Origin of the sequence: Tardiphaga sp. OK246, from assembly GCF_900188215.1 — a bacterium.
Classification (GTDB): Bacteria; Pseudomonadota; Alphaproteobacteria; order Rhizobiales; family Xanthobacteraceae; genus Tardiphaga; species Tardiphaga robiniae.
The window spans coordinates 115,344-168,571 of sequence record NZ_FZOX01000006.1 but is presented as its reverse complement, the minus strand read 5'-3'; the positions used below and the strand labels follow the sequence as shown (position 1 = coordinate 168,571).

Genomic DNA, 53,228 nt, shown 5'->3' with positions numbered 1-53,228 from the left:
GTTCACCTTCTGGGATTCCATCTGCTTCATGACGGTGCCCGCGTCGTCTGTACCCGTTGCCTTCACGGCCTTCAGATAGTGAACGACGGAAGAATAGACGCCCGCATGGAAGCCGCTCGGCATAATCTTCGCTTTTTCGAAGAACCGCTTTGCCCACGCGCGCGTCTCATCGTTGCGATCCCAATAAAACGGTGCGACTTCGTACGCGCCCTGAGCAGTCTTTACGCCGATGCCCTTCATGTCCTGGACCGTGGACTGCAGCGGAACGATCTTGGCGCTTGAGTTGAGCCCGAACTCCTCGGCCTGCTTCATGGCAGTTTCGGTATCGCCGCTCGCGGATGCAATGGCGATGACGTCCGCCTTCGTGCTTTGAGCGCGGAGCAGCACGGAAGAGAAATCCGAATTGCGCGACGGGAACACCGAGTTGCCAAGGACTTCGCCGCCGTTCTTCTTCACCTGCTCGATCGTATCGCGGGTGAGCGCGTGACCGTAGGCCTGATCAACTGTGAGGAAGTACCACTTCTTGCCACCTGCGGCGGAAATCGCCTTGGCGGCGCCCTGCGCGAGACCATAGGTATCGACGGTCCATTGTACCGACAGCGGTGAGCAGGCCTTTCCGGAGAAGTCAGACGACGTGGATCCCGAAAGCAGCATGATCTTGCTCTTCTGCTTCGACAGGTTCTGCACGGCAAAGCCGATCGGCGAACCTTGCATATCCGCAACGGCATCGACGCCATCCACGTCAAACCAGCGACCTGCGATCGCCATTCCAGCATCCGGCTTGCCCTGATGGTCGGCCGACACGACTTCGACCTTGAGACCGTCAGCAGCATCCTCAGCCGCCATCTGTGCGGCGACCACGGATCCCATCCCGTTGGAGCTCGCGGCCGGTCCGCTGAGGTCGGTGAGGACACCGATTTTTACAGTTCCGTTGCTAATGCCGCCCGCCTTCTCAGCCGACTGCGCCCACGCCGAGGTCGTCAGAGCCGTGGAAACTAGAAGGGTGGATGCGAGTGCAAAATTGCGAATGAACATGGTCTCCTCCAATTATTTTTTTATGTTTGTCCGCATTGACGGATGACGGCCTAAACTGCCATCTCTATTGTCAAAATGTTCATCTGGTGAACAGGAGGCGGCGATGCACCCCAATGTCCGAGCCCTCTCGAGGGGGCTGGCGATCCTGTCCGAACTGAATGTCGGAGGACCAAGTTCGGCCCAGACCCTCGCGCGCAAGACAGGGATCAACAGAACGACGGCCTATCGCCTGCTGCACACCATGATCGACGACGGCTTTGTGACCTTTGCCGAACCCAGCGGAGAGTTCAGTTCGACGCCACAAGTCCGCCAACTGAGCGATGGTTTGTCGGCGCGCGACACCATGAGCCAGGCGGCGCTTCCCGCGATGTTTGCGTTGATGAAGGAGGTTTCGTGGCCGAGCGACTTCGCGGTATTCGATTCCGGCTCCATGATTATCCGCGAGACCACGCACCCGTACAGTCCGTTCTCTGTTCATCGCGCGATGATCGGCCGACGTCGGCCCTTCCTGAGAAGCTCGCTGGGGCGTGCGATCCTGGCTGCCGCCCGTCCAAAGGTGCGTAGAACCATGCTGGAAATCACCGCCGCTTCCGGAAACGCCGATGCCGCACTCGCCGAGGATCAAGCAGCCATCGACGGGCTCCTCGATCAGTTCAATCGTGACGGCTTTGCTTGGTCCGTCGGCGAAACAGAAAAGAACATCAGCGCGATCGCATTGCCGATCGTCGGATCGAGCGGCGTCATCGGCAGCATGAACATCATTTTCTTCAGCACCACGATGACGCCTCAGAAGGCCGCGGGACGCTATCTGCGAAATCTGCAAAAGGCAGTCGCCTCCGTGGAGACCGAACTGAAACGTCCGATCAAGCGTTGAAATCTTGCTGCAATCTATAGTTCCAGACACGAAGCTCTGCACACCAACTGACGACTGTCCGCGCTCCAGATGCATCCAATCCGTGTTGCACCGCGGGCGTTCCGGCGTTGACGTAGTAGACCCGGCTTCGGGCAGCAAATCCTTGGGAAAGAACATCACGGTGCCCGCCGAGGCTTCGTGGCTCACCAAGCCCCGCTGCAAAAAGTGGCCCGACGACCTAGGCAGGTGGTCGTCCACGTGGTCCGTTCTTCCAGACGAGTCGCATTCATACGGAATGTCCGGACTTGGTCTACAAGCGCCCGAAGAAACGCGGAAAAAAGCTAGATGTCCGCCCGAATTCGTCGCGCAGCACCTTGATGGCCCACAGCGCTTCGCGTCTCGCCAGGCCCAAAGCTTCCCGCATACCGTCGGCCTCTGCAATCCGCACCAGCGACGACACCGGTACGCCTGCCCGACGCCACAGGTCGTTCAGGCCCGGAACCGGTTTTAAGAAGCGTCTCAACAAAATTTTTTTGGTGCAAGCACCAAGCTCCCCTTCGGCATTGGTTCGCCATGTAGTCCTTTTGTGTTCCAGGGAGTCCTTTTGTGTTCTAGGGAGTCCTTTGCGTGTTGCCTAACCGTTCTTCCTTTTCATGTTTTCGATCTGATACTTACGAACAGCTTTGCCCGTTGACGTTCTGCTCGCACTTTCGATAGTACACCTGTTCACGTCGATCCATCACGGCCCGACTGATTGGACCGCCGAAAAACGAGCTTGGACTTCTGCCGTATGACAACGCTAATCTCGCCCGATACAAATCGCATCTCCGCAATGGGCTTTCCGTCGATCGCGCATGTTCCCGTCATCTTTGCAACGTCGGGACAATACCTACGAGTCGAGAACCGCTATCTGCGCGAACGAGCGACGGGTGATTGGTATCCAGACAATGGCAGTCCGTATCCAAGCAAACTCACTCTTATCAAAACTGCTTATTCCCTTCTCAATTTCATCGAATGGAGCGACGTTCGCGGATTCACCTTTGAGACCACTACATACGATAATGTGCTGCAGTATCAGCGCGAACAATTGAACGGGACGTGGTCTACGTACGAACGGCCGCTGGCTGCGGCGACAGCAAATCAGCGTGCGGACGAGGTGACGCACTTTCTCACTTGGGCCGCGTTCCGCGGCTTGAGAGAACCATTTGATGTAAAGCGCTTTTACGCTCGTCGACGCTTCAGCGGGGACACCGGACCCCCGCGAATGGTCCGTGCCGGGCGCGCAAAGCAGAGGAACACGGCGCAAACATCATCCAACTTTGTCCTCCCAACCATTCCGGAAGTTCGCACTTGGTTGTCGTTGTTGAGGGAAACAAAGGGAACTGCAAAGTACCTCGCATGCCGCTGCATCATTGAGGTCGGTCTACGAAGGCACGAAGTTGAGGCTCTAACCGTGTCTCAATGGCCCACCAGATCGAACATCCGCGACGCTATTGAGAGGCACCAGACGAACGTATCGCTGGAACTCCATGTGACCAAAGGCGGCTATTCGCGAACAGTCGAGGTACCAATGCAACTGGCGATCTCAATCCGTCAGTGGATCGACGAGAAGCGCCCCACGTACGAATATCGCCTTCTTAAAAAACGCCGATGGAAGACGGCGATCCAGCTCTTCCTTAGCGACCATCAAACGGCACATGGCAACCCAATTAGCGCCATGACGATCTACCGTGCCTTCACCGAAGTGAAGCCGGGGCCGAGAGTATGGACACCGCACAAGGGGCGCCACGTTTTCGCATGCTTCTTCATACTCAACGCGCTTGAACTTGAGGCGCGTCCGCACGGTGGAATCAGCGTTATGGGCGCGGATTGGGCAATGCACCGCGGGCAGTTTTGGCTCACAATGCTGAGGGACCAACTCGGCCACAAGACCATGACGACCGTCATGACTTATCTCCGCTGGCTGATCACATCCTGCGGCATCGCTGACCTAATGACTGCCTACCACAGCCTCCTCAATGACGACGCAGCGTGAGATCTATGGATTCCCCCTACTATATTGTCATCGTCGGGCCACACCGCCAAGCTCCTTACAAGATCGATCTCGGCGAATTCGCGGTGGCCGACTACTACGCAAAGCATGGCATCAAGGACAAACGCAAGTCCATCGGCACGCCATTCGCGCCTCGGCCCGAACTTGCACGCGAACTCGCGGCTGTTCTGAAATTGGATCCACCCATGCGGACCAACTCGGAAAGTTTGCTGTCAGCGATGAGATTGTTCTTCCGCTTTCTTGACGACAAGGCCTCCAATTTACGGTGCTCAAACGACGTGACAAGTGCTGACGGAATCGCATTCCGTGAATGGCTTCGATTGCGAGGATCACATCACGTCTCGTACAATCGAACTAAAACGCTTCTGAACAGGATGAGAGCGCTATCGGGTTCGACGGAACTCTTCTGGCCCTCGCGACGCCGTACCATCGTTGTCGATGAGGAACCATTGGGCAAGCGCGAGGTCGTGAAATTAAGTCACGCCCTGCGACACCACGCCCGATCGGTGAAACGGATGTTAAAAGAAGGACAACAGCTTGCAGAGCAAGGGACCGATCCGCGGTTCACTTCAGGCGCGGATACGCTCTCTAAGAAAGAAACGCGGGCTTGGCTTGTCCGCGACCTACTTCGTGCCGGTCTTCCAAATCGAGACACATTGATCGCAGCGGGCGCGCGCCAAATCTTTGGCCAACCCGGCGCCGAGTACATCGGTCCTGGCGTGGACGCTTCGATGTCATCCGGATTGATGGGGCATTTACGGTGGTTCGCTCCGGGTCGCTCCGATACCACGATTTTCATGGCTCTTTTTCTACTCGCCACCGGTTGGAACGTCGCAACCGCTACGGCGATCGACGTCTCGTCAAGCGAAAGATGGCTCCAACCGCACCCGTTATCTGATGATTTTGTCGTCATCCGCAGCTTCAAGCATCGTGCCGGCCAATACCAATTCACCATTTCACAAACCCGTGCCGAATGGCACCCATTTCGACTCCTCCAGTATGTGATCGATATAACCGCGCCGCTCCGTCGAGAAGTGTTGGTCCAACTCGCCGCAGCAAGAACGAACCATGCCGCCACTCCGAGCATCGAACTTGCCGCGGAAGTTGATCGACTGGAAAAGCTGTCCCGAACACCATGGTTGTTTCTCTCGACAAAACCCGGTGGAATTTCCGGCCATTTCGAAGGCTGTAAAGCCAGGTATATGACCGAGATGGTTCGACACGTCGTCGAAACAAGTCGTCTAGCACAGGAGTATCCACGCCTTCGGGAGTTCACAGCCTCCGACGCGCGCGACTCATGGATCGGTCACGCATTCGTCCAAAGCGGGTATCAGTTCATTATAGCACTTCTGGCGGCACAGCATATCTCACCCACATCGCTCCAGCATTACATTGGATTTGGGCGCTATCGCGCCCATAGCGAAAAAAAGGCCAGAGAATTCTATCACGTGCTGTTCTCTGAGATTGAGGCGCGAAGGCCAATTGATCCAACGCGCCTTCGATTGCTTGTGCGTAACGGCGCGATCACGCCTGAGCAAGAAGCACGGTTGTCCGACTATCGAATGCGGACACGTCTCGGGATGGGTTGTCTCGATCCTCAATCGCCGGACCGTCACGTTGCCCCCGGACACCCTGAAGGGGCCATTTGCCGCGTACAACGCTGCATTGGATGTAGCAAAGGCATCGTTTTCCAAGACAGCATGCCACCACTTGCGAAAGCTTTGGCAGAGCTTCGGCACCTCCGCCGGCTCATTCCGATCACCGCTTGGGAAGGTTCATTCGCGGATGAGCACGAGGCTTTGGAGCAAACACTCGAGGGATTCGACTCAGCTGCGGTAGAGGTGGAGGTGGATTTCTGGACCGACAAACTCCGATCAGGCGAGATTCAAGCACATGGAACGTACCCAGACTATTAAACATAAGGTCTACCCTAACGATTACATTAGTCGCGACCAATGGCGCGATGCTTCAATTGCGGATTTGACCAAAGACGATGGACTCGCCTCACGTCCATGGGCTGAGCTACGACGTTTCGAGATACTTCCCAATTGCCGTCTTGATGCATCGACGTGGCGAATACCTACGTCATGGATGCCCGCGGGCAACAAGAGAGCCATTTCCTCGGTAACGATAGTGCCCTCGCGCGCTGGCATCGACGCAAACTGTAAGCTGGCAGCCGTACGTGACGAAAGTATACGGCGAGCAATGCTCGCCCTCCTACTTCCCCGCCGTTATCGCGGCGGAATCTACGCGCCAGCTTATTCGACTTGGTCGGACCAATGCCGCCAACTTCTAACAATGGCCGCCTGGCAAATGGAGCACTCACCATCTGACGACGGGAGTATCTTTAACGCATTCACCTTTGACAACTTGAACAATAGGATGTTTGTTCAGAAGGGCTATAGGTCAATTACCAGGAAAGCATTTGTAAAAACTTTAGACATTCTGATTGATGCCGGGTTGCGCGGCGTGATTTCAGATTGGCCCCGCTTTTATCGGTGCGCCGACAAGAGCGCCGGATCGCCATCGATCGAGAGATCTCGACTGGGAGAACAAGCCCACTCGATGGAACAGCCTGCGCTCAATAAATCGAATCGGAATTTCTCAGACACCTTTGTCACGGAGTTCGTTGAGCGCGCGCGCTGGCTTCAAGACAATCTCGCTGATCAGATCATCGATTGTTGGAAGAAGGATCAAGCGATACGACGCAAATTCGCCAAAGCAGGAAAGGCTGGGAAAGATCACGATGTCGTCGTCGCACGTAGGAAATGCATTCAAAAGTATGACTGGCGCGACTGCTCTGGACGCCCGCTAACTCAACTGACCTTCCTCCAGTACTCGACCGATCACCAGGATCCTTCAACGGCGATGTCATGGCCTCCAGATTCGGCTCGTGGCCTTCGTGAGATGATAAGCACATTGCAGGGATTCAATTTGGGCATTGTCGCCCTTTGCACGGGCGCACGGAGTAGCGAACTTCTAGCGGCGGAGGACATGCCACTTGGCCTTCAAGATGGCCGATATGCTTCAACCACCTTCAAGATGGTCGATGAAACTGGTGGCAAGCTGCGAGATTGGCCGCTGCACGCGATTGCTGTCCGCGCTTTGCACATTCAGCACCAAATCGCGGCGCTGTTTCGGCCCAAGCGAAGCAAAGCACTCTGGGTACCAGTATTCGAAGATCGCGTCCAAGATGTCCATCACGGCACGAAGCAATTCGCTCGTGCTGTCAACCTGCTGGGCCTCGGTAAGCACTTAGATGATCGTAACGCCCATTTACATCGATGGCGTCACACAGTTGCCCGCTTGATCGCGCTCGCGGTGGTTAGTGCACCGCAGGTACTATTGGATTTGTTCGGTCATCGTGATTTTGGGATGACACTGCAATACATACTGTCCGCGCCGAGGATAGCAGAAGAAGCGATAAGGATCGCAAGAGAAGAGACGTATGTGATGGCAGAGAACGCCATCACTGAGACTTTGATGGGAGAAACAAGCGGAGGAGCGTCGGAAAAGCTCCGCGTAAACCTTCCAAAAGCCATGCGGCACGGAAAAGATCTTTTCGACACCTCGTCGCTCAGAGAAACTGCAGAAGTCCTCACGTTCCGTGGAGCACATTTTAATCTGGTGAGACCCGGTGTGATTTGCACAAAAGGTAGGGGAGAATTTGGTCCCTGCACGGCAGGTAGAGGCGCTCCTGATCCAGGCGCATGTCGGACCTCATGTGACAAGCGTCTCGAGCTGGCAATATCGAAGAAGCAATGCGAGGAAACGCTCCTGTTTTTACGGTTGGAACGGCTTTCCGCTGTTTCTGAAGGTCTTGAGATGCTGGTTGAAAACATCAACGGCCAGATGGTTTCTGAACTTCGGCGCTGGGATGATGTCCGGAAGCGATTGACGGCAACTTATAACGACATTCGCACATTATGGGACGAAGAACAGAGATGCCCCGCAAAGTTCTGACCGTTCAGGAGAACCGCGACCGTATCGTTCGCGTGGGGACTGAAGTTGGGGCGGCGAGATTCAACGTCAGCCGAAAACTGTTTCTTCAGGCAATGCGAGATATTGAGGCCGACATTGAAAGAAATGGCGGAATATACCCTTATGCGAACGGTAGGGTCTCCGTCGCTGAGGTAGTGCGCCGAGCAGGCAAATCTAATGCTTACCTTCGGAGGAATGGTTCAGAGCAGCTACTCAATTTGCGGCAAGAAGTGGCGGTCTGGGTCATTCGGGTAAACAGCGCCATCGTTAACGGCGCATCAGTGGTCCGAAAGATGATCACGGTGAGAGTCCGCGAGGCTAAAGACGAGCTCGCCAACGTTAGACAAGCCTATGCGGAAGCCGAGCTTGTATTGAGCGAGACGCTCGCCGAGCTGCAAACTTGTCATCAGGAAATCAAAGAATTGAGAGCTGCGAACGCTTCCTTAATTGAAGCGCAGTCGAACGGAACTATCATTTCTCTGAATGTTAATCGGGACTGATCCCGCTCCGCCTGCTCCGAACGTCGATCACCGGATGGTCTTTCCCGCGCGCCACTCTGCCAAGAAGCGCTGCTCAACATAACAATTTCAGGTTGCTTTCAGGTGCGTTGCCGGGGCGGCAGTTGCGGCCGAGCGATCTTTCGCTTCAAACCAATCATGATGGGACAGTTTGTACCTCCGCGGTCCGCACTATCGGACAAGCGCGTTTTAACCAGCGCTCCCCTTTTTAGATGGTCCACACTAGGTGCGAACGCTTTAGAATAATGAAAACAGGATGTCGTGAAAGGCTGTCATGAGACTCTTCCTTCACCCTCCCCTGGAGGGGGAGGGTCGACGATCAGCGCGCGAAGCGCGATGAGAGACGGGGTGGGGTAAAGCCACAAGTACCGTCGATGAACAGTCACCCCACCCCGTCACGCTACGCACGTGACGACCCTCCCCTCCAGGGGAGGGTAAGCAGATCGCACGCTATCCATCACAGACTGCGCTGTCCGCGCGCCACTGCCCGCGCGATCTGGCCGGTCACGTAGTTCTCCGAACGACGGAAGCCGTCGAGATCCGGCGTCGCAATCTGCACATGGATGGTGTTGCCACCGCCCTGCGTGGCGACGCCGAGGCTGCCATCCGCGGCGCGTTGCAATGGCATGATCGCTTCCGGCCCGGACTCGCCGGCCAGACCGGTGCCGCCGCCGGGCATCGGGAAATAGCTGGGCGTGCCGATCACGCCGCCCGACGCGAACGCCTTCACCGGACTGCTGACACCAGCCTTGTCCGCGCCGCCGAACAGGCTCGAGACCAGCGAGGAAATACTCGATGACATCGCGCCCGCGCCGGCCTGCAGCGCCGATTTCGCCGCCAGGTCCGACATTTTCAGCGCCAGCGATTTCAGCACGTCGTCGAACTTCTGGCCCGACGCGACCGAACTCGAAAAGGCCTGGGTCATCACTTTCGAGAACGTCGTCGCGGCGGATGTCAGGCCGGCGGTCTTCACCGTCATACCGTCGAGCGTGCCGGACGCCGCGGAGAGGTCACTGGTGTCACTCATGGAGAAGCTCCCCGGAATCCGGAAACTGTTTCATCAGGTCATTGAGCGCGCCGCGATCCATCGGCGTGGATACAGGGCCGCGCACCGCCGCGATGGCATGCGCCAGTTCACGCGGCGTCATCCGCCAGAACGCATCGGGCGACAGCCGCAGCACGCCGAAGCCGAACTGCATCGCCTCGGCCCATGGAAATGGCGCGGGCGCTGTCATCGCGCGGCCTGCGGCGCATCGGTGAAGGTCGCTGATATCAGTTCGGCGGCGATGCCGACAAAGCCTGCGGCCCCGCCCGGCACGGTCATGGCCGCGACCTCGTTATCGCTGATGGCCTCACCTGCCCCGCGCAATCCGGCGCCGATGATGCGGATGAGATCGCGCGCCGACATCCGCCCGGAGCCGAAACGTTCGGCGAGTGCCGCGAGATCGTCGACGCCGAATGCGCTTTCGAGCTCCGCCAGCGCGCCGAGCGTCAGCACCAGCGTGCGACTGCGGCCACCGAGTTCGGCGGCGATCTCGCCGCGCAGTCTGTTGGGCATGGTGATCTCCGTTCTTACCCTCCCCTGAAGGGGAAGGGTCGGTGAGCAGCGCGCGAAGCGCAATGCGAGACGGGGTGGGGTGAAGCCCCAAGCACCGTCGATGAACATTCACCCCACCCCGCCACGTGCTACGCACGTGACGACCCCAGAGCGGGCGAAGTCGCCCGCTTGACCTCTCCAGGGGAGGTAAGGGTCACACCGCGGCAAAGGTCAGCGCGCCCGCAGACTCGAGCGCGAGATCGAAGCTCACTTCGCCATTGTGCTCGCCGGCGAATTCGAGACTGGCGATCTGGAACAGGCCGGTGATGGTGCCGAAATCCGGTACCAGCACCTGACAGTTATTGATCGTGCCGTCGAAGAACGCCTGCCGCACCAGCGCGTCGGAGGCGCCGTCCTTGAACAGCCCGCGGCCGGAGATCGAGGCACGGCGCACGCCGGCGCCGGCCAACAGCTCGCGCCAGCGATCAACGGATTCCGCATGGGTGATATCGACGATCTCCGCATTGAAGGCGATGCGGCGGCTGCGCAGCCCCGCCACCGTGACGAACGTCGTGCCGTTATGGATCTTGATCAGCAGATCCTTGCCCTTCTGTGCGCCCATCGCCTGCTCCCTTTATACAATAGCGTTTTCAAGCGAAGTGGATGCCGGTTCGCGTCAAGAAAACGCGTCAAGCAAAGATCACTGCGGTTCGGTGATGGCGCGAAACCGCACCACGGCGTGATAGGTCCGGCCATCGGCCTCGCGCCGGATATCGGCGATGGCAAAGCGCAGATTGACCAGCCGATGGCCATCAGGCGTCAGCGGCGCATCATCCAGCGCCTGCAGCAGCGCGCCGGTGATGACATGCGCCTCCTTGTGGCCGCCCTGCCGCGACCAGGCATGCAGCGTGAGCTGATGCTCCTGCACCGCGCCGTCATCGGCGGAGACATCGACGATGCGCGCATCGCCGAGCGTGACATAGGGAAACGCGACATTCGCAGGCGGCTCGTCATAGACGCGGTGGCCGCCGAGCGCGAAACCCAGCGCCGTGTCGGCCTTGAGCGCATCAAAGATCGCCGCGCGCAAGGCGACGTGAGCTGTGGGCATGGGATGATCCTTCTGGCTTACCCTCCCCTGGAGGGGGAGGGTCGATGCGAAGCGTCAGCTAGCATCGGGGTGGGGTGAAGCCACAAGCATCGTCGATGAACATTCACCCCACCCCGCCACGTGCTATGCACGTGACGACCCTCCCCCTTCAGGGGAGGGTAAGGGTCAGTCGATGCGCCATTCGGCGTCGATCTCGACGAACCGGCGCTCGTCGATCTCGCGCAGTGCGGTGATGCGATAGATTTTCGCGCCGTCGATGAAGCGATGCCGCAGGGTCAGCGCGAAACCGCTGCGCAGGATGATGCGCAGATGCACCAGCGCGCCGTCGGCATCGGCCTCGACTTCGTGCGTCATGCGCGCCGGCAGCACCGCGGCCCAGACGGTGGCGACCGCGCTGTAGCTGCGCGTAACGCCGCCCTGCCCGTCATCGGCCTCATCGGGCGCCTCGATCACCAGGCGTGTTTTCAACCGTCCGGGATCGATCATAGCGACCGCCCCCGATACGGCGCGATCAGCGCGTGCAAACCTGCAGGCTGCATTGCCGCGCCGGTGCCGATCGCCGCGAGACCGCGATTGTCATACCAGTGCGCCAGCAGCATCTTCAGCGCATGAATGAGATCCGCCGGCACGTCGCTCGCAAGCGCGCCGAAGCCGCAGATCACATCGAGCTCGATGCCGGCGACAGCGCGCCCCGGTGCGGGCAATGCCCAGCACGGCGCGGCGATGACATTGGCAGCGCTATCGACGACGAAACTCTCGACATCCAGCGTATGCGCTGCGCCCGTCGCATCGAACACCCGCGCGGCGAGCAGCGTCTTGAGCGGACCGATGCGCGGTGCGATGCGCCCATTCGCCGGCCATGCATCCAGCACGATGCGCCAGGTCTGCGTCAGCAGCGCGCGGCGTGTCAGCGCTTCCACATGCGCGCGGGCGGCGGCGATCAGCGCGGTGATAACAGTGTCATCGTCGGCGTGCTCGACACGCAGAAATTGTCTGGCCTCGGCAAGCGACAGCGGTTCGCTGGCCGGCGGCACCAGCAGAAGGGCGGACATGGGGATCTCCGGGTGGCTCGTGTGACCAATCAGGGAATTGACATCGTGGGTCCGCGGGGCTGACATCCCCGCCATGATTCAGACAGGTTCCCGCATGCCGCGGCGCTCACGCGCCGTCATTCGTTCTCTCGCCATTGCCAGCATTGCGCTTGCATCGCTCATCTCAATTCCCGCTTCCGCCCTCGTCGGCGGCGCGAGCGTGCGCGATGACGAGATCGGCCGCGCAGTGATCACCATTGTCGGCTCGCGCGGCAATTTCTGTTCCGGCGCGCTGATCGCGCCGACTTTGGTGCTGTCGGCGGCGCATTGCGTGACGCCCGGCGCCAGTTACAAGATCGTGCTCTATGATGCCCAGCGGCAGCCGCAATTGCTCGCGGTGAAGCGCGTCGCCGATCATCCCCAGTTCAATGCGGAAGGCATCAAGGCGCATCGCGCCAGCGCCGATGTGGCGCTGCTGCAGCTCGCAGATCCGCTGCCCGGCAAGACCGCGCTGCCGCTTGGCGTGCCCACCGAGCCCTTCGCCGCCGGACAGAATTATCTCGTGGCCGGCATCGGCGTCGCCGCGCGCGGCGATGGCAAGAGCGGCGGCACCGTGCGCGCGGCGCAGCTCACCTCCACCAGCCATCCCGGCAAGTTGCAGATAAGACTGGTCGATCCCATCACCGACAACACGCGCGACGGTCTCGGCGCCTGCACCGGCGATTCAGGCGGGCCCGTGCTGCAACAGCAGAATGGCCGTAATGTCGTGATCGGCGTGGTGTCGTGGTCCACCGGCGCGAAAAGCAGTGCCGGCTGCGGCGGCCTCACCGGCGTGACGCCGCTGACGCTGTATCGCGACTGGATCCTGCAGATGGCGCGCGCCTGGGGCACGCCGCTCTGATCGCAGGCGCCATTCAGGCAACGCTGTGCAAGCAAGCGCCGCGCAAGGCAGGTGTCGTTAAGATCCGTGAAAGGTTCTCCGCTATGATCCGCGAATCATGGAGACATCCCGCATGCTGCGCCTGCTCATCCCCGCCGTTTCCGTGGCCATTTCAGCCGCTGCCCTGATCGCGGGCGCGCAGGCCGCTGACATGGCCGGCCAGGGCCGCATCGGCCGCCTGTTCGACGAGCCGGTGGTGAAGAGCCGCCGCGTGGTGGTGGTCAAGGACGAAAAGCCGATGGAAGAGCCGATCGTGCAATATGCGCCGGAGGTGGATATTTCCTCCATCGTGCATGGCTATTACGGCAAGCCGAATTCCTATTATTACCGCAACTATTACGGCACCCCGTCCGAGACGATCTTCAGCCGCGCGCCCTATGGCTGCGGCTATTACGGCTATTGCTGAGCGCCGCGGAACAGGCGCGCCGGCCGCGGAGGCTTCAAACTGCGACAGCATTTTCATGCGACAGCATTTCCTGCGACAGCATTGCCTGCGACATTGTGATAGTGGCGTCTCTCATTCTTGTGAACTGCATTTCCGAAACGCCTCCCTAGCTAGAGGGGTGCTTCAGAGCATCACGGGAAGCCGGTTATGGGAAAAGAAGAAAAGACCGAAGCCGAACTTGAGGAAATGATCGCCCAGCGCATTGTTGTCGGCGGCGTCTATGTATCGGTACGCAGGGATGCCCTGCTCGGCTGGCGGCCGATGGTGATCACCGCGCCGAAACACGCCACCTATGCGCAGCAGCTCGCCGACGAAGTGGCCGTGGAACTCCGCAAGAAGTTCGTGCTGAAGGATTGACCCTGTCTGCACCAGGAATTACGGGCGCATGTCACCCCATGCAGCGCAGCAGCAGCCCATGCGCCCGTATCGCCTAGTCCTTCTTTTCGGTCACATTGCTAATCGTCTTGACGCCGTTGCTCTCGGTATAGGTCACCGTGACGCGCTCGCCGGCATGCAGCGATTCCGGAACCGTGCGCAGCCTGAATTTCTCCACCGCGCCTGGTGTATTCGCGCCGACGGTCTCGCCAGCCGGCGCCTGCTTGATAACCACTTCGCTGGTGGTGCGATCGAGAATGGTGACGATCCCCGTGAAGGTCTGGTCAGCAGCCTGGGCCGCCGATCCCGCAAAGAATCCCATCACGGCAATCACGGCCGCACACGCGACGCGTTCGGTCAGTCTCATTGTCGTTCTCCCAAAGCTTGCGTGAATGGAGGTAACGACGGCAGCGGGGAAATGGTTCCGTGCGGACGTAGGCCAGCAACGGCAATTATACCGGCTTAAAAACACCCAGATCTAAGTTTCGGAGCGACATGCCTGCATCCCCTGACTGCGGAAACCATTGCAATTGTACGATCTCCTCAAGTTGAGCTCGCGCTTGGCCAGGTGCAACCGCAAGCGTGAGTTTGGCGGCCTGCAAGCGCACCTGGACGTTTGGATGCTTGAAAAGATCGAGCAGCAGAATGCGCTGATCGCCCTTTCTGCGCTTCAGTTCATTTGAGACATCCATCATGTTGTCGAAGAGACGGTTGAACTTTTCTATTTGACCGCCGAGACTGGCCTCGTCCTGCGCCACCACAATTTCAGCGAACGATTTCACCAGATCAGCCGTGGACATCTCAGTAAGTGCTATCCGCTTCATCGCTGCAAAACCTTGAACAGCTCCAGTGTGTCTAGACCTACTCGCCGACGTTCCTCTAAGCTTTTGTCGCTTAGATATTCGCGAGGCGTAAGGCCGCCAAAGTCGGCATTCTTGGTCATGTACCATCCCGTGATCTGATAGTGCTTCAATCTCGGAATACTGACAACATTCGATCGATCATCAATCTGGCTTCGTGACAGGCGCCATCGCTCTGCGGCTGTCTGCTCAATGATGTGGTGATCATCGTAACCCCGCCTTCCCTTGCCAACGGCATTCTGCAGCTCGCGCATAGTTTTCGGCGGATCGCGAGCGGCTTGGATCAAGTCCTGATAGCTTTCAAGCCACTCGATTTCATTCATCAGACCGATGAAAACATCTGCAATCAGGCCGCTATTTCGGCCGAGAAAACTCGCGATCGAGCGAAGAACCGCGTTGCGCTGCGAACTTTTTGGGGGCTTGTCGTCGGGAATTTGCGGCGGTTCTTCGGTCGGCCCGCCAAGGTCTCCTGCCAGTTGCACATTTTCCCAGGCATCTCCACTGTCATTGTCTCCACCAGCCCCGAGATCTTCGAGCTGATTGACAATGACATACGGCCTCCCGGATCCGGTTCCAGTGCGGTCAGGATCCCGCCCGAACGTGAACTGCCCCCCGCCCTCCCCCTCCGGAATTCGCGGCTGACCTTCATACTTTCGCGCCAGCGCCGGATAGACATCGGCCTTCTCACTTCCCGGTTTGAGAAACCGCGCAGCGTGCGGATTCAAGTAGCGCGCCGCATCAGGCCGCATGAAGCGCTGCAGCTGATGCCGCAGATAAACGTTCTCGCGCAGGTCCATGCGAGTTGTTCCGACCGTTGGTGAGGCCAAACAAAAAGCCGGCCCAAGGGCCGGCTCCGATTAATCAAGATCGAACTGAACGCGCCCCTCAGCTCGCCGCCATCTTCAGCAGCTTGATCGCCTCGATCCTGCACGCCGCCCCCAACCCGTTTGGTCGTGTAGAGCAGCACATAGGGCTTGGCGCTGGTGGGATCGCGCAGCACCCCCCCTCGGCGATCTACGCTTAGATAGCCGCGCTTGAAATCGCCGCAGGCGATCGACAGCGCCCCCGCCGCGACATCCGGCATATCTGCGATACACGCCGCGCACGTCAGATCAGCCTCACACAAGCTCTTTCGGGCAACCATGCGTCACCATCGCTGTCGCGCAGTAGGTCGCTGATCAGAAGGAATGCCCGTCGTGCTACGCCCGCTCGCCTTCGCCTGCATCCTTGCTGTGACGCTGCCGGCGGCAGCCGCCGATCTCTCGGGCACTCCGGGCTATGGCCGTGGTCAGGTGGCGGAGCCGGCACCGCTCGCTGGCCGCGGGCGTTACCTTGCCATCGAATCCCCGCCATTCGACAAGGTCACCACTTATTCGTCCCCGGGCGGAGCTCCAATTCAGGTTCACCGCTATTTCGGCCCGCCGCAGGTTTCCTATTACTACAGCCACTATGGTGTGCCGCCGGAGCTGCTTGTTGGCCGCCAGCAATTTGGCTGTAACTACCGCTATTGCTGAATCAGGCAATGGCGGGCGACGGCACATCGCCCGCCCTCAGCTCACCGCAAACTTCAGCACCTTGATCGCATCGAAGTCCTGCACCCCGCCGCCCACCCGCTTGGTGGTGTAGAACAGCACATAGGGCTTGGCGCTGTAGGGGTCGCGCAGCACGCGGACGCCAACGCGGTCGACGATGAGATAGCCGCGCTGGAAATCGCCAAACGCCAATGCGAGCGCATTTGCCGCGATGTCCGGCATGTCCTCCGCTTCCACAAGCGGGAACGTCATTAGCGTGGCGCGCCCTCCGGCCTGCGCCGGTGGCTGCCAGAGATAGGCTCCGGTGGAGTCCTTGAACTTGCGGATGGTCGCCTGGGTCTTGCGATTCATCACGAAGCTGCCGTTCTGGCGATATCCGGCCTTCAGGCTGTAGATCAGATCGACCAGAATGTCGGACGGGTTGGAGGCCGCGAACGCCCCCGCCGCGCCAGAGGCGAGATAACCTAGATTGCCCCAGCTCCAGGAAGCGTTGGCGACTGTCGAGTAGCTGAGAAAGCCTTTCGGCTTGTTGACGCCGTCACCAGCAACGAACGCCGCGCCTTCCTGCATGGCGAAGACCAGTTCGACTTCGGAGGCGATCCACTGGTCGAGATCCACCGCGCTGTCGTCGAGCAGCGTCGCCGTCGCTGCCGGCATGGCATAAAGCTCCATCGCCGGAAATGACAGCGCGTCGAATGTCGCCGACGTCGTCTGCGTCCGCGCGTCAGTTTCGCCGACCCAACCCGTCGCCGGCCCCGCGGTCATGAACGGCTTCTTGTAGACATTGCCGGAGATCTCGCGCACCGACGCGATGCTGCGGATCGGCGAGATCGCCATCACGCGCTGGTTGATGGCGTGTTCGAGCTCCACCGGCACCAGATAACCACCGTCGGCATTGCTGCCGACCGACATAGCCTTGGTCTCGATCTGGCGCAGGCCATCGACATCGCCGGCACGCACATAGGCATCGAAGGCACTCTTGTGCTCGCGCGCCACGCCATCGCGCGGCTGCCGCCGGCCATCGATCGAGGGCCGCGCCTGGCGCAGCGCGAGATCGTCGAGCCGCCGGTGCTGTGCATCCAGCGCCCGATTGATGCGATCGACCTTCTCCTCCAGCAGCACATCACCGCGCTTGTGCTCGATAACAGCCAGTCGCTCGTCATTGGCGGCCTTGAATTCCTCGAAGGTCTGTCGCAACTCGTCATAGTCGTCGCGCGAGCCAGTCGAGAAGCCGGCTTTGTGTTCGGGGGCAGCATCGGTGATGTCGAAATTCATGGGCAGATCTCCATTGGGGGGGTAATGGGGTGATGGAACAAAGGTCGCGCGAGAGAGCCGCGCCGGCGCGTTGACGCGCGCCGTTGGGGCTGCGAAACTTGCGGCGAGCGACGTCGAATTTGATCTGGAACAGTGAACCCGCGGGCGGGGTCTGGTGTTATCGCCCGGCATGATGACAGGGCACGGAGCCGACGCGATGCAACACGCTCAACCACCGATGACGAAATACGAGCAGTTCCTGCAGCAGGCGCAGGAACAGATGCTCGCCTTCGAGCGGCGCGAAAGCGAATTCCGCAAGAAAGAGCGTGCGGAGCGCGCGGCGCAATTACACCTGCCGATTTCGCGCGACGAGCTGCACTAGGTCCTCACACGGTTTTCAGATTTCCGGCGAAACGCGACACCGGCGCTCACGGCGCCGAGCGCCTGGTTGATGCGATCGACCTTCTCCTCCAGCAGCACGTCGCCGCGCTCGATCCGCGCGATGCGCTCGTCATTGGCGGACTTGAATTCCTCGAACGTGTTGCGCAGTTCGTCGTAGTCCTCGCGCGGCAGCGCAAAGGCCGCCTTGTGCTCGGGCGCAGCGTCGGTGATGTCGTAGGTCATGGTGGTCTCCGTGGGGGTTCGTGAACGTTGGAGGAAATCGGGCACGCGAACGCACCGCGCGCGGCGTTGATTGGCGATGATCGAGGTCACTTGTCTCGGACGCGGCGGAACTGTGCGGAATGGCACAGACCCGCCTCCCCCGCTCTGCCTAGGCTGCTGCAAGCGGGGATTCGCCCCGCCGGGGGAACGACATGCGCAACATCACCATGACTGGAATGCTCGCCGGCCTGGTCGCGGCCGGAGCCGCGCAAGCGGCCGATGTAACCGTCAAGGCGCCGCGGCTGCCGCCGGCCGAGACCTCGTGGGTGCCGCACTCCGGCTTCTTCGTCGGCATCGGCGGCAGCGCCAATACGCTCGATTTCGGCACCCAGAATGTCTATGCGGTGGGGACGTCGAACGTCTTCACCAACGGCGTGCTGACCTCCTCGGGATCGGCCGCCGGCCCGGCGACGCTGTATCCGGACGACCGTGCGCAGATCGCCTTCTCGGCGCAGGGCGGCTACTTCTCCCGTTTCTCCGGCAGCGACTGGCTGTGGGGCGCCAAGTTCGGCTACAGCTATCTCGGCACCAGTTCCAACATCCGCGCGGCGCTGCTGCCGCAGGTGGGATCGTTCACGCCGACCGGCACGAGCACGGTGGTGCCGTTCACCGGCAACGCGCTGGTGCAGTCCTACCAGATCCATATCGATCACCAGATGACGTTCGTGCCCTTCATCGGCCATGCGTTCGACCGCGGCTTCGTCTATCTCGGCGCCGGCCCGACGCTGACCCGGGTCCGCACCGACCTCAACGGCCTGATCGGCTTCGCCGACCTCAACGGCAACCGCACCGACGTCTCCGGCGCGCCGATCAACCTGACCAGCAAGAGCTGGGTGCTCGGCGGCGCCGCCATGGTCGGCGCCACCTACTTCCTCGATCCGACCTGGTTCGTGGATGTGAACTACATGTTCGCCATGACCGAAAACAACACCGCGAACTATGCGAGCCCGTTCACCAATCCGAACGGCACCGGCGGCACCACCAACCAGGGCACCATGGTCGGCACCGCCGCCGCGCGGACCCAGACCCAGGCGATCACGGCGACGATCAACAAACTGTTCTGAGCGCGCATCGCGGCGCGGCGCGTTGTCCTCAGCGCCCGGCGAACCGGGCGTGGGCGGCGACGCCGTGCAGCGCGCGTTTGCGATCGGCGCGGGCGCGCAGCGAACAGGCCTGGACAGGTCCGCCCGCTTTGCGCCCACGCCGGATGACCAGCGCCGGTGCATCCGCGGCGCCGCTCAAATCGGTGCGATATGAGTCGATGACGTGTTGGCCGGTGAGCTGGGTCCAGTCGCGCTCGGCCTGATCGCGCAGGCGCGAGCACGGCGCGTCCTTCACGGCACTCACCCGCGCGCCGTTCAGCAGCGGGAATGTGACGATGGACACTTCCCAGAGATCGACCTGATAGAGTTTGCGCACCCGCGTCTTCGGCTCGATCTGGCCACGCTGGGTACGATAGCCGATCGAGAGGCCATCCACCGCGCCGGCCTGCAGCAGCGCCAGCAATTCGCGCGCGCGTTTGACATCGGGGATCAGCCGGCCCCGCGCCCATAGTCCGCGCAGGTCTTCCTTCATCTCGAGCCAGACACCCACGGGCTCGGAGGGATCGTGCTGGAACAGCATCGGGATCTTGCGGAGGCCCCGCTGCTTCAGCGTCTGCGTGAAGGCGCCAGGCATCACCATGTCGCGCGCCTGGTCGATCTCGCCGAACAGCGAGGCATAGCCCTCGATCACGCCGTCGGGCGTGAGTGCAAGGCGCGCGGGGGGTGGCTGGGGGGATGGCCAGGGAGATGGCAACGGGGCATGCATCGGCGGCCTCGCAACATGCGGGGAAATGGGACGGCAACGATCACGAACAGCAGTGTCCCCTCTCCCCCGCGCGTGGCGCAGCCACGCGAAGGCGGGAGAGGGTCAGGGAGAGGGGGCGCGACATACGACGTCGCTTGTTGCGCCCTCTCCCGCCTTCGCTACGCTCAGGCACCCTCTCCCGCGGCGCACGGCTTCGCCGTGCTGGGGGAGAGGGGAAGAAAAAAAGCGAACTACACTTTCGCGCGCCGCGGCGGCTTCCGTCGCGCTGCCGGCTTCACCCGCGACTTCACAGCCAGGGCCTTGCGCTGCAACTGATCGAGATGGGCGAGAAATTCTTTGAAAACGCTGAGATGATCCTTGCCCGCTTTCGTCTCCGGGCGGATCGAACGCATCACGTCGTGCAGACTGTCCATGGAAGATCCCTTTCAGATGTCATCGGTGTCGTCGCGCATGCGGTGGCGGCGATGCGCACGGCGGTTGAAGCGCGCGAGCTGCCGCACGAATTCGTCGAAGCGGCGCGAGGCGCCGGCGAGTTCACGCAGCGCGAACAGAGCCGCGGCGCTGGCCACGCTCGCCCACAGAAACAAAGCGAGATGCGCGAGGTCGCCGCGCTCGGTGAAAATGCGGATCAGGTCATCCATGGCGATTGTACTTCCATCTTGCGCGCCCCCGCTGCCGCGTTCGCGCGTGCCGTCGAACCTTTCGGCTGACGCCGCCGACCAAGCAGCAACGCCGTCCCGGCTCCCTCGCCATCCGAGCACGACACATGCACCCGAACGCACGATCAGGCCTGTCCTTGCGCCTATCCTTGCGCCTGCCGTTTTGCAGCACGCTGATGGCAATGGCGCTGGCCGCCAGCGCCGCCGCAACGCCGACTTATGCCACTGCTGCCACACTGGCCGGCCCTGGCGGCGATTATGCCATTTGCCTGAAAGGCCGCGGCACGAAGGCGATGGCCGCCTGCGACCGCGCCATCGGGCTCGACTATTACCGCGGCGGCGATCTGGCGGCGCTGCATCGCAGCCGCTCGCTCTTGCATGAGACCTATAGCGAAACGGATGCAGCCATCGCCGACGCCGACACCGCCATCCGGCTCGAGCCGGACGACGCATCGGGCTACGCCATGCGTGGCCACCTCTGGCAGGTCATGAAAGTGTATGACCGGGCCATCGCCGATTTCAGCGCCGCCATTCGGCTGCGGCCCGACGATGCAGACTTCTACAAGGACCGCGGCAGCATCTGGTTCGACACCGCCAAGACCGACCAGGCCATCGCGGATTTCGATGCCGCGATCCGCCTCGCGCCGGACGATGCCTCCGCCCATGAGAGCCGCGCCCGGGCCTGGAAAGACAAGCACGATCTCGACCGCGCCATCGCCGATTACAGCGAAGCGATCCGTCTCGATCCCACCAATGCCGTGACAGTCTATTGGCGCGGCCGCACCTTTGACGACAAGGGCGACAGGGACCGCGCCATCGCCGATTTCGAGACAGCGATACGGATCAGCCCGGACTATCCCAGCGCCTATAACAGCCGCGGCGTCATCCACTACATGCGGAACGATCTCGACCGCGCCATCGCCGATTTCGGCATGGCCATCAAGCTCAACCCCGAGTCCGAGCTCTATCTGTTCAACCGCGGCGCGGCCCTGATCGACAAGCACGAGCCGCTGCGCGCCATCGCCGATTTCGATGCCGTGCTGACGCACACGCCCGACAACGCCAAGGCGCTGTATTACCGCGGCGTGCAGAAACGCGTGACCGGCGATGCCGAAGGCGCACTCAACGATATCGCCGAGGCGACCCGCATCGATCCCGACTGGGTCGCGGCACAAACCACGCACTAGACGCCTTTGCGGGGGGCCGTTGCACGCAGCGCGATACGGGCCGATATCCGTCAGCGATCGCGGTGGACGTCCCAGTAATTGGTGACGCCCTCTTCGTGGTTCCTGCCGCTGGGCGGCGCCCGCGGCGTGTGCAGGAAGGCGCGATATAGAACGGCGAGGATTCCGATCAGCAGCAGCAGCGGCAAGATCCAATCCGGCATCGGTATGTCCCTTCGTGTGTTACTAGGCCGCAAACAGCGGTTCCATCGGCTGGCCGTCGAGATCGCGCAGATCGTAAGCGGCGCCGAGCGTCACCAGCGCATGATGCAGCAGGCCGAACGGATCGGCGGGAATCCCGAGGCCGAGCTGTTGCTGCAGCAGCGGGCGATTGGTTTCGATGGCCGGATCGTTATCGATGGCGTCCGCGTCCAGGTCCGCGCCCTCGTCATCCAGCATTGCGCGCATCGCGGCCAGATCACCGTCGCAGCCCGATGCGATCTGTTCCCACCAGGGATGTTCGACAACGAGTTCGAGGAATTCCTGCAGGCTGGCGGCGACGATGCCGGCCTGCCCTTCGCTCGTCAGGTGCAATACATGCTTGATATCGCCGACCAGCGCGAAGACCCCGCCCGATCCGTTCTGCCCGACGACCTCGAACGGCTGCAGCGCGGTGACATCGATCCAGACCGGACCGTGGGATTGATTGTCCGTGACCGTGAATTCGAACGGCCACAACATGTCGCGCAGCGCCTGGCTGGCGCCGAGCATCGCCGGTGTCACAGTCATGGCGATCACTCCGTCCGCGTCGCCGCCGCGCGGCGCAGGCGCCAGAACCACACCAGCAGCAACCCACCAGCACCGATGCCGACAAGACCACCGATCACCAGTGCCTGCACGCGCTCAGTGCCGGATGACGACAGTGCCACGACCGCGCCGGCCACGAGGCAGGTCGCTCCTACGGCGTCCCCGACCCATGGCCATCGCGCTGTCACCCAGCCCCAGACGAGCTCGGCAAAAAATTCGACGACGGTTTCGATGATCGAGGACATGCCAGCGTGCCGGTTCAGTTGCGTTGCCGGTTAGGCGTCGCGGCGCGGTCTTTGGTTCAAGAGGTCATATCAGCCTCAAGGCGCCGGCGGCGCGGTGATCTCGATCAGCTCTACCGGCCCGCCCGGCAGCGCGTTATCGAACACGCCGATCACCAGCCGGCCTGTCTTCCAGGCATAGGTGTCGAGATTGCTGCGGCCCTGTTTCAGCAGCGGCCCATCGGCATGGCGGTCATGGCCATGCACCACATGGCGCGCGCCCTCGCCTGCGTCATGGCCGGACGCGTCATCATCCGCATAGCGCTTGGTCATCAGCAATACCGGGTCCTGCTGCGTCAGCGGCAGCGCGGGATCGACGCCGGCATGGACATAAATGCGATGCGCATCCATGTGCCACAGCGGCCGGCCATCGAGCCAGTCGATGTCATGCACCGGCACATCGGCGACGTCGCCGCCATAGGAGGCGAGCGCGGTATCGCCGCCTTTCGTCATCCAGTTTGCCATCGCCACATCGCCGCGCAGCGCCGCCACCATCAGCGCATCGTGATTGCCCTTGAGCATCGCCAGCCGCAGGCCAGGTGCCACCCCTGCCCGCAGCCGCGCAATGACGCGGCGCGAGTCCGGCCCCTTGTCGACATAGTCGCCGAGCACAATAAGCGTGGCGTTTTCACCGGCCCGATGCGTCTCGATCTCAGCCAGCGCCCGATCCAGCAGATCGCGCCGGCCGTGCAGATCGGGGATGACGTAAGTGATGGGCATGCAAGGTTCTCAGCGGCTCACCGACATCAGAATTTGGTCATTTCGACCGGACCGCGACATTGGGCACACCGCGCGTCAGCGAGCCAGCGCCGCACGCAAGACACCCTTATCCATGACCGTGTCGCAAGCCAGGTTCTGCGGACCCTTGCCCTCATAATCATAAACGCCGGCAGTCACGACCACGACCATAGCAAGTTTCGGAATGATATTGAGGCATTGCCCGCCCCAGCCGCTGCCGCTGATCCATGCGATGCTGCGGCCGTCGATGGACGAATGGTTGAGCCACCACAGATAGGCATAGGAGAATTTCGGCCTGACGATCCGGGGTGCCGTCATCTCATCGATCCAGTCGGCAGAAACGATCTGCCGGCCGCGCCAGGTCCCCTTATCCAATATCAATTGCCCGATCTTCGCGAGATCGCGCGGCCGCAGGCGCAGTCCCCACGATGCACCTGGATCTCCACTGGCCATTTGTCCCCATTCCCAGTCGTCGATACCGAGCGGTTCGAACAGCACGTCCCTGGCAAAGGCGTCGAGCCGACGACCGGCGGCTTTTTGCACGACGCCACCGACCAACTCTGCGACGCCATTGTTGTAGCGCCACTTCTTGCCCGGCTCAGCCAGCATTGGCTGCTCCAGTACCAGCCTGTAGGGATCGGCTGCTGCGTCGACTTTGCGAGCCATGCTGAGATACGGCCTCGTCGGCCAGTCAAGACCCGCTTTCATCGTCAACAGATCGTGCAGGGTAATCCGGTCCCGGTCGGGACTCTGCAGATCGGCATATTCCGGAAAAAAGGAGAGGAGCGTCGCGTCGACGCTCTTAATCATCGCGCGATCCTGCGCAATGCCCACCAGGATCGAAACCACACTCTTTGTTATCGATTGAACGTCGTGCTTCGTGCCCATCTCGTGGGATGTATTTTCCAACGGCTCTCCCCAGTGCCGCTGCGGCCAGCGCTGGTCCGGTCCACTAAAATACGTCTCGTAGACAATCACACCGTTGCGCACGACGACGACACCATGTGGATCGGCGTCTTTGAGTTTTTCAAGTTCTGCGCCGATGGAGCAAATCACAGCCGGATCGAGTTGCTGCGCTTGCGGCTCGGAGACGGACCAGCCGTCTTTAATCGCCATCGGCGCGCCGCAACCGACGGGATCGGCTTCGACAATTGCAGGCAAAAGAGCAACAACGAGTGCCAACACGGAGGCGCGGAACATCTGGTAAACCCTTGCGGCGATGCAACGCTACAATAGCAGGCATCCGGTCGGCTTTGCACCATTTATGGTTTGATCCGGCGACCCTGCCAGCCGCAAGCGGGCGATGTCTGTCCGCCGCTAGCCCAACCGATCCCCGCCCTCCACCGGCGCATAGCCCACCGCTTCGCGTTTCTCGTTCAGCGTCAGGAAGTCCGCGCTGCTGACGCGCTCCCACAGCGCGGTACGATCGGCGGCGAGCGCATCCACGCGGTCGGTGTCGATGTCGATGCGGATGCCGTCGCCGAACGCAGGCGCCAGCCATTGCGCCAGCGCGTTGCCGGTGCGCGCCGCCAGCGGCAGCACAGTCTGGCGAAAGAACACGCGGTTGGCTTCCTGGAAATTCGCGAATGTGTTGTCGCCGGGGATCCCCAGCAGCATCGGCGGCACGCCGAAGGCGAGCGCGATTTCGCGCGCGGCATTGTGCTTGGCCTCGAGGAAATCCATGTCCTTCGGCGTCAGCGACATCGCCTTCCAGTCGAGCCCGCCTTCCAGCAGCAGCGGCCGCCCGGCATTGGCGGCGCCCTGATAATTGCCCTCGAGTTCGCGCTTGAGGCGATCGAATTGCGGCTCGGACAGCACCGATCCCTCCGGTCCCGCATAGACCAGCGCCCCCGACGGCCGCGCCGCATTGTCGAGCAGCGCCTTGTTCCATTTCGACGAGGCGTTGTGGGTGTCGAGCGCGGTCGCGGCCGCGTCGATCGGCGCCAGACCATAGTGATCGTCGAGCGGATGAAAGAAGGTCAGATGCAGGATCGGCGGCACGCCGGACGCCTGCTGATCGAAGCGTACGCTGCGGCCGCCGACGCTGTAGTCATAGGCCTCGGCCCAGCCGTCGCTGCCAGGCACGACTTTCATGCGATCCGGCCGCAGCGCGTAGAGTTCGCGGACCTCGTGCTGCCGCACCTCGTGCTGCCGCACCTGCGTGTCGAGCGTGACGGCTTCGACATAGGCATTGCCGGCGAGCAGCAGATGCGCATAGAGCGTCTCGAAGAACACCCCGCCATCCTGCCGCGGATTCGGCCGCATCAGCAGCTGCGCCAGTGGATGCGCCTCGCGTTCCTGCGCGCCGTCGAAGACGAGAAAGCTGCAGGCCGCCGCATTCTCGGCGATCAGCCGGACGGCGCGGTGCACGATGGCATTCGACAGATAGCCCTCACGGGCGAGCGCCGCAAAATCCTTCGGCGTCCATCGCGCCCGCCCGCCGCTCTCGAATGCGAGCACGCGCGCGGTGCGCGACGCCTTCACTTCCGGCGCGGCCAGATAGGCTTTCAAGCGATCGAACATGATATGATCCAATTCAACTGTGCACGGGACACGAGGTCACAACACCCTGATCCTTGGCCCATCCCCGCGCGGCACCAGCGCCAGCGAGGCAACCGCCCAGACCATGGCGTCGAGACGATCCGGCGAGTGCCCCGACGACAGGCCCGAACTTGCGAAGTCGCACATCTCGTCTTCCAGCGCGGCAAAACTGCCGGCATGTTTCACGCGGCCCTGCTCGTACAGGGTCGCCACCGGCTCGGCGCGCAGCCATTTGCCGCGCAAGGCGCGCACCGGCGTCACCGGCACGGTGTGGTCCACCTCGTTGATCACACTGCGCACCATCTCGCCGCCCTGGTTGACTTCCACCACCAGCGCGTCGGCCTCCAGCTTGCGCCACAGCGCGATGGCCTTGTTGGCCCAGGCTGTCGGCGTCACTGACGATACGGTGTCATCGGCCAGCACATAGACGATGCCGCCCTCGGCGATCCCCGCGGCAACGATGCCGCAGCAGTCTGCTCGCTTGCCGGACGACACCGGCGGGTCAACCGCCACGACGATGCGCTGCAACGGCGGTGCCTCGCGCACGCGGCACTGTTCGAGCAGCCCCCGCGACCACAATGCATCAGGCCGATCCTCGATGATCTCGCCGTCCAGTTCCTGCCGTCCCAACCGCGTGCCAGCATAGCGATCCATCACGCTCTGCAGAAACGTCGGCGCGAGGTTGAACGCATTCACTACGGTTGCGGCGCGCGTCGTCACCGTCGTCGGATCGCCCATCAGGCGTTTCAGCAGCGCCGTCGGCCGCGGCGTCGTGGTGATCATCTGCCGCGGCCGGTGGCCCAGCCGCAGCCCGAATTGCAGCATGTCGAACGTGGCTTCGGCATAGCGCCACTTCGCCATCTCGTCGGACCATGCGCAGGAGAATTGCGGGCCGCGCAGGCTCTCGGGGTCCTCCGCGGAAAACACCTGAGCGACCGCGCCGTTGCTCCATTCCAGCCGCTTGCGCGACGGCATCCAGACCGGGCGCTCGTGATCCGGATGCACACTGAGCAGCCCGGACACTCCCTCGATCATCACTTCACGCACGTCGTGTTCAGTTTCGCCAACAAGCGCAATGCGACGGGCTTTTTCGTGCGCTAGTGGCGCCTGACCGAGCGCCTGCGCACGCACCCATTCGGCACCGGCGCGTGTCTTGCCTGCGCCTCGTCCGCCAATCATGAGCCATGTCAGCCACGGCGCACCATTCGGCGCGATGTCAGGCGGCACCTGATGCGCATGCGCGAAGACATTCCAGCACTCACTCAGGAAGCCTCTCTCGCCCCGCGTCATTCCCGTCGACAGGAATTGGCGGTCGCCCGCCAGGCCGTCTTGCAAGACGTTCAGCAATGCGTCGACGGAGTTCGTCGAGGTCTCGGGGGCGGTCGTCATCTTCGGCGGGCCTCTGTTCGTTGCCGCCCTGCACTTTCTTCAGTTCGGTCAATGTGCGCGCCAGGGAAGCCAGCGTGCGGGCGCGGCGCTCGGCCTCTGTGCGCAACGCTTCATTCAAGCGCCGGCGGCCAACGATCTTCTGGATCGAATCGAGTTCGCGTTCGATGGCATGGGTAACGCGATCGGTCAGCGGCGCGTCAGGCGGCAAATCATTGAACCGATCGACGGCCGTTCGCCGTCTTGCACGCGGAGCGCTGGACCGCTTCTTGGTAACAGCTTTCATTGCGGCCGGTCGCTTCTTGATTTGAGTTGGAGGTATATCAACTTCAGCAGCGGATGCTGGTTTCGGCCTCCCCGGTCCGGCGAAGATTGTCGTTGCCGCAATCGTCCTCTTCCGGGCCGCCACGCTGGCCCGGATTTTTTCAGCGGCTGCTGCCATGGTGGCCGGGTCAACGGCGCTCCATGTTTTCTGTGAATTCTTTACTTTCGAGTTCTTGGAGCTCTTCTTCGCCGCCTTGGTTTCCGCGCGGCCTTCACAACGACAGAAGCCCGCGCCGGCTTTCTCGCCGGGCGGGCTATTGGCTTTCTGACCATGTTGGGAACTCGTTGCTGCTGTCAGTCGATCGTGCCGGACTGACTGAAATTGATCGGCGGATCGCCGAAACCGATCACGTCCTGAAGAACACAAACCAGACCACGCCGAGGATCAGCACAGCGAGGCCGAGGCTGATCGCCAAAAGCGCGAGGATCGACGGGCCCGGTTCGGCCTGGCGTGCCTCCGTCGCGGATTCGACGATCTGCTCTTTTTGCTTGGTTGCCGAATTCCTGATTATCATGGCACCCTCGTTTGGCTTGCTGTTGGATGCCGATGAGATTCCTTGCGGCACCGTATGGAAAGCAACGCGGGATTTGGATCGATGTTCCGGGCATTCACCGCCACACCGGGCTGAACAGCGACGGCGCAGATTCGCCAATCAGCAGCGGCGTTTCCTGCGAACCCAATTGTGGAGCATGCCGTAAACCTACTTCGACAGCGCGACGCTGTCAAGGCTAAAAATCCTATAATTTGAATTTAGTCCTTAAATTGGAATTTTGTCCACGCGATCGACGCGCTGGCTATCGCAGCGGCTGCGACCACGCCGCTCCTGGCGCACCGGTGATCTTGCCAGGATAATCGATATTGACCACGCAATTGCCGCGCAGCTCGGCCGCGGCCTGCAGGCACTGCTGATAGTCGAAGAACCGGCAGATCTGCGGCACACTGCCGGGCCCGCGGGGGCCGCCGGTCAACACGCAGAACGGCGGAATGCCGGAACGGGCCGCGACCGATGGCCGCGCCTGCGCAGGATCCAGAGCCGGCAATGAGGCCGATGCGATTGCAATCGCAGCCACAGCCCATACGAGCCCGCGAATTCTCATTGTCATCGATGCGTCCTTCACGAGCGGGCGATCACTCACCGCGCGCGCCGACGACGTTGTGGCGCCGGTTCCGTGGCAGCTCCGCCGCGATACTCGACATTGCCCACGCAGTTGCCTCGCGTACCGACGGCAGCATTGATGCATTGCTGGTAGTCAGAAAAGATGCAGTTGCTCACATAGGAGGATTCGCCGTTGGCGCCACTCTGGGCGATGCAGAATTGCGCACCAGCCGCCGAGGCCGGCGTCGCTCCCGCGAGAACGAATGCCGCAAATCCCAAACCGGCCAATGCCGAAAGTTTCAAACGCGAATTCAATGTCATGATGGTCATCCATATGAAAATGCGCAGGCTCGAGGCCCGCGCACGATCATATAGGGTGCAGCCCCCCAATCGATAGGACATTCACGACATTGCGTTTCGACAAGACAGCCATGTCTTTTGTCGATTGCAATGGCGGCGCCCGGCACCGGCCGGTCTTCGCTGCCCTATTTCAGCGAGGTATTCACGGCGGCGTAGCGCCCGTTCAGCGTGGTACCAAGGCCCTGCACAGCCACGATGATCGCGAGGCTGATGCCGGCAGCGATCAGCGCATATTCGATGGCCGTCGCACCGGACTCATCGTCCATAAATTTCGAAATCAAACGCAGCACGGAAATCTCCTCATACGGCCGCGGATTTCTTCCACGCCGTCCCCTGAAAACTGAACTCAACCTAAGCGGCAGAGGTTGCAGGAAGGTTCACCAACAGGCTCAATTATGAATTAATCATGCGGTAACTACGTGTGCGCTCGCCCGGAGCAGCGGGACTTGGGAGTATCGTGGGGCCGGGTATCGTCTGCATTTCAGCTTGCGCTTAACCAGAAGTGTCGAGGCTTGTCCCAATGGCATCTGAACCTGTCGCAGGCAGCCAATCCGTTGCGGCGTTTATTCCCGAATTCGAACATCTTGTCGTAGATGTCATGAAGGAGTGGAAGGTCCCGGGCCTCGCCGTCGCTATCGTGCAAGACTTGGAGGTTGCGTTCGTCGGGACCTATGGCCTTCGCGATATCGAAGCCGGCCTGAACGTCACGACGGACACGCAGTTTCAAATCATGTCGGTCTCGAAGTCGTTCGCCGCTACGGGCCTGGCCCTCTTGGTCGACGAGCGGCGCATGGATTGGAAGAAGCCGGTGCGGGAATACATCCCGGAATTCCGGCTCTATGACACCGTTGCGAGCGACCGCGTCACGGTGCGCGACCTGCTATGCCACCATTCCGGATTGCCACGTCACGATTGGATCTGGCTGCCCGGCGATCTCTCACCCGCCCAAATGCTGGCAGCGCTGCCCTATCTCGAACCGAGCGCCGACATTCGCAGCGCCTTTCAGTATTCGAACCTCGGCTACCTCATTGCGAGCATGGTGGCCGAGCGCGTCAGCGGCCGGAATTGGGCCGACTTCACCCGCTCGCTGACCGACAAGCTGGACATGAAAGTGACGTTCACTGTGGAGGAGCTTGCCGCAGCTACCGACGCGGCCGTGCCCTACGGGATGATGGGAGACATTTGTCAGCGCACGAAACTCTGGCCCATCAGCGTGCCGGCTGCGGGCGGCATGAGCACGTCGATTGCAAGCTTCGCGAACTGGCTTCGCTTTCATCTCGGCCAGGGCGCGTTTGAAGGACAACGTCTTCTGTCATCCAGCCTGATACAGGAGCTCCAGAAGCCGCAGGTGCATGTCGGGGCAGCCGGATTCGCCGAGTACAGCGATGTGCATTACGGTTTCGGCTTCCGCACGCACTGGTATCGCGGAGAACACGTGGTGTGGCACGGAGGCGGCTTCACCGGCACGAATGCGCTGATGATGATGTTGCCCGATCGCGGCGTCGGTGTCGCGGTGCTCGCCAACAATGGCATGACTCCGATACTCGCTCCGCACATCCTCGCGAACTATGTCTTCGACCGCGTCTGCGGCAAGGAACCGGTACCCTGCTTCGATCGCTTCCGCGAGCAACGCCGCAAATTCGTGACGCAATACGAGGCCTGGCTGCAGGCTGGGAAAGCCGCACCGACGCCGGCCACCCAGCCGCACCGTAACCTCGCGGATTATGCCGGTGACTACGAGCATCCGGGTTACGGCCGGATGACGATCACGCATGCCCAAGGCAAATTGCATTGGGCGTTTCGCGGCATGTCGGAGCCGCTCACGCATCGAAACTCGGACACGTTCGAGCTGCCAGAGACACCTGCGTCGCCCGGCGGCCTGATGCCGAGCCGGCTTTCCCTCTCATTTTCCACCGGCGAAGACGGGAATATTGCGAGCGTGGCAGTCCCGCTCGAGCCGCTGGTCAAGGACATTGCCTTCACACGCAGCGCAAAGGGACATGTCTGAAGTCGGCTGACGGCTTCGCCTATTCCGAAACCAGTGACGGCTTCGCCTTTGCCGGCCCTGCCAGCGGGCGTAACTATCATCTCGGCCGCTGATCTACCAAAGCCAACCGTGCAATGATTGCTCCCCTTTCAAAGATTGCTCCGGGAGCGATAACGGCGTTCGCACCGAACTTGCAGTCGTCCCCGATAAGTGCGCCAAATTTGTCCACGCCGGTGTCGATGATCTCCCCTGCATGCAAAATCAGAATCTTTGGATCGGCAAACTCATTTCGAAAGTTGGCGACTATAGAGCCGGCCTCAAGATTCACTCTCGCCCCAACGACGCTGTCTCCGACAAAATTGAAATGCGCCAACTTCGATCCGGAAAACAAAAAAGAGGATTTTAGTTCGCAGCCCGGACCGATGATACAATTCTCTTCTAGCCAACACCCGCCACGGATCAGTGAGCCGGCGGCTATGAAACACCCCGGTCCGATAATCGCTGGCGCCTTAATTAGCGCGCCAGCTTCCACCGTCGCTGTGGGATGAACCGCGACGTCCCCCGAAATGCGAAAATCTTCGCTAATCCCACTCAAAAGACGTCGAACTGCCAAGAGAGAGTTTGTTGTAAGCGCCCAAGGCGTCTTTTCAGTCAGCGCGGCGAGTGGCGAGTCAGAAAATGCGGTTATATGTTCGGTGAGAAATGGCATTCGCCCTCATATCTTGCGCTTACAGAAGGTCCTGAATTGTGCATCGGAACCTAAACGAAGCCAAGGTTCCATTCGGGTCATTCACTGCAGGGACAACCCAGCGCAAGTCTGGCCATGTTCGCTGTGCCGCCGAAGGCAGACAAAGCATTGGGGGCAGCTATTGCGGCTTGATGGTATTGCCGTTGACGTGATTCAGCAGCTCGCCACGACGGTGCTGCTGCTCCAATTTTTCTGTCCAGGAAGCGTAGCCCGGATGAGCGCAGCGACATCCGGGGATAGCTCCCGCATATCGCTGCGCTCATGCGGGCTACTGGCTACTTGCGCCTGCGAAACGCCTATTCGGAAACCAGACTTGGCTTCGCCTTTGCCGGCCCGGCCAGCGGGCGTTCTTCCATCAGCAGCAGGAACAGTGTCGACAGCGCCAGCAGGGCTGCCGCGGCTTCGAACACGTAACGGAAGGCGCTGACCATATCGCTGGCCGCAATCGGATGCGTGCTGGCGGCATGCTCGCCTGAGATCGAGATGTCCGTGCCGAGCGCCATCAGGAGAATGGTGGTGAAGGCGGCGACGGTGAAGGACGCCATCAGCGCGCGAAAGAAGTTCATGGCGCCGGTCGCGGTCCCGATCTGCGGGCGTGGCACGGCGTTCTGGATCGACACCAGGCTGACCGGAAATGCCGTGCCGAGCCCGATGGAGAACAGGCCGAGCATCGTGAGCAGCGCCCAGAGTGGCAGCGGCGTCGCGAGCGCCAGCGCCAGACCCATCAGCGCCGACATGGCGGTGCCGGCGATGGCGACGCGCTTGTAGTGCCTGGCCTTGGTCATCATGTGGCCGGCAAAGGCAGCGCCGCCGACTGACACCGCCGCGATCGGGATCAGCGCAACGCCGGCTTGACCTGCGGTCAGGCCGTAGACCACTTCGTAATAGAGCGGCATGTGTACGGTGAGCCCGAGCATCGCACCCATCGCGCAGCCGCCGGCGGCCATCGCGAAAGGCACCACCGAGCCCGACATCAGCGGCAGCGGCAGGAACGGCTCATCGTGATGGATCGCATGCCAGATGAAGGCGAAACCCATCACCGCTGCTGCGCCGATCATCGCGACGATGGTCGGCGACGCCCAGGAGAATTTGGTGCCGCCCCATGTCAGCACCAGCATGAAGACGACGGCGGACGCCATCAGCAGCACGCCGCCCAGCCAGTCGACCTTGCGGCGGCGATGAAACACAGGAAGCTTCTTCATCTTCGGCAACAGCAGCGCCAGCGATCCCACACCGAGCGGAATGTTGATCCAGAAGATCATGGACCAGTGCAGATGTTCGGCGAACAACCCGCCGATGATCGGGCCGCCGATGCCCGCGGCCACCCACACGCCGCTGAAGTAAGCCTGATACTGGCCGCGCTCACGCGGCGACACCACGTCGGAAATCACCACCTGCACGATGGGCAGGATGCCGCCGCCGCCGAGGCCCTGCAGGGCACGTGCGATGATCAGCACGATCATGTTCGGCGCCAATGCGCACATGATCGAGCCAACCATGAACAGCGACATCGCGGTGATGATCATGGCGCGGCGACCATAGATATCGCTGAGCGTGCCGAACACCGGCGCCACCGCGGTCGATGCGAGCAGATAGGCGGTGATGACCCAGGACAGGTTGTTCACATCGGCGAATTGCCGGCCGATGGTCGGCAGCGCGGTGGCGACGATGGTCTGGTCGAGCGCTGCCAGGAACATGGTCAGCAGCAGGCTCATCAGGATGGTGCGGACTTCGGCAGGGGTGAGCGGCGCCTTCACGGCAGCAGGCGCGTCGCCGGGCTCGATTACTTCCGTGGGAATCCGCGACAGTTCCTGCGCGATTTCGTCCGACAGGAGCTCATCCGACGAGATTTCCTCGGGCAATACCTGATCATCGGCCGCTGACCGGCTCTGTCGCTCGAACTTGTTCATGAAACTTCGGATTCAAAGGACTTGGGAGGTAACCGGAGAGCCAGATCGGCGCGAACTCCCGCGCACAGACTCTCCTTAAAAGAAATCTATTCCCCTACCCCGTGCAGCAACAGTTGTTTCCTTGCATGGGAGCGTCCCGCGGCGATCATCTGACCGTCATATGCGCGTGATCGAACACCGCGCGCCGCAGATTCTACGCCGGCCGCTTCTTCAGCTTCGCCTTGCGCGGCAGCAGCGCCGGCCAGGTCACGATGTGATCCTGCAGCTCGTCGTCGGAGATCGTGTCCTCGCTGCCCTCGACCCGCCCGCGGACCGATACGCCGGCTTCATGGACGGTGTCGGCGCTGCCCGAGATCAGCGGGTGCCACCAGTAGAGATCGCGCCCCTCGGCCGCGAGCTTGTAGCCGCAACTCGGCGGCAGCCAGCTCAGCGTGCGGACATTGTCGGGGGTCAGCCGCACGCAATCGGGAACATGGTCGGAGCGGTTCGGATAATCCTTGCAGGCGCAAAGGCCGGCATCGAGCAATCGGCAGGACACATGGGTGTAATAGATCTTGCCGGTATCCTCGTCTTCCAGCTTTTCCAGACAGCAGCGTCCGCAGCCGTCGCACAGGCTTTCCCACTCCGCGCCGGACATCTCTTCCAACGTCTTGGTTTTCCAGAACATTCCCTCCTGTGCGGAAGGACGCGGGGGACGCGCGGTCATGCGATTTGAATCGATCCAGGTTGCGGCGAAACGCCCTTCTAGGAGTTGCGGTGCAGGCTCTGCAAGCAACATCGTGTCGGCCGGCTCGCAAACAAGGGCAAAACCGGCAAGCTGTTAGCCCTGTCGTGCAAATGATAAGCAATGCCATTGGTTTATCCGCCCTGCTCGGCTAGAACTTGAACGACTCTCCGGCGGCCGCAAACCTGCCGCCGGGTTGCCGCATTATTTCAGCATGACGTCCGCGCGGTGCCGGTGGGTGCACGCGAGCGCTGCAACAAACCAAGGGCCCCTGTGCCTCAGATCGTGCCATCCCGTTGGAAGACCAAATTCCGGCATTTCCTGCTGGATCTGGATGCGCGCATCGATTCCGGCCTGTTCTCGTCCGGCCGCGGCACCCGCGAACTCTGGGAACGCTACTCCACCTTCATGGACCGCTTCTATGTCGGTCGCTGGAAGCGCTGGGTTTTCATCGAGCCGCTGTCGGAAATGGCCACCATCGGCCTTGGCGGTCTCATCCTCATGCTCGCTTTGGCGCAGCCGGCGTTTCGCGAAACCGCCGATGAAGACTGGCTGAAGAAATCCGACCTCGCGGTGACGTTTCTCGATCGTTACGGCAATCCGATCGGCAGCCGCGGCATCAAGCACAACGACTCCATTCCGCTGGAAGATTTTCCGGATAACCTGATCAAGGCCACCCTCGCCACCGAGGACCGCCGCTTCTACGATCACTTCGGCATCGACATCGCCGGCACCGCGCGCGCGCTGGTCACCAATGCGCAGGCCGGCGGCGTGCGCCAGGGCGGCTCGTCGCTGACGCAGCAGCTCGCGAAAAATCTGTTCCTGTCGAACGAGCGCACCATCGAGCGCAAAGTCAACGAAGCGTTCCTGGCGATCTGGCTGGAAACCCGCCTGACCAAGAACGAAATTCTGAAGCTCTATCTCGACCGCGCTTACATGGGCGGCGGCACGTTCGGCGTCGACGGCGCAGCGCATTTCTATTTCAACAAATCCGCGCGCGACGTGAACCTCGCGGAAGCCGCGATGCTCGCCGGCCTGTTCAAGGCCCCAACCAAATACGCGCCGCATATCAACCTGCCCGCCGCCCGCGCCCGCGCCAACGTGGTGCTCGACAACCTCGTCGATGCCGGCTTCATGACCGAAGGCCAGGTGTTCGGTGCGCGGCGCAATCCCGCCGTCGCCGTCGATCGCCGCCAGGAAATCTCGCCGAACTACTATCTCGACTGGGCCTTCGATGAGATGCGCAAGCTCGTCGATACATTCCCGAAATCCTATGTCGAGCGCGTTTTCGTGGTCCGCACTGCCATCGATATGAATGTGCAGCGCGCCGCCGAAGCCGCCGTCGAAAACCAGCTCCGCCAGTTCGGCCGCGACTATCATGCGACGCAGGCCGCCACGGTGGTGTCGGACCTCGAAGGCGGCGTCCGCGCCATGGTGGGTGGCCGCGACTACGGCGCAAGCCAGTTCAACCGCGCGGTGGACGCGATGCGCCAGCCCGGTTCGTCGTTCAAGCCCTATGTCTACACGACGGCGCTGCTCAACGGTTACAAGCCGACCTCGATCATCCTCGACGGCCCGGTCTGTATCGGCAACTGGTGCCCGCAGAACTACGGCCACTCCTATTCCGGCAACGTCACGCTGACGCAGGCCATCACCCGTTCGATCAACGTCGTGCCGGTGAAGATTTCGATTGCGCTCGGCAAGGGCGCGCAGAATCCGGCCAAGGCCGGCCGCGTCAAGATCGTGGAGACCGCGCGCCGCTTCGGCATCACGGCGCCGTTGCTTGATACGCCGTCGCTGCCGATCGGCTCCACCGAAGTCACCGTGCTCGAACACGCCGTCGCCTATGCGACTTTCCCGAACAAGGGGCGCTCGTCGAAGCCACATGCCGTGCTGGAAGTCCGTACCGGCGCCGGCGATCTGGTCTGGCGCTTCGACCGCGACGGCCCGAAACAGTTGCAGGCGATCCCGGCCTCCGTCGCCGCCGATATGGCCGGCATGATGAGCCACGTGGTCAGCGAAGGCACCGCACGCCGCGCGGCGCTGGACGGCATTCCGACAGCAGGCAAGACCGGCACGACCAATGCGTATCGCGACGCATGGTTCGTCGGCTATACCGGCAACTTCAGCTGCGCAGTCTGGTACGGCAATGACGACTACTCGCCGACCAACCGCATGACCGGCGGATCGCTGCCAGCGCAGACATGGCACGACATCATGGTCGCAGCCCATCAGGGCATCGAGATCAAGGAAATCCCGGGTGTCGGCGCGGGTACCAAGAATCCTGCCGCAGCCGCCTCGTCCGTGATGGCCGCCAACGCGCAGGACGCCAAGCCCGGCCCGCCACCGGTGCTGACGCGCCGCGGCGCCGACGTCCTGCTGCGTGTCGAGAAGCTGCTCGACGACGCCGGCAAGACCGCCGGCCGCACATCATCCAACGAACCGTTGAAGCCCCGCGCTTCCTCCGCGTTGGCCTTCCCCGAGAGCTACGCGTCGGCGAATGATGCACCGGATGCCAAAACGACCACATCCGCAACCGCCCCCGCGTCGCGCAAGAACTGAAGCTGCTATCATGACGGTGCGCACGTGCGGCTGATCTTCCTCACGCTCCTGGCGCTCGCGATCGCCACTGCTGTCGGTCTCGGCCTGACCTGGACCACCGCGACCCGCGGCACAGACCTTGGCACGCTCACCATCGGTGCCTGGACTGCGCGCCCGCGCACCGGCACCAGCGAGATCGATCCCTATGCGCGTGCGTCCATTGCACGGTCCGGCGAATTGCCGATCGGCACGGGCGACGGCGTCACTTTCACTGCCACCACCGACGACAAGAAAAAGCCGCTGGACGGTCGCTGCGATATCGTCGTGTCAGGCGTGACACCGGCTGCCCGTTTCTGGACGCTCTCGCTCTATGACACCAAGGGCCGTCTGGTGCCCAACACATTGCAGCGCTACGGCTTCACCAGCCAGGAAGTGGTGCGCAATGCCGACGGCGCGTTCGAGATCCGCATCGCTGCACGCTCGCGCGCGGGCAACTGGCTGCCGACATCAGCGCTAGAACGCTATGTGTTGATGCTGCGGCTGTACGACACGCCGGTGGGCGTCGCCACCCGGACGCAGAAAGACGCGCCGATGCCCGCCATCGCCACGGTGAGCTGCCCATGATCCGGCTGATGTTCGCGCTCATCGGTGGTGTCGTGCTTGGCGGCATCGTGCATCTTGTCAGCGTGCTGGCGCTGCCGCGTATCGCGACGCAGGACGCCTATTCGCGCCTCGCTTCGGTGACGAAAGAAAATGCGGTGACAGCATTGCCGCAGACCGAGCCGGCCAATGCGCTGCTGCCATTCATGGACCCGGCCTTCGCCATGGCGGTCTGCCGCTACGACCTGGCCAAAGGACCGATCAAGCTCACCGTGCCGGTCAGCCAGTCCTACACATCGGTGTCGTTCTATACCCGCAGCGACGTCGCTTACTACGCGATCAACGACCGCTCCGCCGGCCGGCGCGTCATCGAGCTGGATCTCATGACCGAGGCGCAGCACGAAGCGCTGCCCGAGGAAGAGGACGTCACGTCCGCCGACCGCCTCATCATCGACTCGCCGACCGCGACCGGCCTGATCGTGCTGAAGGCGCTCGCCGCCGAACCAGGCCTGATGATCCAGGCCCAGGCATCCCTCGCCGCATCGAATTGTCGGGTGCAGACCGATCCGCCGGCTGCGCCGGTGAAGGGCAAGCGCTGATAAGCGATCGTCATCGTAGGGTGGGTAAGAGCGTCTTCGCGAAACCCATCATGTCGTCGTGTGTATTTGATGGGTTTCGCTGCGCTCTACCCATCCTACGTGCGCTATCCCGTAGCCAGCGGCGTGCCGATATCCGCCACGAGCTTCACGAGATCAGCCTGCCGTGACCTGCCGGTCTTGGCGTAGATCCGGTTGAGATGTGTCTTCAGCGTATTCTCCGAGATCCCGAGCGAAGTGGCCGTCTGGGACGGGTTGAGCCCCTTTCCGGCGCTCACGAGCACGCGCGCTTCGGCGGGCGTGAGCTCGAACAGCGTCGTCAACACGGCTTCCGGCATTGGAGAGGCCGAGGTCGTTGTCGAGACGAAGACGGCGGCACATGCGGGGCGGAAAGCGGCGCGCGCCGTACCAGCGGTCAAAGGCAGGACATAGGCGACCGCGGGAGGTTGTCCTGCCGCCGACACTGGCAAGCCAATGCCTTTGGCGCCGAGCGAGAGATCCGATGCAGCACTTGCGATCGCCTGCAGCAAGGCGTCGCCCATCAATGCGTTCTGTGCCTGAATGGTTCGCCCCTGACGCAGGATCGGACCATCCGTTGCGAACATGCGTTCGGCACTTGCATTGGCATGGAGCACCGATCCGGCCGCGTCGGTCAACACGACGGGCACCGCGAGGTTCTCAAGCGATTCACGAAACAGCTGCGCGGTCACGCGCACATCGTCGAGCAGGTCGCTGATCATCGCGGCCCTGCGCAAATGCGGAGACAGCAAGGTCAGAAACCGTTGATCTTCGGCAGATACGGCAGCCTTGTCCGCCCAGGTGGTGCAGCCGAGTAGACCGATGCGATCCGGCGTATGAACGAATTTGACAATGCACCCCTCCCGCAATCCCTGCGGTCCGGCCCAATTGCGAAAGAACGCGGTCTGCTGCAATTCACTTTCGGGCATCAGCGAGAGCGTGGATACGGGCGTATCGATATCGCCGACCACCGCAGCTTTCAGGCCCGGAATATCATCGAAACTGTAGTCCTGCAGCGCGCGCATGCGCTCGCCATCCCAGGGCGATTGGGCAGCAAACCGGCCGTGATTGTCCGACGTGCCGGCGAGTGCGATCGTGGTGTAGGCCGCGTCCATCGTCTGCGTGATGCGGGTGAGAACACGCGACCATCCCTCACGGTTCAGAACGCAGTCGTAGATATCTCCGATGATTGAAGAGAGTACGTCATTGTCGACAACGTCCATGAACATTCCAAATCCGTGATTGCGCGCGCTCTGGTGTGGCAGGGCGAGATCGAAGTCAATTTCCGGACGCGCACACGCAGCATATTTTACCACATCATACTTCGGGGTGACGACACGAAATCCTGCAACGCTTAGCGGTGGCGGTGGCGACCCTGGACTTTTCGGGAGCGCGTATGAGGGGCCTGCTTGTCCGGCGGGCCCGCACGTCTGGAAGTCACGTCTCGAAGTACTGGAGAGCTCGATGTCGAAATCCGCCAAACTGGCCTGCGTGATCGGCTGCGTTCTGCTTGTGTCAACGCCCGCGCTAACCGCGGACAATCTCGCTCCACCGCACTACAAGGCGGCCGTGTCCCCACAAATCGTGACATGGACAGGCGCCTATATCGGCGCCACCTTGGGCTATGGCTGGACCGAAAGTGCGTCCACCATTACGGCCATCGACACGATCATCACGCCATTTTTCCTGTCGCAGGGCACGATGCCCCGGTCGCTCAATTCCCGCTTCGATGGATTTATCGGTGGCGCTGAAATCGGCTACAACTGGCAGATCGACCGTTGGGTAACAGGTCTGGAAACAGACTTGTCCTATTCGAAAATGGGCGCGGGCGTCACTTATTACGCCCCGGAGATTGGTGCCAATCCGGAAACCCTGACCAGCCATAACACCGAACTGAGCTGGTTTGGTACCGCGCGTGCACGATTGGGCTATCTGGTGACGCCGGAGACATTGTTCTTCGCTACCGGCGGTCTGGCCTACGGCCACGTGAAAGTCTCGTCCACTCTTGTGCCGGAGCCGACATTTCCATGTGCCCGGAACGCTCTCTGCTCCGCAGGGTCTGCATCGGAGACACGGGTCGGCTGGGCGATCGGCGGCGGCGTGGAATCGAAGATCGCATCGAACTGGACAGCGAAGGTCGAATATCTGCATTTCGATCTCGGAACGATCAGCTATACGACGTTGAGCAAGGCCACCTTCGCGGCCTGGCCAGGAAAACCGATCATGGGCGTCAATTCGAATGTCACAGGCAATATCGTCCGCATCGGCGTGAATTATCAGCTGTAAGACGACCTCGGCGTGACGTTTTTCCGCATAGAAAACGTCCAGGGAGCCCTCTGGCGTAATCTGCCTGCAATCTCCCGCAGCGAAGCTCCGCATCCATCGCCGACCCACGAATCGGCGCGAATGCGGGGCCTCCATGCAACACGACCAAGAGCCGTCCGATACGGCCGTCAGCTATTTCCTGTCCCTGATCTGGTGGCCGCTGCTGTATTTCGGCGCGCTGACGGGCGCATGGTTTGCCTTCGCGAGCACCGCACCGATCCTCTGGTTCAATGTCGTCTATGCAGCGCTGCTGCTGACGATTGTGCTGCTCGAACGCATGACGCCGCATCGCGCCGAATGGCTGGAGCATGATGGCGAAACACTGAATGACATCGGGCATACGCTGCTGACCAAGGGCACGGCGCAACTGGCTGTCGCGGCCACCGCGATCGTTCCAATGGCGATGGCGACCCTGACGCGCGCGGACGATCATGCCTCGCATCTGTGGCCGACACAGTGGCCGCTGATCGCGCAGGTCGTGCTCGCGCTGGTGATTGCCGAATTCGGGCTCTACTGGTCACACCGGATCGCGCATGAAAACCTGTTCTTCTGGCGCTTCCATGCGCTTCATCACAGCGTGGTCCGGCTCTGGGTGGTGAACACAGGACGCTTCCATGTGATCGACTCGCTGATCAAGATGGCGCTCAGCCAGGCACCGCTCTACCTGCTCGATGCGCCGCTGCCGGTGTTCCTGTGGGTCGGCGCGGTGACTGCGATCACCGGCCTGCTCACCCATTGCAATGTGGAGACGCGCACGGCGCTGTTCGATCCGATCTTTGCGACGCCAAAACTGCATCGCTGGCATCATTCGAAGACGCTGAAGGAAGGCAACAGCAACTATTGCGAGAACATCATGGTGTGGGACCATGTGTTCGGCACCTATCTCAATCCCGCCAAGGCGTCGCCGGATCGGCTCGGCATCAGCGGCAAGGTTGCACCGGATTTTCTGGGACAGATCGTGCAGCCGTTTTCGCGCAAAGGCGCGCGGCAGATTCTTGGCCGCCAGACCGTGCCGGATGATCAGGTGAAGCCAGTGGAAAAGTCCGACGCCGTAGCGCGGATCAGCGAAGCGTAATCCCCCTGCACTTCCAGCCCTACACGTCCAGCTATCCGCCGACCTGGAGCACCTTGCCGGGGCGCACCGGCGTGAGGCTGCCGGCCATGGCCGTGGTCTGCGCCGCCAATTCGCCGATCAGCATATCGGCGCTGGACGCCATGCCATCGGGGGCGTGGATCACCATGCGTTCCAGCGCCCACTTATAGGACGACACCCGGCGCTGCAGACATTGCTCGACCCACTGCACGATCAGCGCGTTCTCATCCATGCGTGCGATGGCGTCGGCGCGTTCCTTCGGCTCCAGCGCCGACACCAGCTTCAGGCTGGCATTACGTTTGCGATCGAGCTCGACGACCTTTGCGGCTGTCGCATAAAATCCCTCGAAACGCAGGATGTCGTCGCGCGCGTCGTCCATCAGCACGCTGTAGCGCGACGTGTGCGAGCGGTGCGGCTCGTCGATCAGCAGCCGGCCATAGGCCGTGCGATCGTAGGTGACGTTCTGCCGCCACGGCGATGCGATCGGCTTGTAGTCACCGAACACACTCTTCCACAGCGGGCGCGAATGCGGCGGCTCGATCAGCGGATAAGCGAGATCGCGCATCTGGCGTTCAAGATCTGTGAGCTGGAATTCCGACGACTTCAGGCCGACGCTGCCGGTGGCCTCGACGCCAATCCAGCGATGCATGTCGTCGGTCACCGCATTGTTGCGGGTACGACCGAAATCGCCACCGGCGCAGCCGCCGGTCAAGGCAGCAAGTACGAAACACGGCGCAAGAAACGACGTCTTGTGCCGAAGCCGTATCCGGTTCGGATGGAATATCTCCGACATCAGAACAGGTCCGGGGTCAGGAACGGGCGCGGCGCTTGCGGCGGCGTCCCGGCGCAGTGCCCTCTTCCGGGCCGCTGCCACCATTGCTGTCGTCGATCTGACGCTCGATTCGGATCACCGGCAGGATCAGGATTTCTGCGGAAGTTTCGCGGGGAGATGGCGCCACATTCACGCCCAGCCGTCGCGCTGCCGCATCCGCCGGGAACTTGATGATGGTGCTCATTATCCAGTCTCTCCGCGCCGCTTCGCCCGTTTTGCCGACGCACGGTCATTAAGGACATTCATGGTTAATGACGCCTTAACGCCGCCAGACCGCCATATGGTGGCCGCCTTGGGGAACATGATTAGGCGTCGCAGCATTGAATTGAGTAAGGGGCGTATTTGATCGTGAGCGAGACTGCTGGAACCTTGATTGAGCGCGCCACCCCTTCTTCCGAAGACTGGAAGTTCCGCATGCGCTGCCCGCGCTGCGGTTCATCGATCTCCGACATTCACACGAAGCCGTCCTGCGTGAACTACAGTTGCGACTACAGCAGCGCCGGCTTTCCCGTGGTCGATGGCCAGCCGGTGCTCATTGACTTCGAGTCCAGCGTGTTCGACCGCCGCCTGTATCATCGCGACAATGGCTCGGTGATGCCGCGGGATGTCGCCGGCCAATCGATCGGTACGCGCCTGCATCGCTTCACGTTTGGTGAAAATCCTGTCGCGGCCAAGAACTGCGAGAAATTCCTCGACCTTCTCAAGCAGGAAACTGCGAGACCCGTCGTGCTCGTTGTCGGCGGTGGCACCGTCGGCTCCGGTGCGGACTGCCTCTATGATGATCCGGATGTCGAAGTTGTCGGAACCGACGTGTTCTCCACCGACAACACCGCGCTGGTCGCCGACGCGCACAGACTGCCATTCGAGGACGCGACCTTTGACGGCGTCTGGATTCAGGCTGTGCTCGAACACGTTCTGGAGCCGGCCACGGTCGCGGCCGAAATCCATCGGGTGCTGCGCCAGAACGGCATTGTCTATGCCGAGACGCCCTTCATGCAGCAGGTGCACGAACGCGCCTACGACTTCTCGCGCTTCACCCAGAGCGGACATCGCTGGCTGTTCAAGAAATTCACCGAGATCGACGCCGGCGCCGTCAGCGGCGCTGGTATCGGCCTGCTCTGGTCGATCCGGTATTTTTCACGCACGCTGGGCGCCGGCGACAAATTCTCGCGCCTCTTCACCCTGCCATTCTTCTGGCTGCGCTACTTCGATCGCCTCGGCCGCTCGCGTGCCCGCGCCGACGCGGCGTCAGGCGTGTATTTCATGGGCCGCCGGGCCGAACGGGCCATCAAGCCGCGCGAGATGCCGCGGTACTACAACGCTCAGGCTTGAAGCGACTCGTCGGAATCAGATCTGCCTCGGCCAACGGCCCATGGTTAAACACATATTAATGCGTCCGCGATAATTTGAGGCAAGGTTCCCTTAGTAAGCGTATGCCATGCCTGCCTCACCTCCAATGTTTCCGGGCTTTGACGGATTGCTGACGCTCTCGCGTCGCGAAGGTGTGGACGTGCGACCGACCTTGCTGCGCGTGCTGACGGATCTTTATGTCCAGGCACCGAACCATACGATCGACGAAGAGAAGCAGTTCGTCGAACTCACCGCGCGCCTGATCGATCAGGTCGACGACGCCACCCGCGCCGCGGTGCGCGCTCGGCTGTCGATCTATCCGAACACCCCGCGCGCGATCCTCAACCGGCTCAATCTGCGCCCGACCGAACCCGGCCAATCGGTGCCGCTCGCGCAGCCCATTTCCGCCGCAGAATCTCCCGCGCCGCCGGTCAAGCAGCCGAGCGAAGCGCAGATGCGTGTCGCCGCCAATATGGCCATGGCACCCAGGGACGCGTCCGAGATCAGTACGCTGTTCTTTGCCGCATCGAGCAGCGAGCGTGCGCAGATCCTGCATAACCTCGCCGAAACGCCGCTGCGATCCTCCGCCCGAATTCCGCAAGCGCGCGCCGCGCGCGCCATGCACATTCTTGAAATGGCCGCCTTCGCCGAAGACCGCGACAACTTTGCGCGCGAGCTGAGCGAAGCCTTGATGCTGCCCGCCGCCATTGCCGAGCAGGTCGTCAGTGATCCCGGCGGTGAGCCCCTCGCCTGCTGCGCCAAGGCGCTCGGCATGCGGAGCGACATCTTCCAGCGCGTGTTGCTGTTCCTCAATCCGGAATTCGGCACCTCGGTGACGAACGTCTACCGGATCGCGCGGATGTATGACGTGCTGAGCGAACGCTCGGCGCTGATCATGGTGGCCGCCTGGCGCGGCGCGCATATGGCCGCGACGCGCGCCAAGTTCCGGCCCGCGCTCTATGACGACGAACGCCATCGCGCACGGCCGAGCGCGCCGCAGGCACGGCCAAGCGTCCAGCCGGATGTGGATATCACGCGCGTGACGCGGAATTCGTCGGGGCGCTAGCCCTTCGCCAATTCGAGAAAATGCCGTCCGGCCTTGTCCTCGGTCTCGACGATCCAGACGTCGGGATCGAACGAGATCTCCTTCTGCAGACGCTCTTCGATCTTGCGTTCCTCGACGGGCTGCGGCGGTGAGGCTGCGAAGACGCGATCTACAGGGCGGCTCTCGTCATAGGCGGTTTGCGGCGCCGGCGTGTAGAGCATCGCGGTGCCATCCAGCAGCGCGACCTTCACGAACACGGCGCCCGCCTCCTCCGCACCACGACGGCGCACGGCGCCGAACACGCCTTCGGTCTGGCAGCGGCGCAGATATGCTGCGACCCAAATGGCTGACTTCAATCGTGACATCTGAGCCTTTGATTACTCCGGAGAACGAGATTGCGAGGTGACTTCGAGACCGAGGACCAAGCCCGAAATGCGCAATTGACGCGACGCCCATTTATAGTATTATGACTATAACGCGCAACGTCGCCCGGCATCAATATCAGAATGTCACCCACCGACACACCCTTGGAATTCGTGGGGTCGTCGAAAGACGATCTTTCTGAGTTTCCGGTGCCCGTGAAGGTATGCATTGGTTTTGCTCTGCGTGCGGCCCAGAAAGGCAAGAAGCACCCGGATGCGAGGCCTTTGAAGGGCTTCCACGGCGCAGGCGTTGTGGAGATCGTCTCTGATTTTGATGGCGATACGTTTCGCGCGGTCTACACCATCAAACTGAAGGGCATGGTCTACGTTCTCCACGCGTTTCAGAAGAAGTCGAAATCCGGGATCCAGACCCCTAAGACCGAGATTGACCTGATCAAATCCCGTCTAAAAGACGCAATGGCGCTTTACGAAGAAGCCATGGAGGGCAGCAATGAAAAAGCCAGCAAGCACAAAGAGCAGCGGCAACGTATTCGCCGACCTCGGCCTGCCAAACGCTGATGAGCATCTCATCAAGGCAGAGATCGTTCTCGGCATTGCCGCACGCATCAAAAGCAAGGGACTGACCCAGGCACAGGCATCCAAGCTGATTGGCCTTGCCCAGCCCGACGTCTCCAAGCTGCTGCGCGGACAGTTCAGCGGCTACTCTTATGAGCGCCTGTTTGGATTTCTCGTTGCCCTCGGCGAGCGCGTCAAAATCGAGGTGTCGGACGCGAAGACGAAGAAGCAGGCACGCGTCGAACTCGAAATGTCGTGAACCGCATCGCCGGGCCAGCAGCCCGGCAGCGCTAGTCGATCGCGCGCCCGGTGACGGTGGCGAGTTCGCGCACCATGCGATCGGACACCTGCCCGGTCACCGGCAGCTTGCGTTCACGCTCGAAGCGCTGGATCGCAGCCGCTGTGTCCGAGCCGACATTGCCGGTCGGCTTCAGCTGGCCGTAACCGTATTCCGTCAGCGCACGCTGCACGGCAGCGACGCGGCGCGTATTGGTGATGAGATCGCCGAGCGGATCGGTGCGCGTCGCATTCGGGATCGCCGCCGGCGGGCGCACCACGGCGCCCGTGGTCGCCGGTGAGGCCGGTGGTGCCGGCGCCTTCAGGAGATTGCCGACCGGATCAGCCGCGCGCTGCTCGACGGGCTTGGCGGCGAGTGACGGCTTCGGCTCATTGGCGCTGTTGACCGGCTTGGAATCCAGCATGCGGGAATCGAGCTTGGTGTCCGGCGAAGCAGCATCCAGCGGACGCGGCTTGGGCAGCGGATTGGCGACCTGCGCCGGTGCCGGAAATGCAACGACGGTGCTGGAACCGAACATCGGCGACGGATGATGCCCCTTCTGCAGGAAGATCGCATTGGCGATGATGGCGCTGACCGCGGCGAATGCGATCAACCCGGCGACCATGTCCTTCGGACTATGCAGCAGCACGCGCAGGATGATACCGCGCTCCGCGGGCTCGTCGACGATGGCGACGGCGCGGCCGCGTTTGGACTTGGTTGCTTTGGAACTGGCTTTAGGCACTCTTCTTCACCTGATGGGCTTGGTCGGACGGCGCGGTGCGCGCCGCGGGATTCAAGATCGCGATATTGCTGACGTGTTCAGCCTGCGGCGTGAACTCCAGCGGCAGCGCGATTGTGATGGTGGTGCCTTCGTCGATCCGGCTCTGCACCTGCATCTCGCCACCATGCATGCCGACAAGGCTCTTCACAATGGACAGGCCGAGCCCGGTGCCCTCATGGCGCCGCTGATAGGTCTTGCCGGCCTGGAAGAACGGATCGCCGATGCGCGCGAGATCGTCCGATGCAATGCCGACGCCGGTATCGCTGACGCGCAGCATCAAGCGCGATCCTTCGACGCCCGCTGCCACGGTGACACTGCCGCCGCGCTCGGTGAACTTGATGGCATTGGATACGAGGTTGAGCAGGATTTGCCGGAATGCACGCGGATCGCCGTTGACCTCAGGCAGATCCTTGGGCGCATCGGTGATGAGATCGATGCCGTTCTCGCGCGCCTTCAGCGCCAGCAGATTGCAGCAATTGATCAGCGCGGGACGCGGGGCGAACGGCTCCGGCGAAATCTCGAAGTTGCCGGATTCCAGCTTCGACATGTCAAGGATACCGTTGACGACCGACAGCAGGTGCTGGCCGGAATCGTTGATGAGCTGGGCATATTCCTTGCGCTTGGCCGCATCGAGCATCATCAGCTCTTCCTGCACGAGCATATCCGAGAAGCCGATAATGGCATTCAGCGGCGTGCGCAGCTCGTGGCTCATGGTGGCCAAGAATCTTGTCTTCGACGCATCGGCGCGCTCGGCTTCGATGCGGGCCTGCGCCAATGCCTCTTCCTGCAGCTTGCGGTCGGTGACATCGCGCAGCACCGCGACGACTTCCGCATCGGCATTGGGCGACGAAATATCAGCGCCCTGCTCCATTGGGCGGCAACGCATTTCAACCCAGATGAATTCGGCGCCCGACGGACGCATGCGATCATTGCCGCGCACAACATCGCGGCGCAGGCGGAATTCGACGCTGCGGGCTTCGCCGCCGCGTGCGGCGTCAGACAGAGCCGTGAGATAGGCCGGGCGATCCGCGACATGGACGCGATCGAACAGGCCATGGCCGAGCAGTTGCTGTGCCGGAGCGCCGATCAGTGCTTCTGCCGCCGGCGAAATGAACTGCACGGCGCCATTGTGACGATGACGCGAGATCACGTCGCTCATATTGCGCGCCAGCAGGCGATAGCGGTCTTCCTCGACATAGAGCAGCGAGACGCTGGTGCGCGCCAGCGACTCCGCGCCGAAGGCCAGACCTGCTGCATAGATGGTGGCGGAGGCAATACCAAAGCCCATGAAGACGCCGTGGCCGGCGACACCGGCTTCGGATGCGGGCAACCAGTCAACGCTGGTCAGCGCGATGAGAATGCCGACGCAGGACAGCGCCAGCGCCGATGCAAAGGCAACGATACGGCGCGAAGCCGAGAGTGCCGCCTCGATCGGCACCACGACAAGCCAGATCGCGGCGAACGAATTGATGCCACCGGTGGAGATCGCCATCATCATCACGAGGCCGGCGAGTGCGACGGACGACAGCACCTGTGCGCTTTCATAGCGGCCGGTACGCGACAGAAAATATGAGCAGAGGATCGGCGCCATCAGCCAGGCGAAAGCCGCGACCTCGATCGCGTTCGGCGCGCCGCGCAGCGCGAGATAGACAGGAAAAGCCGCAAAGGCCGCAAGACTGCCGAGCAGACGCGGGGCCATGAATGCGCGATGACGCGCGCTCGTCAGCGCATCGTAGCGCACTGAAGGGTGCAGCATGGCATCAAGGCAGTCGCGGATGATGGTCGATACTGTCACTGGTCTCGCTTCGGCTTGATCGTCAATTCAGACGCGCCGAAACGCCTCCTTTTATCGTTGCGCCAACGTGTCAGAGCGACATTAAGCGAACGCTAAAGCGCATCCCGTGTTCGCCATGCCTAACGCGTAAGTGCTGATTTAAGAGGAGTTTTCGCATTTCCATTCGGCAACGATGGTGAACGAGTAGTTTCCATCGCCGCATCCATATGGTTTCGAAAGTGTGCATCCCCAACATCGTGTCGGAAAACGCACGAACAGCTCATCAATGGAAAATTTACGCCAAACCGAATGAAGCGAATTTTCGTCGATTTAACCGCATCGCAAATACTTGCAATTTATCGACTGCTGCTAACTTCGATCCCAATTGCGACAAATCGCAACGGTTCGAAGAGACTAACGGGGTTCGCGATGTTCTTCCTGCTTCGCATGGCATTCTGGCTCGGGCTCGTGCTCGTGCTGCTGCCGAGGGACAAGACGCCGGAATCGGATAAGCTGCCGCAGATCGGCGCTTCCGATGCGGTATCGGCTGCGAGTGCGGCGATGTCCGACATGGCTCAATTCTGCAAGCGCCAGCCGGCCACCTGCGAAGTCGGCGGCCATGCGGCCACCGTGATCGGCGAACGAGCCAAGGACGGCGCGAAGAAAATCTACCAGATCATCACCGAGAAGAAGCCGGATACCACCGGCTCGATCGGTGGCGAAGGTGAAGACCACGGCGCGGTCGCCATGGTCAAACCTGACACGCTCACCCAGGACGACCTCGCCGCCGAATGGCAGCCACCCACCGCTGCTCCCTAAACGGCTGATTGCGGCGGATAATTACCGCAAACGGCGGTCGCTTTCGGCGCTGTTCGTCCCTATATAGGGCCTGACATTGCTTGCAGGCCCCGATGACCACGATTGACGATATCCGCGATAATTTCGAGCTCCTCGAGGACTGGGACGACCGCTACCGGTACGTCATCGAACTCGGGCGCAGCCTCACGCCGATGCCGGATGAGGAACATTCCTCAGCGAACAAGGTCAACGGCTGCGCGAGCCAGGTCTGGCTGTCGCGCCAGGTCGCCCGCGACCACGGCACGCCGGTGCTCAGCTATCTCGGCGACAGCGACGCGCATATCGTTCGCGGGCTGATCGCGATCCTGCTGACGCTGTATTCGGGCCGCAAGGCCGAGGACATTCTGGCCACCGACGCCATCAAGGTGTTCGACGAACTCGGCTTCAAGGAACACCTGACGCCGCAGCGCTCCAACGGCCTGCGTGCCATGGTCGAACGCATCCGCCGAGACGCCACCGAGACCCTGGCAGATGCGAACCAGGGCGTGACCCCATAGGCTCGAGCGGCTGCGGGTGCTGCGCCAACGCTCCGCCAGGGATTCACTGATCGGAGCGCAGCTGAGGCCCGTTTACCGGGCTTCAGCCCAAAGCGCGCCCGACCGCGCCCTCGCCTGCAGCCGGGACACCGCCTCGGCCAAAGGAATGTCGGCCTGGGAGCCGTCGCGCTCGCGCAGGCTCACCCGGCCGTCCCTCATCTCGCGCCCGCCGACGATCGCCATCACCGGCACCGCCATGTCATGCGCCGCCACGATGCGCCGTGAAAGCGTATCGGCGCCGTCATAGGCAACAGCCCGGATCCCCGCATCCTCGAACGCCGCCACGACGTCAGCGCCGTATCCGGCCTGGTCTTTCGAAATCGGCGCAACGGCGACCTGATCCGGCGACAACCAGAAAGGAAGCACGCCGCCGTGGTGCTCGAGCAGGATCGCGATCATGCGGCCGAGCGATCCGAAGATGGCATGGTGGATCATCAGGGGCCTCGCGCGGCTGCCGTCGGCGGCGATGTAGGACGCGTCGAGCCGCTGCGGGAGAACGCTGTCGAGCTGCACCGTGCCGCACTGCCAGAATCGTCCCAGCCGGTCGCGCAACGCGAATTCCAGCTTCGGTCCGTAGAACGCGCCTTCGCCAGGATTGATGTGAGGCGCGAGGCCGCATTGCCGCGCGGCATCGTCGAGCTTCGCCTCCGACCAGTCCCACGTCGCGTCGTCGCCAGCGCGCACGGCCGGACGCGTCGACAGCGCCACTTCGTAGTCGGGAAAACCAAGATCGCGATACACCTCGCCCAGCAAAGCGATGAAGCGCGCGACTTCGTCCTCTACGTCCTGCTCGCGGCAGAACACATGCGCGTCGTCCTGCTCGAAGGCCCGCGTTCGCATGATGCCGTGGAGCGCACCGGATGGCTCGTTGCGGTGGCAAGCGCCAAACTCGGCATAGCGGATTGGAAGTTCCCGCCACGAGCGCAGACCCTTGTTGAAGATCTGCACGTGGCAAGGGCATGACATCGGCTTCAGTGCCATCGTCTGCTCGCCGTCATCGACCCGGAACATGTGCTCGCGGAATTTGTCCCAGTGGCCGCTGCGGCTCCAGAAGTCCTTTGGCAGCAGCTGTGGCGTTTGGACCTCGGCATAGCCGGCTCTGCGCATCTTGCGCCGGAGATAGTCCTCCAGCACCCGGTAGATCGCGTAGCCGCGCGGATGCCAGAACACCATGCCCGGCGCATCGTCCTGCAGGTGCCAGAGTTTGAGTTGTACGCCGAGATTTCTGTGGTCGAGATCGTCCATGGCTGTGTTCCTTACGAGCGGAAAAAGCGCGGACGGGGATCATCAAAAACAGAAAAGGCCCCGTCCGTCGCCGGCGGGGCCTTTTCTGGGTGAAGTACGCTTGTCTCTAGCGCGCGCGACCAGAAGGCGATCCGCCGTGAGCGGTCGCCGTGGTGGTCAATGCAGCTGATCGAAGCTTGTTCATGCGCTGTATATGGCGGCAAAACGCGCAGGCGTCAACGCAAGCCGCGAGGCGTTGCGGGATAGACGATGCGCGGGCCTATGAGCGCGGCCAACGATCCGGCCTTCGCTAAGCTCGCATCCATCCGCATCTGGCTGCGCGCGGTCGACTCCGCGTCCTAGGTCTCGAACGCCGCGTCATCCGCGAGCCAGGTTCGCACTTTCGATGGCTGTCCCCTGACCTCACTGGCGAAGCCGTAGTGCCGCGCGAGGCGATCCAGCGCGAGTTGCAACACGACCTTGGCGGAGCGGGCCGGCCAGTTGCGTTCGCGCTCGATGTCTTCGAGGCCACGCAGAAAACAGCACACATCCATCAGAACCCCTGAAAACTCGGGCCCGCAAGCCTCCAGCGCCTGACTGACGCGCTGGCGCGCTGTCATCATGATATCCGTCATCTCGCCGGGACTGCTGCTGGCCCCGCGTGGTCGGCCGCCGGTCGGCGCGGCCCAGTTCGCCGTCATGCGCGGCGCCATGTTGCCGCGCGTGAAATCGGCACGCAGTTTCTCGCCGGCGATGAACTGATGCGGGCTGATCATGCTGCGGCCATCGCGGCCCTTGCGCCGGGCCAGCCAGCCGAGCGGGCTTTCGCTGTCATTGACGAGGACGCTGACGACGCCGTCCTCGGTGAGGATCTGCCGCGTCTCCAGCGACAGATGCTGCGCGCGATGGTGATCGACGCGGTCGGGATGCCTGGTGGTGCTGCGGGACGTTTTCATCGGGGGGCGACTCCATTTAGGATAATAAGCTCACATCCCAAATGGCCCGGCAAGCAGAATTTTAGACTTTATTCCTTTCTGGGCTTTTATTCAAAAGAACCAGTACCTTCGCACGATCGCTCAAGGCCGCGACATTAAGAAAGCACGTTTCCGGCAGCGACTGCGATTGATCCGCGGCCGGCGCGCGCGAAGAGTTCATCGCAGTCCTCGGCCACGACCTGCGGGCAAAGCCCTCCCCGTCGTCCGACAGATCACTTCCAGATTTCGCGGTACGGCATCGATGCGCGGGATGGCCTCAACGTCCGCTTGAAAGTCTCCCGTCATACCCGCCAAGTTCACGTATCGTCTGCCTGTGGTGTCACACACCAATTGCGCGTGGCGGGAGATGTATCCCGCATCCTGACGTAGAACTTTCTTCGTCTCCGATTTGTTCTATATTGGTTCCTGCGGATGGAACCTGACTTTATTGCTTAGCTTTACTTGTGCGGATTACTTGCGGGATTACTTGCCCAGATCGCTTGCTCAGGTCACCTGTTCAGGTCACTTGCGCCGGCGGCGCTGCTGGCCCAGCCCCATTTTCTTGGCGAGCTGCGAACGCGCCACCGCATAGTTCGGCGCGACCATCGGATAGTCGGCCGGCAGGCCCCATTTCTCGCGATACTGTTCCGGCGTCATCGCGTACTGCGTGCGCAGATGGCGCTTCAACGACTTGAAACGCTTGCCGTCCTCGAGACAGACCAGATATTCGGCGGTCATCGATTTCTT

The 53,228-nt window shown here is 61.8% G+C and carries 64 protein-coding genes and 1 pseudogene (2 of these 65 cut by a window edge); 24 read left to right on the top strand and 41 right to left on the bottom strand.

The features are described from left to right. Positions 1–1,035, bottom strand: the 5' portion of a protein-coding gene (locus CHC01_RS24905) for an ABC transporter substrate-binding protein (protein ID WP_089267062.1). It extends 189 nt beyond the left edge of the window; only the first 1,035 of its 1,224 coding nucleotides appear in the window; its start codon is at positions 1,033–1,035; the stop codon falls past the left edge of the window. 103 nt (positions 1,036–1,138) lie between these two features. On the opposite strand from CHC01_RS24905, the gene CHC01_RS24900 reads away from it, so the two are divergent. The 5 genes from CHC01_RS24900 (at position 1,139) to CHC01_RS24875 (ending at position 8,422) form a co-directional block, all read left to right on the top strand. Further along, the gene (locus CHC01_RS24900) at positions 1,139–1,909 is read left to right on the top strand and encodes an IclR family transcriptional regulator domain-containing protein (RefSeq protein WP_089267061.1); all 771 of its coding nucleotides are present in this window, start codon (positions 1,139–1,141) and stop codon (positions 1,907–1,909) included. 769 nt (positions 1,910–2,678) lie between these two features. Then, entirely contained in the window at positions 2,679–3,923 is a 1,245-nt protein-coding gene (locus CHC01_RS24890; protein ID WP_089267059.1) for a site-specific integrase, read from the top strand. 5 nt (positions 3,924–3,928) lie between these two features. After that, a complete protein-coding gene (locus CHC01_RS24885; RefSeq protein ID WP_089267058.1) occupies positions 3,929–5,857 on the top strand; it encodes a hypothetical protein in 1,929 nt (642 codons plus the stop codon). A 382-nt stretch (positions 5,858–6,239) separates the two neighbouring features. Continuing rightward, the gene (locus CHC01_RS24880) at positions 6,240–7,904 is read left to right on the top strand and encodes a hypothetical protein (protein ID WP_089267057.1); all 1,665 of its coding nucleotides are present in this window, start codon (positions 6,240–6,242) and stop codon (positions 7,902–7,904) included. Further along, positions 7,886–8,422, top strand: a complete 537-nt coding sequence (locus CHC01_RS24875; protein ID WP_089267056.1) for a hypothetical protein — start codon at positions 7,886–7,888, stop codon at positions 8,420–8,422. The genes CHC01_RS24880 and CHC01_RS24875 overlap by 19 nt, the downstream gene beginning before the upstream one ends. Before the next feature lie 475 nt (positions 8,423–8,897). Here the strand turns inward: CHC01_RS24875 and CHC01_RS24870 are convergent, their stop codons facing one another. From CHC01_RS24870 to CHC01_RS24840, 7 genes are all read right to left on the bottom strand, one after another. After that, entirely contained in the window at positions 8,898–9,467 is a 570-nt protein-coding gene (locus CHC01_RS24870) for a phage tail tape measure protein (protein WP_089267055.1), read from the bottom strand. Further along, positions 9,460–9,675 (bottom strand): rcc01693 family protein, encoded by a 216-nt coding sequence (locus CHC01_RS24865; RefSeq protein ID WP_089267054.1) that lies wholly within the window; start codon positions 9,673–9,675, stop codon positions 9,460–9,462. Before CHC01_RS24865 ends, CHC01_RS24870 begins: the two co-directional genes overlap by 8 nt. Beyond that, positions 9,672–9,998 carry a gene transfer agent family protein gene (locus CHC01_RS24860; protein ID WP_089267053.1) on the bottom strand — a complete coding sequence of 109 codons (327 nt, stop codon included), beginning with the start codon at positions 9,996–9,998 and terminating at the stop codon, positions 9,672–9,674. The genes CHC01_RS24865 and CHC01_RS24860 overlap by 4 nt, the downstream gene beginning before the upstream one ends. Positions 9,999–10,191: 193 nt before the next feature. Then, on the bottom strand, positions 10,192–10,599 hold the full coding sequence (locus tag CHC01_RS24855) for a phage major tail protein, TP901-1 family (RefSeq protein WP_089267052.1): 408 nt from the start codon (positions 10,597–10,599) through the stop codon (positions 10,192–10,194). A gap of 78 nt (positions 10,600–10,677) precedes the next feature. Next, on the bottom strand, positions 10,678–11,085 hold the full coding sequence (locus tag CHC01_RS24850) for a DUF3168 domain-containing protein (RefSeq protein WP_089267051.1): 408 nt from the start codon (positions 11,083–11,085) through the stop codon (positions 10,678–10,680). 165 nt (positions 11,086–11,250) lie between these two features. Then, entirely contained in the window at positions 11,251–11,571 is a 321-nt protein-coding gene (locus CHC01_RS24845) for a head-tail adaptor protein (protein WP_089267050.1), read from the bottom strand. Continuing rightward, a complete protein-coding gene (locus CHC01_RS24840; RefSeq protein ID WP_089267049.1) occupies positions 11,568–12,137 on the bottom strand; it encodes a head-tail connector protein in 570 nt (189 codons plus the stop codon). The genes CHC01_RS24845 and CHC01_RS24840 overlap by 4 nt, the downstream gene beginning before the upstream one ends. Before the next feature lie 94 nt (positions 12,138–12,231). Between CHC01_RS24840 and CHC01_RS24835 the strand changes: the two genes are divergently transcribed. The 3 genes from CHC01_RS24835 to CHC01_RS24825 all read left to right on the top strand — a co-directional run bounded on the left by CHC01_RS24835 (position 12,232) and on the right by CHC01_RS24825 (position 13,858). Then, on the top strand, positions 12,232–13,017 hold the full coding sequence (locus tag CHC01_RS24835) for a S1 family peptidase (protein ID WP_089267300.1): 786 nt from the start codon (positions 12,232–12,234) through the stop codon (positions 13,015–13,017). 112 nt (positions 13,018–13,129) lie between these two features. Then, complete coding sequence (locus CHC01_RS24830; protein ID WP_089267299.1) at positions 13,130–13,462, top strand: hypothetical protein; 333 nt, start codon at positions 13,130–13,132, stop codon at positions 13,460–13,462. 186 nt (positions 13,463–13,648) lie between these two features. Further along, positions 13,649–13,858, top strand: coding sequence for a hypothetical protein (locus CHC01_RS24825; RefSeq protein WP_089267048.1), 210 nt, complete (start codon positions 13,649–13,651; stop codon positions 13,856–13,858). A gap of 73 nt (positions 13,859–13,931) precedes the next feature. On the opposite strand, the gene CHC01_RS24820 is transcribed toward CHC01_RS24825, so the two are convergent. The 4 genes and pseudogenes from CHC01_RS24820 to CHC01_RS24805 all read right to left on the bottom strand — a co-directional run. After that, on the bottom strand, positions 13,932–14,243 hold the full coding sequence (locus CHC01_RS24820) for a hypothetical protein (protein ID WP_089267047.1): 312 nt from the start codon (positions 14,241–14,243) through the stop codon (positions 13,932–13,934). 85 nt (positions 14,244–14,328) lie between these two features. Next, on the bottom strand, positions 14,329–14,676 hold the full coding sequence (locus CHC01_RS24815; RefSeq protein WP_320443757.1) for a DUF2019 domain-containing protein: 348 nt from the start codon (positions 14,674–14,676) through the stop codon (positions 14,329–14,331). A gap of 20 nt (positions 14,677–14,696) precedes the next feature. After that, the gene (locus CHC01_RS24810; protein WP_089267045.1) at positions 14,697–15,533 is read right to left on the bottom strand and encodes a hypothetical protein; all 837 of its coding nucleotides are present in this window, start codon (positions 15,531–15,533) and stop codon (positions 14,697–14,699) included. A gap of 88 nt (positions 15,534–15,621) precedes the next feature. After that, positions 15,622–15,823 (bottom strand): annotated as a pseudogene (locus CHC01_RS24805) (phage major capsid protein); the annotation flags it as partial. Positions 15,824–15,932: 109 nt separating this feature from the next. On the opposite strand from CHC01_RS24805, the gene CHC01_RS24800 reads away from it, so the two are divergent. Then, complete coding sequence (locus CHC01_RS24800) at positions 15,933–16,250, top strand: hypothetical protein (protein WP_141137163.1); 318 nt, start codon at positions 15,933–15,935, stop codon at positions 16,248–16,250. A gap of 36 nt (positions 16,251–16,286) precedes the next feature. Here CHC01_RS24800 and CHC01_RS24795 read toward each other — a convergent pair whose 3' ends face one another. Further along, complete coding sequence (locus CHC01_RS24795) at positions 16,287–17,543, bottom strand: phage major capsid protein (RefSeq protein ID WP_089267043.1); 1,257 nt, start codon at positions 17,541–17,543, stop codon at positions 16,287–16,289. 217 nt (positions 17,544–17,760) lie between these two features. Here CHC01_RS24795 and CHC01_RS24790 point away from each other — a divergent pair, with 217 nt between their 5' ends. Beyond that, complete coding sequence (locus tag CHC01_RS24790; RefSeq protein WP_176454698.1) at positions 17,761–17,904, top strand: hypothetical protein; 144 nt, start codon at positions 17,761–17,763, stop codon at positions 17,902–17,904. Here the strand turns inward: CHC01_RS24790 and CHC01_RS32035 are convergent. Beyond that, complete coding sequence (locus CHC01_RS32035) at positions 17,901–18,146, bottom strand: protease-associated domain-containing protein (RefSeq protein ID WP_502695682.1); 246 nt, start codon at positions 18,144–18,146, stop codon at positions 17,901–17,903. The two genes, CHC01_RS24790 and CHC01_RS32035, sit on opposite strands and share 4 nt — an antisense overlap. A 191-nt stretch (positions 18,147–18,337) precedes the next feature. Between CHC01_RS32035 and CHC01_RS24780 the strand changes: the two genes are divergently transcribed. After that, a complete protein-coding gene (locus tag CHC01_RS24780) occupies positions 18,338–19,249 on the top strand; it encodes an outer membrane protein (RefSeq protein WP_089267040.1) in 912 nt (303 codons plus the stop codon). Between the two features lie 28 nt (positions 19,250–19,277). Here the strand turns inward: CHC01_RS24780 and CHC01_RS24775 are convergent, their stop codons facing one another. From CHC01_RS24775 to CHC01_RS24765, 3 genes are all read right to left on the bottom strand, one after another. Next, positions 19,278–19,994, bottom strand: coding sequence for an HK97 family phage prohead protease (locus CHC01_RS24775; protein ID WP_089267039.1), 717 nt, complete (start codon positions 19,992–19,994; stop codon positions 19,278–19,280). 230 nt (positions 19,995–20,224) lie between these two features. Continuing rightward, positions 20,225–20,407, bottom strand: coding sequence for a hypothetical protein (locus CHC01_RS24770; RefSeq protein WP_089267038.1), 183 nt, complete (start codon positions 20,405–20,407; stop codon positions 20,225–20,227). A 12-nt stretch (positions 20,408–20,419) separates the two neighbouring features. Then, positions 20,420–20,635, bottom strand: a complete 216-nt coding sequence (locus tag CHC01_RS24765) for a hypothetical protein (RefSeq protein WP_089267037.1) — start codon at positions 20,633–20,635, stop codon at positions 20,420–20,422. 194 nt (positions 20,636–20,829) lie between these two features. Between CHC01_RS24765 and CHC01_RS24760 the strand changes: the two genes are divergently transcribed. Beyond that, positions 20,830–21,840 carry a tetratricopeptide repeat protein gene (locus CHC01_RS24760; RefSeq protein ID WP_176454704.1) on the top strand — a complete coding sequence of 337 codons (1,011 nt, stop codon included), beginning with the start codon at positions 20,830–20,832 and terminating at the stop codon, positions 21,838–21,840. A gap of 50 nt (positions 21,841–21,890) precedes the next feature. Here the strand turns inward: CHC01_RS24760 and CHC01_RS32745 are convergent, their stop codons facing one another. The 12 genes from CHC01_RS32745 to CHC01_RS24710 form a co-directional block, all read right to left on the bottom strand. After that, positions 21,891–22,040: a hypothetical protein gene (locus CHC01_RS32745; RefSeq protein ID WP_170849706.1), complete on the bottom strand. Its 150-nt coding sequence runs from the start codon at positions 22,038–22,040 to the stop codon at positions 21,891–21,893. 22 nt (positions 22,041–22,062) lie between these two features. Then, complete coding sequence (locus CHC01_RS24755) at positions 22,063–22,605, bottom strand: hypothetical protein (protein WP_141137162.1); 543 nt, start codon at positions 22,603–22,605, stop codon at positions 22,063–22,065. Positions 22,606–22,610: 5 nt separating this feature from the next. Next, positions 22,611–22,868 carry a hypothetical protein gene (locus CHC01_RS24750; RefSeq protein ID WP_089267034.1) on the bottom strand — a complete coding sequence of 86 codons (258 nt, stop codon included), beginning with the start codon at positions 22,866–22,868 and terminating at the stop codon, positions 22,611–22,613. 75 nt (positions 22,869–22,943) lie between these two features. After that, complete coding sequence (locus CHC01_RS24745) at positions 22,944–23,624, bottom strand: metallophosphoesterase (protein WP_089267033.1); 681 nt, start codon at positions 23,622–23,624, stop codon at positions 22,944–22,946. 75 nt (positions 23,625–23,699) lie between these two features. After that, positions 23,700–24,842 carry a serine hydrolase domain-containing protein gene (locus CHC01_RS24740; protein WP_089267032.1) on the bottom strand — a complete coding sequence of 381 codons (1,143 nt, stop codon included), beginning with the start codon at positions 24,840–24,842 and terminating at the stop codon, positions 23,700–23,702. Between the two features lie 117 nt (positions 24,843–24,959). Then, positions 24,960–26,165, bottom strand: coding sequence for a phage portal protein (locus tag CHC01_RS24735; protein ID WP_089267298.1), 1,206 nt, complete (start codon positions 26,163–26,165; stop codon positions 24,960–24,962). Positions 26,166–26,201: 36 nt separating this feature from the next. After that, the gene (locus tag CHC01_RS24730; RefSeq protein WP_089267297.1) at positions 26,202–27,473 is read right to left on the bottom strand and encodes a DNA-packaging protein; all 1,272 of its coding nucleotides are present in this window, start codon (positions 27,471–27,473) and stop codon (positions 26,202–26,204) included. After that, positions 27,442–28,011 (bottom strand): hypothetical protein, encoded by a 570-nt coding sequence (locus CHC01_RS32030; protein WP_141137161.1) that lies wholly within the window; start codon positions 28,009–28,011, stop codon positions 27,442–27,444. Before CHC01_RS32030 ends, CHC01_RS24730 begins: the two co-directional genes overlap by 32 nt. 229 nt (positions 28,012–28,240) lie before the next feature. Further along, the gene (locus CHC01_RS32740; RefSeq protein WP_176454703.1) at positions 28,241–28,408 is read right to left on the bottom strand and encodes a hypothetical protein; all 168 of its coding nucleotides are present in this window, start codon (positions 28,406–28,408) and stop codon (positions 28,241–28,243) included. A gap of 280 nt (positions 28,409–28,688) precedes the next feature. Continuing rightward, positions 28,689–28,997 (bottom strand): DUF3551 domain-containing protein, encoded by a 309-nt coding sequence (locus CHC01_RS24720; protein ID WP_141137160.1) that lies wholly within the window; start codon positions 28,995–28,997, stop codon positions 28,689–28,691. 29 nt (positions 28,998–29,026) lie between these two features. Then, positions 29,027–29,311 carry a DUF3551 domain-containing protein gene (locus tag CHC01_RS24715; RefSeq protein WP_176454702.1) on the bottom strand — a complete coding sequence of 95 codons (285 nt, stop codon included), beginning with the start codon at positions 29,309–29,311 and terminating at the stop codon, positions 29,027–29,029. A gap of 164 nt (positions 29,312–29,475) precedes the next feature. Continuing rightward, positions 29,476–29,640 (bottom strand): Flp family type IVb pilin, encoded by a 165-nt coding sequence (locus CHC01_RS24710; RefSeq protein ID WP_089267028.1) that lies wholly within the window; start codon positions 29,638–29,640, stop codon positions 29,476–29,478. Between the two features lie 230 nt (positions 29,641–29,870). Here CHC01_RS24710 and CHC01_RS24705 point away from each other — a divergent pair, with 230 nt between their 5' ends. Then, a complete protein-coding gene (locus CHC01_RS24705; protein WP_089267027.1) occupies positions 29,871–31,358 on the top strand; it encodes a serine hydrolase in 1,488 nt (495 codons plus the stop codon). 76 nt (positions 31,359–31,434) lie between these two features. Here the strand turns inward: CHC01_RS24705 and CHC01_RS24700 are convergent, their stop codons facing one another. The 3 genes from CHC01_RS24700 to CHC01_RS24690 all read right to left on the bottom strand — a co-directional run bounded on the left by CHC01_RS24700 (position 31,435) and on the right by CHC01_RS24690 (position 34,701). Then, positions 31,435–32,046: an LbetaH domain-containing protein gene (locus CHC01_RS24700; RefSeq protein WP_089267026.1), complete on the bottom strand. Its 612-nt coding sequence runs from the start codon at positions 32,044–32,046 to the stop codon at positions 31,435–31,437. Positions 32,047–32,381: 335 nt separating this feature from the next. Beyond that, positions 32,382–33,995, bottom strand: coding sequence for an MDR family MFS transporter (locus CHC01_RS24695; RefSeq protein WP_089267025.1), 1,614 nt, complete (start codon positions 33,993–33,995; stop codon positions 32,382–32,384). 193 nt (positions 33,996–34,188) lie between these two features. Beyond that, complete coding sequence (locus tag CHC01_RS24690; RefSeq protein WP_068730717.1) at positions 34,189–34,701, bottom strand: YcgN family cysteine cluster protein; 513 nt, start codon at positions 34,699–34,701, stop codon at positions 34,189–34,191. Between the two features lie 291 nt (positions 34,702–34,992). Between CHC01_RS24690 and CHC01_RS24685 the strand changes: the two genes are divergently transcribed. The 3 genes from CHC01_RS24685 to CHC01_RS24675 are packed head-to-tail and all read left to right on the top strand — an operon-like array spanning position 34,993 to position 38,459. Then, the gene (locus CHC01_RS24685; protein ID WP_089267024.1) at positions 34,993–37,281 is read left to right on the top strand and encodes a transglycosylase domain-containing protein; all 2,289 of its coding nucleotides are present in this window, start codon (positions 34,993–34,995) and stop codon (positions 37,279–37,281) included. A 24-nt stretch (positions 37,282–37,305) separates the two neighbouring features. Beyond that, on the top strand, positions 37,306–37,884 hold the full coding sequence (locus CHC01_RS24680) for a DUF1214 domain-containing protein (RefSeq protein ID WP_068730494.1): 579 nt from the start codon (positions 37,306–37,308) through the stop codon (positions 37,882–37,884). After that, positions 37,881–38,459, top strand: a complete 579-nt coding sequence (locus tag CHC01_RS24675; RefSeq protein ID WP_089267023.1) for a DUF1254 domain-containing protein — start codon at positions 37,881–37,883, stop codon at positions 38,457–38,459. The genes CHC01_RS24680 and CHC01_RS24675 overlap by 4 nt, the downstream gene beginning before the upstream one ends. A 104-nt stretch (positions 38,460–38,563) precedes the next feature. Here the strand turns inward: CHC01_RS24675 and CHC01_RS24670 are convergent, their stop codons facing one another. Then, complete coding sequence (locus tag CHC01_RS24670) at positions 38,564–39,697, bottom strand: helix-turn-helix transcriptional regulator (protein ID WP_089267296.1); 1,134 nt, start codon at positions 39,695–39,697, stop codon at positions 38,564–38,566. A 241-nt stretch (positions 39,698–39,938) separates the two neighbouring features. Here CHC01_RS24670 and CHC01_RS24665 point away from each other — a divergent pair, with 241 nt between their 5' ends. Together CHC01_RS24665 and olsE are read left to right on the top strand one after the other, a co-directional pair. Next, entirely contained in the window at positions 39,939–40,760 is an 822-nt protein-coding gene (locus CHC01_RS24665; RefSeq protein WP_089267022.1) for an outer membrane protein, read from the top strand. Between the two features lie 133 nt (positions 40,761–40,893). Then, complete coding sequence (olsE, locus tag CHC01_RS24660; RefSeq protein WP_089267021.1) at positions 40,894–41,874, top strand: ornithine lipid hydroxylase OlsE; 981 nt, start codon at positions 40,894–40,896, stop codon at positions 41,872–41,874. Between the two features lie 31 nt (positions 41,875–41,905). On the opposite strand, the gene CHC01_RS24655 is transcribed toward olsE, so the two are convergent. After that, positions 41,906–42,685 carry a hypothetical protein gene (locus CHC01_RS24655; protein WP_176454701.1) on the bottom strand — a complete coding sequence of 260 codons (780 nt, stop codon included), beginning with the start codon at positions 42,683–42,685 and terminating at the stop codon, positions 41,906–41,908. Between the two features lie 16 nt (positions 42,686–42,701). Continuing rightward, positions 42,702–42,908, bottom strand: a complete 207-nt coding sequence (locus CHC01_RS24650; protein ID WP_068730489.1) for a hypothetical protein — start codon at positions 42,906–42,908, stop codon at positions 42,702–42,704. A 230-nt stretch (positions 42,909–43,138) separates the two neighbouring features. Here CHC01_RS24650 and CHC01_RS24645 point away from each other — a divergent pair, with 230 nt between their 5' ends. Further along, a complete protein-coding gene (locus CHC01_RS24645) occupies positions 43,139–44,056 on the top strand; it encodes a class I SAM-dependent methyltransferase (RefSeq protein ID WP_141137159.1) in 918 nt (305 codons plus the stop codon). Positions 44,057–44,162: 106 nt separating this feature from the next. After that, positions 44,163–45,140, top strand: coding sequence for a DUF2336 domain-containing protein (locus CHC01_RS24640; RefSeq protein WP_244558510.1), 978 nt, complete (start codon positions 44,163–44,165; stop codon positions 45,138–45,140). Here the strand turns inward: CHC01_RS24640 and CHC01_RS24635 are convergent. Continuing rightward, the gene (locus CHC01_RS24635; RefSeq protein WP_089267018.1) at positions 45,137–45,484 is read right to left on the bottom strand and encodes a DUF1491 family protein; all 348 of its coding nucleotides are present in this window, start codon (positions 45,482–45,484) and stop codon (positions 45,137–45,139) included. The two genes, CHC01_RS24640 and CHC01_RS24635, sit on opposite strands and share 4 nt — an antisense overlap. A 141-nt stretch (positions 45,485–45,625) precedes the next feature. On the opposite strand from CHC01_RS24635, the gene CHC01_RS24630 reads away from it, so the two are divergent. Both CHC01_RS24630 and CHC01_RS24625 read left to right on the top strand, forming a co-directional pair. Beyond that, a complete protein-coding gene (locus CHC01_RS24630) occupies positions 45,626–46,060 on the top strand; it encodes a type II toxin-antitoxin system RelE/ParE family toxin (RefSeq protein WP_089267017.1) in 435 nt (144 codons plus the stop codon). Then, on the top strand, positions 45,993–46,316 hold the full coding sequence (locus tag CHC01_RS24625) for a helix-turn-helix domain-containing protein (protein WP_089267016.1): 324 nt from the start codon (positions 45,993–45,995) through the stop codon (positions 46,314–46,316). The genes CHC01_RS24630 and CHC01_RS24625 overlap by 68 nt, the downstream gene beginning before the upstream one ends. Positions 46,317–46,347: 31 nt before the next feature. Here the strand turns inward: CHC01_RS24625 and CHC01_RS24620 are convergent, their stop codons facing one another. Together CHC01_RS24620 and CHC01_RS24615 are read right to left on the bottom strand one after the other, a co-directional pair. After that, positions 46,348–47,076, bottom strand: a complete 729-nt coding sequence (locus CHC01_RS24620; RefSeq protein WP_244558509.1) for a peptidoglycan-binding domain-containing protein — start codon at positions 47,074–47,076, stop codon at positions 46,348–46,350. Then, positions 47,069–48,871: a PAS domain-containing sensor histidine kinase gene (locus CHC01_RS24615; protein ID WP_089267293.1), complete on the bottom strand. Its 1,803-nt coding sequence runs from the start codon at positions 48,869–48,871 to the stop codon at positions 47,069–47,071. The genes CHC01_RS24620 and CHC01_RS24615 overlap by 8 nt, the downstream gene beginning before the upstream one ends. Positions 48,872–49,318: 447 nt before the next feature. Between CHC01_RS24615 and CHC01_RS24610 the strand changes: the two genes are divergently transcribed. Together CHC01_RS24610 and CHC01_RS24605 are read left to right on the top strand one after the other, a co-directional pair. Then, a complete protein-coding gene (locus CHC01_RS24610; RefSeq protein ID WP_089267015.1) occupies positions 49,319–49,708 on the top strand; it encodes a DUF5330 domain-containing protein in 390 nt (129 codons plus the stop codon). Positions 49,709–49,800: 92 nt separating this feature from the next. Beyond that, a complete protein-coding gene (locus CHC01_RS24605; RefSeq protein WP_068734257.1) occupies positions 49,801–50,244 on the top strand; it encodes a SufE family protein in 444 nt (147 codons plus the stop codon). Between the two features lie 72 nt (positions 50,245–50,316). On the opposite strand, the gene thrS is transcribed toward CHC01_RS24605, so the two are convergent. The 3 genes from thrS to CHC01_RS24590 form a co-directional block, all read right to left on the bottom strand. Continuing rightward, entirely contained in the window at positions 50,317–51,528 is a 1,212-nt protein-coding gene (gene thrS, locus CHC01_RS24600; RefSeq protein WP_089267014.1) for a threonine--tRNA ligase, read from the bottom strand. Positions 51,529–51,866: 338 nt separating this feature from the next. Next, positions 51,867–52,463 (bottom strand): DUF6456 domain-containing protein, encoded by a 597-nt coding sequence (locus CHC01_RS24595; protein WP_089267013.1) that lies wholly within the window; start codon positions 52,461–52,463, stop codon positions 51,867–51,869. Positions 52,464–53,003: 540 nt separating this feature from the next. Then, positions 53,004–53,228, bottom strand: partial view of a Ros/MucR family transcriptional regulator gene (locus CHC01_RS24590; RefSeq protein WP_089267012.1) — the 3' portion only. It continues 189 nt past the right edge of the window; 225 of the gene's 414 nt are visible here — the last part of the coding sequence; the start codon falls outside the window, past its right edge; it ends in the stop codon at positions 53,004–53,006.

What these genes read in the sequence shown, in the direction of transcription:
- CHC01_RS24610 (WP_089267015.1), top strand. Translation starts at nt 49,319, where the DNA reads ATGTTCTTCCTGCTTCGCATGGCATTCTGGCTCGGGCTCGTGCTCGTG.
- CHC01_RS24655 (WP_176454701.1), bottom strand. Translation starts at nt 42,685, where the DNA reads ATGTCGGAGATATTCCATCCGAACCGGATACGGCTTCGGCACAAGACG.
- CHC01_RS24720 (WP_141137160.1), bottom strand. Translation starts at nt 28,997, where the DNA reads ATGACAATGAGAATTCGCGGGCTCGTATGGGCTGTGGCTGCGATTGCA.
- CHC01_RS24630 (WP_089267017.1), top strand. Translation starts at nt 45,626, where the DNA reads ATGTCACCCACCGACACACCCTTGGAATTCGTGGGGTCGTCGAAAGAC.
- CHC01_RS24605 (WP_068734257.1), top strand. Translation starts at nt 49,801, where the DNA reads ATGACCACGATTGACGATATCCGCGATAATTTCGAGCTCCTCGAGGAC.
- CHC01_RS24765 (WP_089267037.1), bottom strand. Translation starts at nt 20,635, where the DNA reads ATGGATGACCTGATCCGCATTTTCACCGAGCGCGGCGACCTCGCGCAT.
- CHC01_RS24595 (WP_089267013.1), bottom strand. Translation starts at nt 52,463, where the DNA reads ATGAAAACGTCCCGCAGCACCACCAGGCATCCCGACCGCGTCGATCAC.
- CHC01_RS24845 (WP_089267050.1), bottom strand. Translation starts at nt 11,571, where the DNA reads ATGATCGATCCCGGACGGTTGAAAACACGCCTGGTGATCGAGGCGCCC.
- olsE (WP_089267021.1), top strand. Translation starts at nt 40,894, where the DNA reads ATGCAACACGACCAAGAGCCGTCCGATACGGCCGTCAGCTATTTCCTG.
- CHC01_RS24815 (WP_320443757.1), bottom strand. Translation starts at nt 14,676, where the DNA reads ATGTCCACGGCTGATCTGGTGAAATCGTTCGCTGAAATTGTGGTGGCG.
- CHC01_RS24880 (WP_089267057.1), top strand. Translation starts at nt 6,240, where the DNA reads ATGGCCGCCTGGCAAATGGAGCACTCACCATCTGACGACGGGAGTATC.
- CHC01_RS24770 (WP_089267038.1), bottom strand. Translation starts at nt 20,407, where the DNA reads ATGGACAGTCTGCACGACGTGATGCGTTCGATCCGCCCGGAGACGAAA.
- CHC01_RS24870 (WP_089267055.1), bottom strand. Translation starts at nt 9,467, where the DNA reads ATGAGTGACACCAGTGACCTCTCCGCGGCGTCCGGCACGCTCGACGGT.
- CHC01_RS24615 (WP_089267293.1), bottom strand. Translation starts at nt 48,871, where the DNA reads ATGCTGCACCCTTCAGTGCGCTACGATGCGCTGACGAGCGCGCGTCAT.
- CHC01_RS24860 (WP_089267053.1), bottom strand. Translation starts at nt 9,998, where the DNA reads ATGCCCAACAGACTGCGCGGCGAGATCGCCGCCGAACTCGGTGGCCGC.
- CHC01_RS24780 (WP_089267040.1), top strand. Translation starts at nt 18,338, where the DNA reads ATGCGCAACATCACCATGACTGGAATGCTCGCCGGCCTGGTCGCGGCC.
- CHC01_RS24755 (WP_141137162.1), bottom strand. Translation starts at nt 22,605, where the DNA reads ATGACTGTGACACCGGCGATGCTCGGCGCCAGCCAGGCGCTGCGCGAC.
- CHC01_RS24715 (WP_176454702.1), bottom strand. Translation starts at nt 29,311, where the DNA reads ATGACATTGAATTCGCGTTTGAAACTTTCGGCATTGGCCGGTTTGGGA.
- CHC01_RS24840 (WP_089267049.1), bottom strand. Translation starts at nt 12,137, where the DNA reads ATGTCCGCCCTTCTGCTGGTGCCGCCGGCCAGCGAACCGCTGTCGCTT.
- CHC01_RS24690 (WP_068730717.1), bottom strand. Translation starts at nt 34,701, where the DNA reads ATGACCGCGCGTCCCCCGCGTCCTTCCGCACAGGAGGGAATGTTCTGG.
- CHC01_RS24835 (WP_089267300.1), top strand. Translation starts at nt 12,232, where the DNA reads ATGCCGCGGCGCTCACGCGCCGTCATTCGTTCTCTCGCCATTGCCAGC.
- CHC01_RS24625 (WP_089267016.1), top strand. Translation starts at nt 45,993, where the DNA reads ATGAAAAAGCCAGCAAGCACAAAGAGCAGCGGCAACGTATTCGCCGAC.
- CHC01_RS24650 (WP_068730489.1), bottom strand. Translation starts at nt 42,908, where the DNA reads ATGAGCACCATCATCAAGTTCCCGGCGGATGCGGCAGCGCGACGGCTG.
- thrS (WP_089267014.1), bottom strand. Translation starts at nt 51,528, where the DNA reads ATGGACGATCTCGACCACAGAAATCTCGGCGTACAACTCAAACTCTGG.
- CHC01_RS24675 (WP_089267023.1), top strand. Translation starts at nt 37,881, where the DNA reads ATGATCCGGCTGATGTTCGCGCTCATCGGTGGTGTCGTGCTTGGCGGC.
- CHC01_RS24790 (WP_176454698.1), top strand. Translation starts at nt 17,761, where the DNA reads ATGACGAAATACGAGCAGTTCCTGCAGCAGGCGCAGGAACAGATGCTC.
- CHC01_RS24695 (WP_089267025.1), bottom strand. Translation starts at nt 33,995, where the DNA reads ATGAACAAGTTCGAGCGACAGAGCCGGTCAGCGGCCGATGATCAGGTA.
- CHC01_RS24740 (WP_089267032.1), bottom strand. Translation starts at nt 24,842, where the DNA reads ATGTTCCGCGCCTCCGTGTTGGCACTCGTTGTTGCTCTTTTGCCTGCA.
- CHC01_RS32030 (WP_141137161.1), bottom strand. Translation starts at nt 28,011, where the DNA reads ATGGCAGCAGCCGCTGAAAAAATCCGGGCCAGCGTGGCGGCCCGGAAG.
- CHC01_RS24890 (WP_089267059.1), top strand. Translation starts at nt 2,679, where the DNA reads ATGACAACGCTAATCTCGCCCGATACAAATCGCATCTCCGCAATGGGC.
- CHC01_RS24750 (WP_089267034.1), bottom strand. Translation starts at nt 22,868, where the DNA reads ATGTCCTCGATCATCGAAACCGTCGTCGAATTTTTTGCCGAGCTCGTC.
- CHC01_RS24665 (WP_089267022.1), top strand. Translation starts at nt 39,939, where the DNA reads ATGTCGAAATCCGCCAAACTGGCCTGCGTGATCGGCTGCGTTCTGCTT.
- CHC01_RS24700 (WP_089267026.1), bottom strand. Translation starts at nt 32,046, where the DNA reads ATGCCATTTCTCACCGAACATATAACCGCATTTTCTGACTCGCCACTC.
- CHC01_RS24830 (WP_089267299.1), top strand. Translation starts at nt 13,130, where the DNA reads ATGCTGCGCCTGCTCATCCCCGCCGTTTCCGTGGCCATTTCAGCCGCT.
- CHC01_RS24735 (WP_089267298.1), bottom strand. Translation starts at nt 26,165, where the DNA reads ATGTTCGATCGCTTGAAAGCCTATCTGGCCGCGCCGGAAGTGAAGGCG.
- CHC01_RS24760 (WP_176454704.1), top strand. Translation starts at nt 20,830, where the DNA reads ATGGCAATGGCGCTGGCCGCCAGCGCCGCCGCAACGCCGACTTATGCC.
- CHC01_RS24745 (WP_089267033.1), bottom strand. Translation starts at nt 23,624, where the DNA reads ATGCCCATCACTTACGTCATCCCCGATCTGCACGGCCGGCGCGATCTG.
- CHC01_RS24885 (WP_089267058.1), top strand. Translation starts at nt 3,929, where the DNA reads ATGGATTCCCCCTACTATATTGTCATCGTCGGGCCACACCGCCAAGCT.
- CHC01_RS24810 (WP_089267045.1), bottom strand. Translation starts at nt 15,533, where the DNA reads ATGGACCTGCGCGAGAACGTTTATCTGCGGCATCAGCTGCAGCGCTTC.
- CHC01_RS24875 (WP_089267056.1), top strand. Translation starts at nt 7,886, where the DNA reads ATGCCCCGCAAAGTTCTGACCGTTCAGGAGAACCGCGACCGTATCGTT.
- CHC01_RS24670 (WP_089267296.1), bottom strand. Translation starts at nt 39,697, where the DNA reads ATGGACGTTGTCGACAATGACGTACTCTCTTCAATCATCGGAGATATC.
- CHC01_RS24855 (WP_089267052.1), bottom strand. Translation starts at nt 10,599, where the DNA reads ATGGGCGCACAGAAGGGCAAGGATCTGCTGATCAAGATCCATAACGGC.
- CHC01_RS24640 (WP_244558510.1), top strand. Translation starts at nt 44,163, where the DNA reads ATGCCTGCCTCACCTCCAATGTTTCCGGGCTTTGACGGATTGCTGACG.
- CHC01_RS24775 (WP_089267039.1), bottom strand. Translation starts at nt 19,994, where the DNA reads ATGCATGCCCCGTTGCCATCTCCCTGGCCATCCCCCCAGCCACCCCCC.
- CHC01_RS24820 (WP_089267047.1), bottom strand. Translation starts at nt 14,243, where the DNA reads ATGAGACTGACCGAACGCGTCGCGTGTGCGGCCGTGATTGCCGTGATG.
- CHC01_RS24645 (WP_141137159.1), top strand. Translation starts at nt 43,139, where the DNA reads ATGCGCTGCCCGCGCTGCGGTTCATCGATCTCCGACATTCACACGAAG.
- CHC01_RS24795 (WP_089267043.1), bottom strand. Translation starts at nt 17,543, where the DNA reads ATGAATTTCGACATCACCGATGCTGCCCCCGAACACAAAGCCGGCTTC.
- CHC01_RS24730 (WP_089267297.1), bottom strand. Translation starts at nt 27,473, where the DNA reads ATGACGCGGGGCGAGAGAGGCTTCCTGAGTGAGTGCTGGAATGTCTTC.
- CHC01_RS32740 (WP_176454703.1), bottom strand. Translation starts at nt 28,408, where the DNA reads ATGATAATCAGGAATTCGGCAACCAAGCAAAAAGAGCAGATCGTCGAA.
- CHC01_RS24825 (WP_089267048.1), top strand. Translation starts at nt 13,649, where the DNA reads ATGGGAAAAGAAGAAAAGACCGAAGCCGAACTTGAGGAAATGATCGCC.
- CHC01_RS24900 (WP_089267061.1), top strand. Translation starts at nt 1,139, where the DNA reads ATGCACCCCAATGTCCGAGCCCTCTCGAGGGGGCTGGCGATCCTGTCC.
- CHC01_RS24850 (WP_089267051.1), bottom strand. Translation starts at nt 11,085, where the DNA reads ATGCCCACAGCTCACGTCGCCTTGCGCGCGGCGATCTTTGATGCGCTC.
- CHC01_RS24865 (WP_089267054.1), bottom strand. Translation starts at nt 9,675, where the DNA reads ATGACAGCGCCCGCGCCATTTCCATGGGCCGAGGCGATGCAGTTCGGC.
- CHC01_RS32745 (WP_170849706.1), bottom strand. Translation starts at nt 22,040, where the DNA reads ATGCCGGATTGGATCTTGCCGCTGCTGCTGCTGATCGGAATCCTCGCC.
- CHC01_RS24705 (WP_089267027.1), top strand. Translation starts at nt 29,871, where the DNA reads ATGGCATCTGAACCTGTCGCAGGCAGCCAATCCGTTGCGGCGTTTATT.
- CHC01_RS24635 (WP_089267018.1), bottom strand. Translation starts at nt 45,484, where the DNA reads ATGTCACGATTGAAGTCAGCCATTTGGGTCGCAGCATATCTGCGCCGC.
- CHC01_RS32035 (WP_502695682.1), bottom strand. Translation starts at nt 18,146, where the DNA reads ATGACCTACGACATCACCGACGCTGCGCCCGAGCACAAGGCGGCCTTT.